Source organism: Lelliottia sp. SL45, assembly GCF_026672535.1.
GTDB classification, from domain to species: Bacteria; Pseudomonadota; Gammaproteobacteria; order Enterobacterales; family Enterobacteriaceae; genus Enterobacter; species Enterobacter nimipressuralis.
Map to the genome: position 1 here is coordinate 110999 of NZ_JAPPRH010000015.1, position 57671 is coordinate 168669.

The following is a 57671-nucleotide window of genomic DNA, read 5'->3' on the forward strand; positions in this document are numbered from 1 at the left end:
GTACCGGACCGGCACAAGATTGTCGGGCAGCATTTTAATATCCTTTAATTTCAACAAGGTAGGTTCAAATAGGGCGTGAGATTCGTTGACAATAACATGAGGCAAATTTAAAATCAAAAAAAATGGAGCCATCCCATGAACAGCATTTTTTATTCTGTCATTACATTGCTATTGCTTACCGCTGGTGTTCTTTTATTGATGCGTGAGTTCAATAAAACGAAAGACTTACAGCAAACTGGCGAGTCATCCCAGCCGATTCCGATGACCAAAGAAGAGGGTGAGGACCATTTCTCACTGCTGATGAATGCGATAACGCCGGTATGGTACTGGCGCGTCAATCATGAATATATCGACTTTCTTCATGCCACAATTAAGCGGATGAAGATGACGGAAATAAACGACAGACCTGGTCTTTTTGAAGCCCAGCGTCGCTGCAGCGATCTGAACTCGGCGGTCTATAAATATTATGACAATATCAAAAAGCGCTGCCTGAATGGTGAGAAGGTTTCGCATTCCGATCTGGACGTGCTGAATTTACGTCAGTGTTTCCGCGAATTCAGTCTGGAAGCCTATCCGGAGCTGGTGGTGCTGGTCTGGCCGGAGTACGAGCGCCCGGTGGTGGACCCTGCTACGGTGTAGGCTAGCAGGCCCGGTGGCGCGACGCTTACCGGGCCATGAGAGGCGACGGAGGGCATCACGCCGCGTTCTCTATTTATCTGACGATGCCTGCCACAAATTCAACTCTCCATCCGCGACATGCTGATCAATCCTCTTCAACTCATCGTCGCTAAAGTGCAGATTTTGCAGCGCCTGAATGTTCTCTTCGATCTGCTCAGGGCGGCTGGCACCGATGAGCACAGACGTCACGCGCTCATCTTTTAGCAGCCAGCTCAGGGCCATCTGCGCCATTGACTGCCCGCGCGCCTGCGCCATTTCATTGAGCAGTCGCAGGCTGTTCAGGTTCGCGTCGGTCAGCATCTTCTCCGTCAACCCGCGCACCTTTTTGCCTTCACGCTGCATACGCGAACCATCCGGAATACCGTTCAGGTATTTGCCCGTCAGCAGCCCCTGCGCCAGCGGCGTAAAAGCAATACAGCCGGTGCCGTTTGCCACGAGGGTATCCAGCAGGCCGCTTTTATCCACCCAACGGTTTAACAGGTTGTAGGACGGCTGATGGATCAGTAGTGGAATTTTCCACTCGCGCAGCAGCTCAGTCATTTTCTGCGTGCGTTCCGGCGAGTAAGAGGAAATCCCCACGTAGAGCGCTTTCCCGCTCTGAACAGCCTGTGCCAGCGCGGCGGCGGTCTCTTCCATCGGCGTGTTTTCGTCAACGCGGTGGGAATAGAAAATATCGACATACTCTACGCCCATGCGTTTCAGGCTCTGGTCGAGACTGGCGAGCAGATACTTCCGCGAACCGCCAGACCCGTACGGGCCAGGCCACATGTCGTACCCGGCTTTGGTGGAGATAATCAGTTCATCGCGATACGCGGCAAAATCCTCGCGCAGCAGACGACCAAAATTCTCTTCCGCGCTGCCTGGAGGCGGGCCGTAGTTATTCGCGAGATCAAAATGGGTAATACCTGAATCAAAGGCTTTGCGAAGCAGTGCGCGCTGGCTGTCCAGCGCCTGAACGTGACCAAAGCTGTGCCACAATCCTAGTGATAGCGCGGGCAAACGCAGGCCGCTCTTCCCGCAGTAACGGTACTGCATGGTGTCGTAGCGGTTTGAAGTAGGGGTCCAGGACATGATATCTCCTTTTTTAGTGATGAATTTTCGAAACAGCGTTTTCATTCTATCCTTATAAAATCACAATTCCTGGAGATATGCGATGACCCGGCTGACCGCGAAAGATTTTCCGCAAGAATTGCTCGATTACTATGACTATTACGCCCACGGCAAAATAACCAAACGCGAATTTCTCAATCTTGCGGCGCGCTACGCGGCAGGCGGTGTCACGGCGCTGGCGTTATTCAATATGCTCAAACCGAATTACGCCCTTGCTGAACAGGTGAAATTCACCGATCCCGATATTTTGCCGGAATACATCCACTACCCTTCACTCAACGGTCATGGTGAAGTGCGGGGTTATCTGGTGAAGCCTGCAAAGACGACCGGAAAAGTGCCGGCGGTGGTCGTGGTCCATGAAAACCGCGGTTTAAATCCGTATATCGAAGACGTTGCCCGCCGGGTAGCGAAGGCGGGATATATTGCGCTGGCACCGGACGGATTAAGTTCCGTCGGCGGATATCCAGGGAATGATGAAGAGGGGAAAGTGCTGCAGCAGAAAGTGGACCCCACCAAATTAATGAACGATTTCTTTGCCGCCGTGGAGTTTATGAAAAAACATCCCGATGCGACGGGCAACGTGGGGATTACCGGATTTTGCTACGGCGGCGGCGTCTCGAATGCCGCCGCGGTGGCCTATCCGGAGCTGGAGTGCGCGGTGCCGTTTTATGGCCGCCAGCCCGCCGCGGCGGATGTCCCGAAGATTAACGCGCCGCTGCTGCTGCACTATGCCGAGCTGGATAAGAACATCAACGAAGGCTGGCCAGCGTATGAAGCCGCCCTGAAAGCGAATAATAAAGTCTATGAAGCCTATATTTACCCCGGCGTAAATCATGGCTTTCATAATGACTCGACCCCACGTTATGACGAGCCCGCAGCGGAGCTGGCATGGAAACGGACTCTGGGATGGTTTGAGAAATATTTGAAGTAATATGAATTTAATGTTTCAAAAAAGGGCCGGAAAATTCCGGTCTTTTTCTATTATATTTGCGTGCTAATTATAAGGGTATTAGGCAATACTATTTTTTTAAAAGTTAAGATGTGCAAGTTTTTATAAAAATACTCCTTAAAGTGTAGGTATTGCCGATAACGAAGATAAGACTCGTCTCAAGCGAGTTTTCCCTAACGGCAAGGATACTCTTATGCAAATGCTTCGTAATTTTACTATCCGGTTCGTCATGCTGACGATTCTGGGTATTTTTTGTTTGATGTGGGCAGGGGTTGGGCTTTACAGCACCTGGTCACTTTCCAGGGTCTCAGACGGTAATGGCATCGATCGCCAGATCGTGAAACAAATGACTATTTTGAGTCAGGGTAACGATCAATATTTCCGCTTTGTCACGCGCCTCAGCCGCGCAATGGAAGCCAAAGTTGCGGGTGGAAATCCCGATTTAGCCCCCGCGCAGCAGGCGCTGGAGAATATGAGCAAGAAGCTGAACGAGATGAAGGCCATCTCGCCAGGCCCGATGGACGAAAGCGTCTCTGCTGAAGTGATTAGCAGCTGGCAGGCGTTACTGGACCAGGGGATTGCCCTGCAAATGCAGCAGGCGCAACAGGGGACGATCGAGGGATATCGTCAGCAGGCCAACAACGTCACGCCACCGCTGAGCCGCGCTTTCGGTGCCGCGGCGGATAAATTCAACACTTCCGCCGCCAGCACGCTCGACAGCACCCGTGACGTGGTGGACAGCCTGACGAGCATGACGCGCGTTGTGATTATCGCCGCGACGATTATCGGTCTGCTGATCCTCCTCTTTACCGACCGCTACCTGGTGGCGATGCTGGTGAAACCGCTGGACCGCATTCGCGAGCATTTCCGCCAGATTGCGCAGGGCGATCTCAGTCAGCCCATTACACCATTTGGGCGTAACTGCGTGGGCCGACTGGTGCCTCTGTTAACCGCGATGCAGGACAGCCTGCGCGAAGCGGTCAGCTCGATCCGCTCCGGCAGCGAGAATATCTGGCGCGGAGCCACTGAAATTTCCAGCGGAAACAACGATCTCTCTTCACGCACCGAAGAGCAGGCCGCCGCACTGGAAGAGACCGCCGCGAGCATGGAACAGCTCACCGCCACGGTGAAACTCAACGCCGAAAATGCGCGTCAGGCGAGCCAGCTGGCCGATGTTGCCTCCACTACCGCAAGCCGTGGCGGTTCGTTGGTAGATGACGTGGTTACCACCATGAGCGGAATTTCCGCCAGCTCGAAGAAGATTGCCGAGATCACTACCGTCATCAACAGCATCGCTTTCCAGACCAATATTCTGGCACTCAACGCGGCGGTTGAAGCGGCGCGTGCCGGTGAACAGGGCCGTGGATTTGCCGTGGTGGCAGGCGAAGTGCGTAACCTGGCCAGCCGAAGCGCAAATGCGGCGAAGGAGATCGAAGGCCTGATCGCCGATTCCGTTTCACGCGTCGAGCAGGGGTCGAAAATCGTCAGCGATACCGGGACCACCATGGAAGCGATCCTGCGCGCCGTGACTGAAGTGACCACCATCATGAAGCAGATCGCCTCGGCGTCGGAAGAGCAGAGCAAAGGCATTTCCCAGGTCGGTGTGGCGATCACCCAGATGGACGGCGTAACGCAACAGAACGCCTCGCTGGTGGAGCAGGTTTCCGCCGCCGCCTCGGCGCTGGAACGTCAGACGGAAGAGCTACAACGCTCAGTGCAGAAATTCCGCCTGTCCGCGCAGGAACCGCAAAACGGTGCGCCTACTGCGTCGCCGAAAGCGCCCATGCGGCCTAACGCATCGGGTACGCCCGATGAGTGGGTTTCGTTCTGATTCCTCCCTAAAGGCCGCCCCGTGCGGCCTTAATTTCCACTAGCCATCGCTCAAAATATCGCTATATAATTTAATATATAGCGATTGAGGGTAAATCAATGGAAAACCATTTTGGCAAAGGGTTGATGGCGGGGATGCGCGCGGCGCAGGCGGATACCGCAAAGAACGTCGCGCATTTCTGTTCTGACTATAAACGGGGATTTGTGCTCGGTTTTTCGCACCGGATGTTTGAGAAAACCGGCGATCGCCAGCTCAGCGCGTGGGAGGCCGGTATCCTGACACGCCGCTACGGGCTGGACCGCGATATGGTGATGGATTTTTTCAAAGAAAATCAGTCGAGTACCACACTGCGCTACTTTATGGCGGGCTACCGTCTGGAGGGGTGAGCATCGGTAATCATCTGCGTCACCTGCGACAGCGAGCCGATTTTGACTTCGCTCGCACGCTGAAATTTACTCTTATCAATCAACAGCAGCGACTGACTGGCGCGGCGTAACAGCTGCGTTTTAAAGAGCGCACTGTGCTCGGCCGGGTCCCACATATCGCCCTGTTCGTCCACCCCCTCACAGGAAAAGATAAACAGGTCGATCTCCACGCCTTTCAGCAGGGAGATCAGCGCCGGATTGACGTAACAACGATACTTACGATCCAGCGTGCCGCCGGTGCAGATCAGGGTGATGCGCTCGCGTTTCGCCATTTCGTGACAGATGGGCAGGCTGTTAGTGAACACCGTCAGGTCGATGTCCGGAAGCTGGCGCGCCAGATGGAAACAGGTCGAGCTGGCGTCGAGGGCAAGAGTCATTCCGCTGCTGACCCAGTCCAGCGCGCGATGGGCGATATCCACTTTATCGGCGTAATGGCTCTTTAGGCGTGCGCCAAACGGCTCACCGCCGTCGCGGTTGTCCGGGTGAATGGCCCGCGCGCGGCCATGGTGACGCACAATTTTCCCCTGCTGCTGCAACCCTTTCAAATCGCGGCGAATAGTCTCTTTGCTGACCGCCAGCTGCTCTGCCAGCGCGTCGGTGGTCAACCCGTCGCAGTCGCTCAGGAGCTGGATAATGCTCTGCTGGCGGCTGGCCTTCACGCGTCCGTTCCGGTACGGGAAATCGAGATAAGCGTGGAGCCGATCGCCACGCCATTCTTTCCGGTGTGTTTGATCTGGTACATCGACTGATCGGCGCGGCGCAGGGCGTTTACGAAATCATCCTGCGGCTGAACCTCATCTATCCCAATCGATGCCCCCACCTGCGCCTGGCCGTTATCCAGCTCGAAAGGGGTTAGCGCCGCGCGCAAACAGCTGTGCGCGGTGCTGTTCACCCACAGACTCGAAAGCGGGAAGGGCAACAGCAGAACAAACTCATCGCCACCCAGACGCCCGACGACAGAACCCTGCGGGCAGGTTTCGCGCAGGCGCTGGCTCAGTTGAATCAGCAGTTCATCGCCGCTGCGATGGCCAAAGGTGTCGTTAACGGTTTTGAAATCATCCAGATCGATAAAAGCCACGCAGAGTGGACCCTGCTCTTTCAGGGCGCGGAACTGTTTGATCAGCGCATGACGATTGGCAAGGCCGGTCAGCGGATCGTGGTTCGCCAGCAGCGCGAGCTGCTCCTCGTACTGCTTTTCCTTCGTCATATCAATGTGGGTGCCGGTGACCTTGAGCGGATTCCCGTGCTCATCCCATTCGCTGACACGCCCGCGATCGAGCACCCAGCTGACGGTGCCATTTTTATGCTGCATGCGGTGCAGCGCTTCGTAGAACGGGGTTTTGCCGTGGAGATGGTCATAAAACGCATCCAGCACCATCTGTTTATCATCGGCATGAAGGTGCTCGCGCCAGACGTCGAACTGCGCATTCAGCTCTTTCGGCTGGTACCCCAGCATCGAGCCCCAGCGGCGATTGTAGATAATTAACTTCCCACTGGGCACGTCGAGCTGCCACAGACACAGACCCGTGCCATCCAGCGCAGCGCTGAGCTTGCTGCGGGCGTCACGCGCCAGCCTGGCAAGCCGGGCGTTATGCTTTTTCAGATTCTGAATCTGCTGTCGTAGCGCCTGTTCTGACATGGGACGTTTCTTAGGGGAAATAAAAATTATTCTTGCCAGTTTAGCGTCGGTTGTAAATATGCTGTTGAAAAAAGAGCGTGATTTGCAATAAGTACATCGGTTTTCTTTTAAGAAAATAGGGGTGAAATAATTTTTCGCAGCGGATTATTTTTTCACTCGCGCCCTTTGCATTTTATTTGCAAAAGACAAAACCGGTCCGGGAATTATTTAATGCCGGGGGTGTTCATTTTTTCATGGCAATAATGCCTACCCACAAAGCAGGCGAAGATCTGCGTCACAAATCGTTATATAATCCTGTGCATAACGAAAGTGCGAGGGCATTATGAACAATCGATTTTGGCAGGCAGTTACCTTTAGTTTACTGATTTTACTCCCGTTATCTTCTGAGGCATCCCGCCAGATAACCGATCAAATTGGCCGTACCGTCACCGTTCCCGATAAGGTCGACCGCGTGGTAGTGCTTCAGCATCAGACGCTGAACTTACTGGTGCAAATGAACGCGACCGACAAAATCGTCGGCGTGATGGCGAACTGGAAACAGCAGCTTGGCGAGGGCTACGCCCGCCTGGCACCGGAGCTGAATCAGAAAGCGACGCTCGGCGATCTCACCCATGTAGACCCGGAAAAACTGATCGCTCTGCATCCGCAGGTGGTGTTTGTCACCAACTACGCGCCGCAGGAGATGATCGACAAAATCAGCAGCCTGGGTATCCCGGTGATCGCTATCTCCCTGCGCCACGACGCGCCGGGCGAAAAAGCGAAGCTGAACCCAACTATCGCCGACGAAGAAAAAGCCTACGATCTGGGTCTGCGCGAGGGGATCACCCTGATCGGTGAGATCGTCAACAAACCGCAGGAAGCCAAAGATCTGATCGCCGCCACCGATAAAGGGCGCAAGATGGTCAGCGACCGTCTGAAGGATATCCCTGCAGAGAAACGTATTCGCGCCTATATGGCCAATCCGGAACTGACCACCTACGGTTCGGGGAAATATACCGGCCTGATGATGGCCCATGCGGGCGCAGTCAACGTGGCGGCGGCGACCATTCAGGGTTTTAAAACCGTGGCGATGGAGCAGGTTATCGCCTGGGATCCGCAGGTCATCTTTGTGCAGGATCGCTATCCATCGGTGGTCGATGAAATCAAGGGTTCGGCCCAGTGGCAGGTGATCGACGCCGTGAAAAACCATCGCGTCTACCTGATGCCGGACTACGCCAAAGCCTGGGGCTCCCGATGCCCGAAGCGATGGGCATTGGCGAACTGTGGATGGCGAAAAAACTCTATCCTGAGAAGTTTAAAGACGTTGATATGCGCAAAATCGCCGACGAATGGTATCAGCGTTTCTACCGCACCCATTACCAGGGTATCGACTGATGCGCGTACTGGCAGCGGGCAGCCTGCGCGATATATGGCCGCAATTACTGGCCCATTTCCCGCACGCGGTTGAGACGCAGTTTGGTCCGGCCGGATTGCTGCGGGAACGGATTGAAGCCGGAGAGCCGTGTGACCTGTTTGCGTCAGCAAATGTCGCTCATCCCCAGGCGTTGCTCATAAAGGGGCTGGCATCTTCCGTGGCGGTATTTGCCCGCAATCAGCTCTGCCTGACAGCGCGCAGCGAGGTGCTTCGCGACGACGATGACTGGTTCTCGCTGCTTACGCGGCCCGATTTGCGCCTCGGCACCTCCACGGCGGGGTGCGATCCCTCCGGCGACTACACCCAGGAGTTGTTCACACGTATGGGCGAAGCGGGCATCCCTGTGCGGGAGCGGGCGATGGCGCTGGTCGGCGGGCGGGCGTCTGCACCGGTTCCGCAGGGTAAACGGGCGGCAGAGTGGATCATTGAAAGTGATCAGGCGGATCTGTTTATCGGCTACGCCAGCTATGCGCCCGCGCTTCGTCAGATTGCCGGCCTGAGCGTGCTAAACATACCTGCGCCTTTTAACCCGCGAGCGGAATATGCAAGCGCGGTAATGACGCCACAGGGGCTGGTGCTGGCGGATTATTTACAGTCGGATCAGGCAAAAGCGATTTTGCTGCAGGGCGGTTTCGGCGTGTAATTTTGCCCGGTGAGCGCAGCGCCACCGGGCAATCTGTCAGCGCATTACGCCTGACGTTTGTCTTCGGTCTGGGTGTCGAAGTCGCTGGCGGCATGGCGCTCATGCAGCTGTTCGCTCGGCTCGCCAAAGGTACGGTTGACGATGCGGCCGCGTTTCACCGCCGGGCGCTCGGCAACGTCTTTCGCCCAGCGCTGAACGTTCTTGTAACTGCCTGCATCCAGGAACTCGGCGGCGTTGTACACGTTGCCAAGCACCACGTTGCCGAACCATGGCCAGATGGCGATATCGGCGATGCTGTACTCATCTCCCGCGACAAAACGACCGCGCCCCAGCTGCTTATCCAGAACGTCGAGCAGGCGTTTTGATTCCATGGTGAAACGGTCAATCGCGTACTCAATTTTCACGGGTGCATAGTTAAAGAAATGGCCGAAACCGCCGCCAAGAAACGGGGCAGAGCCTTGCAGCCAGAACAGCCAGTTCAGGGTTTCGGTGCGTCCCGCTGGATCTTTTGGCAGGAAGTGACCGAATTTTTCTGCCAGATAAAGCAGGATATTGCCGGATTCAAATACGCGCAGTGGCGGGTTCACAGAGTGGTCACGCAGTGCCGGAATTTTCGAGTTTGGGTTCACGTCCACAAACCCGCTGGAGAACTGATCGCCTTCGCCGATGCGGATCAGCCACGCGTCATACTCCGCGCCTGTCACACCAAGCGCCAGCAGCTCTTCCAGCATGATCGTCACTTTCTGGCCGTTTGGCGTGCCGAGGGAGTAGAGCTGCAGGGGATGCGCGCCCACTGGCAGCGTTTTCTCATGCGTCGCGCCAGAAACCGGGCGGTTGATATTGGCGAACGCGCCGCCGTTACTGTTCTGTTTCCATTCCCACACTTTCGGTGGCTGGTAGGTGTTGTCTGACATGTTGATCTGCCTTTTTAGTGATGTGTTGAGGCAGTGTAGCAGGAGATTCGTGAACCCTTTAACGTTGCGAGCGCAATTGATTAGGCCCTATTCCTTCTGGCGCTTATATATATCAAATTGGTTATAAGCTTAATCGAAAATCGCATTTTCATTGTTAATGCGCAATATGACAAAGCTGAATATGATGCTCCTGAATAAAAAGAACTTTTCAGTATTTAATATTATTGAGGCAAGGAGTGAGTGAGATATGCGCAAGCTACTGTTATCTGCTGTTCTGGTGTCCATAGCATTGGCCGCAGCGGGCTGTGACGATGCTAAAAAGAATGAAACGGCGAACGCGCCAGCAGCAAAAAGTGATGCGCCAAAAGAGGGTGGCTCGCTCATTATCGGTATCACGTCCGGCGATCCGCTGGCCGTAAACCCACTCTACGCCAGCGACCGTACCACGCTGACCATCATGCAGGCGCTGTACGCGCCGCTCTACAGTTTTAACGACGGCAAAATCGAATGGGGCCTGGCCGAAAGCCTGACGCCGTCCGCCGATAATCTTAGCTATACCCTGACCTTAAAACCGAATCTGAAATGGCAGGATGGCCAGCCGCTGACCGCCTCCGACGTGGTCTTCACCTTTAATAAGCTCCTCGAAGCCAAACAGCACAGCTTCTTCCGCAGCATGTTCACCTACGGCGGTAAGCCTGTCGAAGTGAGTAAAGTCGACGATCGCACCGTGAAGTTCACGTTGCCACAGGTCAGCGCCGCCTTTACCGGAACGCTGGTGCAGATCTACCCGATTCCGGAACACGTGTTCGCAAAAGAAGCGGATCTGGAAAAGAGCACCAAAAACGATGCGCCGGTAGGTTCCGGTCCGTTCAAGTTTAAAGAGTACCGCGCGGGGCAATATTACGCCCTGACCCGTTTTGACGATTACTGGAACGGCAAAGCGAAGCTCGACTCCGTGACCTATCGCTTTGCCAAAGACAGCAACTCCGCAAACCTTGCGCTGCAAAACGGCGAAATCAATCTGAAGATGGTGGACCCGCAGGACGTCAGCCGCCTGAAGAATACCGGCAAATTTGATTTTGTGGTCTATCCGGAAGGCCGTCTGGCGTACATGACCTTCAACCAGAACGTGCCGGTGATGAAAAGCAAACCGCTTCGCCAGGCGATTGCTTATGCCATCAACAAAGACGAACTGACCCAAACCGCGTTCACCTCGCTGGATTATGCTAAACCGGCCAGCTCGTTCCTGACGCCGGACACGCTTTATCAGACCAACGACGTTGAGCAGTACACGTTCGATCAGCAAAAAGCCAAAGAACTGCTGAAAGCGTCCGGCGCGCCAGCCGATCTCAAGCTGCGCCTGGCCTATGTGAACACCAACAAAACCCAGGAGAGCATGGCGCTCTATATTCAGCAGCAGCTGAAAGGCATTGGCGTGAATGTGGAACTGATGCCGCTCGACTCCAACGCCATGTCTCAGCGCAGCCTGGATATGAACAACACCGCGTGGGAGCTGAACCTCGGCGGTTACATCATGGGCGCGGAGCCGGATGGCTACAAATCCCTGTTCATGAGCAACGAAGCCTACAACTATGCGCACTATAAAAACCCGCAGTTCGACGCCCTGTGGGACAAAGGCGCAGTAGAAACCGACAGCGGCAAACGTGCTGAAATCTACAAGCAAATTCAGCAGACCGTCGCCAACGACATGACCTACTACCCCATCGCCTACACCAATGCGACAGTCGCCGTGGACAAACGCTTTGGCGGGACGCAGGAAGCCGAACCGAAACCGGTTTATATGTTCCAGGACCTTTCAAAAATCTATCAAAAATAAGTCGTTGCCCCGGCCAACTGGCCGGGGTGTTTTTTTAAGGGCATGTCGTGAACACATTACTGACGCGTCGGCTGCTGCAACTGCTGCCGATGCTTTTCTTTATTTCGCTGGTGGCGTTTTTGCTGGTCAAACTCGCGCCCGGCGATCCGGTGGCGGCGTACATCACGCCGAGAATGGCCCCGGAAGATATCGAACGTATCCGCCAGAGCATGGGGCTGGATAAGCCCCTGGTGACGCAATACGTTCTGTGGCTGAAAAACGTTTTGCAGGGCGACCTGGGCTATTCGCTGATTTACCATCGCCCGGTGCTGGAGATGATCGGCGAACGCATTCCGGCCACGCTTGGGCTGATGGGCGCGTCGCTGGTGATGGCGATCCTCCTCGCCATTCCGCTGGGGCTGCTCGCGGGCGCGTTCAAACACCGCTGGCTGGATCACATCCTGAACTTATTCGCCTATATCGGTATTTCCGTACCCATTTTCTGGTTTGGTATTCTGCTGATCACCATTTTTGCCGTGCAGCTGAACTGGTTCCCCAGCATGGGGATGCGCACTATCGGTATGGAGGACAACTGGCTGGACGTGGTGCGTCACGGCGTGCTGCCGTGCATTGCGCTGACCTTCTATAACCTCTCCAGCTACGTGCGCTATATCCGCTCGAACACCATTTCGCAGCTCTCCGCCGACTATGTGCAAACCCAGCTGGCGTATGGCGCCACGCGCACCAGTATCCTGTTCCGCCATGTGCTGAAAAACGTGCTGTTGCCGGTGATCACCCTGTTTGGCCTGTCGTTTGGCGAGCTGGTTGTGGGGGCCTACGTAACCGAAAGCGTCTTTTCGTGGCCGGGGATGGGGCTGCTGGGCATTCAGTCGATCACCTCGCTGGACTACCCGCTGATCATGGCGATCATCATGCTGTCGTCGATGATGCTGATCGTCGGCAATCTGATCGCCGATCTGCTCTATCGCTTCGCCGATCCCCGTATTCGTACCCTGAGGTAACCCCGGATGAGCAGACGCTGGCAACAAGTTCGCCACCAGCTGCGCCGCAACCGTCCGGCGCAGTTTTCACTTTTTATTCTCTTTATTTTTATCGTCGCCGCCCTGTGCGCAGGGCTAAGCCCTTACGATCCAGATCAGATGTCCCTTGGCGCGCGCACCCTGCCGCCTGACGCGGCGCACTGGTTTGGCACCGACGAATACGGGCGCGATTACTTCACCCGCGCCCTGTACGGCGGGCAGATCTCCCTGATGGTCGGTTTTCTGGCGATGCTTTTTTCCACGCTGATCGGCACGCTTGTCGGCACCATCAGCGGCTATTTTGGCGGCTGGCTCGATAACCTGATGATGCGCGTCGTCGATATTCTGATGGCCATTCCGGCGTTTTTCCTGCTGCTGGTGGTGAACGCCTACCTCAAGCCGGGCGTGGATAACATCATCCTGATTATCAGCCTGTTGACCTGGATGAGCATGTCGCGCCTGGTGCGTGCTGAAACGCTCAGCGTCAAAGAGCGCGAATATGTTCTGTATGCCCGCGCGTCCGGCGAGCATCCGCTGCGCATCATTCTGCGCCATATTATTCCCGGCGTGCTGCCGACAATTATTGTGGCGGCGACGCTGAATATCGCATCGGCCATTCTGATGGAATCGACCCTCAGTTTCCTGGGGCTGGGCGTGCAGGCGCCCGCTGCGTCGTGGGGGAGTATGCTCAACAACGCCCAGTCGTACATCGGCGAAGCCTCCTGGCTGGCGATGTTCCCCGGCATTTTGATTTTGCTGACGGTGTTTAGTTTTAACGTGCTCGGTGACGTATTCCGCACCGCTTTTGAGCCGGGAGCGAACCGCGATGAATAACTTATTAGAACTCGATAATCTGCACACTTCGTTTCGCACCCGCGACGGTAACGTACAGGCGGTGCGCGGCGTGAGTTTTCATGTGCAGGCCGGGGAGCTGGTCGGCATCGTCGGCGAATCCGGGTGCGGGAAAAGCGTCACCTGCAAATCGATCATTCAGCTGCTCGGCAGCAACGGGCATATCTCCGGCGGCAGTATTCGCTTTCAGAATGACGATCTGGCGAAGAAGACCCCCGAGCAAATGCGCAAGATCCGTGGCAACGACATTGCGATGATCTTCCAGGACCCGATGACCGCCCTGAACCCGGTGGTGACCATCGGCAGACAGATGTCGGAGATCCTCATTCGCAACAAAGGGCTGTCCAAAAAGGGGGCAAAAGCGGCGGCCATTGCCATGCTCGATCAGGTGGGGATTGCCGAAGCGGAGCGCCGTTACGATCAGTTTCCCCACGAGTTTAGCGGCGGGATGCGCCAGCGCGTGATGATCGCCATCGCGCTCTCCTGCAACCCGAAACTGCTGATCGCCGACGAACCGACAACCGCGCTGGATGTGACCATTCAGGCGCAGATCCTGCGCCTGCTGAAAAGCCTGCAACAGCAGACTCAGACGGCCATTCTGCTGATCACCCACGATCTCGGCGTGGTGGCGCAGGTGTGCAGCCGTGTCGTGGTGATGTACGGCGGGCAGGTGATGGAAGAGGGGAGTGTGGAGGATATTTTTTATCGTCCGGCGCACCCGTACACCCAGGGGTTACTGGCCTCCCTGCCGCGCGCGGACGAGGCAAATCACCGCCTGTCACCTATTGAAGGAACGCCGCCTGGCCTGCTCAATCCGCCGCCGGGCTGCCCGTTTGCCGAGCGCTGTCCGAAACGGATGGCGCAGTGCGAGCGACAACCCGCATTTTATTCCGTTGGCGAGGGCCACCGTGCGGCCTGCTGGTTATGGGCTGATAAGGAGGTTCAGGCATGAGCGAGCAAAATGCCCCTTTAGTGAGCGTCCGTGAACTGCGTAAACACTATCCGGTTCAGGGTGGGCTGCTGCGCAAAGGCGTGGCGGTGAAAGCGGTCGACGGCGTGAGTTTTGATATTCATGGCGGAGAAACCTTTGGTCTGGTGGGCGAATCAGGCTGCGGAAAATCGACGCTTGGGCGCGCAATGCTGCGCCTGTTTGATATCACCTCCGGCGAAATTCACTTTGCCGGACAGGAGATTGCGCAGGCCAGCGAAAAACAGCTCAAGCCACTGCGTAAAAGGATGCAGGCCATTTTCCAGGACCCGTACTCGTCGCTCAATCCGGGTATGACGGTGCAGCAGCTGGTGGCCGAACCGATGCAGATCCACGGCTACAGCCGCGAGGAGCAGCGGGAACGTACGGAAACCCTGCTCTATAAAGTGGGGCTTAAACAGGAACATCTGCAGCGCTTCCCCCATGAATTCAGCGGCGGTCAGCGCCAGCGCATTAGTATTGCGCGTGCCCTGTCGGTGCGCCCGGAGTTTGTGCTGTGCGATGAACCGCTCTCGGCGCTGGATGTGTCGGTGCAGGCGCAGGTGGTGAATATTTTGCAGGACCTGCAGCAGGAACTGGGGCTGACCTATCTGTTTATCGCCCACGATCTGTCGATGGTGCGCCATATCTCCAGCCGTATCGGGGTAATGTACCTCGGAAAGCTGGTGGAAGTGGCCCCGGCGGGCGAGCTGTATTCCCATCCGGCGCACCCCTATACGCGCGCGCTGCTGGCCGCCGTTCCGCTGCCCGATCCGCGCATCCGCCATCTTGAGCAGGCAACCCTGCGCGGGGAGATCCCCGGCCCTACGTCGGTGCTTCCTGGCTGTAAATTTTGCAGCCGTTGCCCGCACGTCATGCCGGTTTGCCGCTCGCAGGAGCCCGCCATGCAGGAGATCTCGCCGGGGCATTTTGCGGCCTGTTGGTTATTTAAGGTCTAAGGTGCCGCGAACAACGCCGGGCGGCGCGAAGGCGTGCCCGGCTCGCACTGTGAATTGTCCCTTTATCAGGTGTATGATAAATCCTCTTCTGTCTGATTCATGTCAACACGCAGACGACAACCCTCATCATCTTGCCGCCTGCCTTTTTAGGTTGGATTCATGCGAAATAATGGAAAGCAAAGCAGTGACGCTCCGTTTGGGACGTTGTTAGGTTATGCGCCGGGTGGCGTGGCAATTTACTCCTCGAACTACAGCAGTCTTGACCCGCGCCAGTACCCCGAAGACGCGGAGTTTCGTAGCTATATCGGCAACGAATACATGGGCCACAAATGGCAGTGCGTGGAGTTCGCGCGCCGCTTCCTGTTCCTCAACTACGGCATGGTATTTACCGACGTCGGCATGGCGTGGGAGATCTTCTCCCTGCGCTTCCTGCGCGCCGTGGTGAACGACACCATCCTGCCGCTGCAGGCGTTTGCCAACGGATCGAAACGCGCGCCAAAAGCCGGTTCGCTGCTCATCTGGCAAAAGGGCGGTGAGTTTCATGAGACCGGCCATGTGGCCGTTATCACTCAGTTGATGGGCGATAAAGTGCGCATTGCCGAGCAGAACGTACTCCATTCGCCGCTGCCGGTCGGGCAGCAGTGGACGCGCGAGCTGCGCCTGTCCGTCGAAAAAGGCTGCTACACCCTGCACGACACTTTCACAGATACCACTATTCTGGGCTGGATGATCCAGACCGACGACACAGAGCACAGCCTGCCGCAGCCGGAAATCGGCGGTGAACAGCTGAAAATCAGCGGGGCGCGACTGGCCAACAAACGCCAGTTCGACGGGAAATGGCTCAACGAAAAGGATGCTCTCCAGCAGGCTTACGTTCGCGCCAACGGACATGTGATCAATAAAGATCCCTGCCAGTATTTCACCATCACCGAAAGTGCCGAGCAGGAGCTGATCAAAGCCACCAACGAGCTGCATCTGATGTATCTCCACGCCACCGATAAAGTGCTGAAAGACGACAACTTACTCGCGCTTTTCGACATCCCGAAAATCCTCTGGCCGCGCCTGCGCCTCTCCTGGCAGTGGCGTCGTCACCATATGATCACCGGTCGTATGGATTTTTGTATGGATGAGCGCGGGCTGAAGGTGTACGAGTACAACGCCGATTCTGCCTCCTGCCATACGGAAGGCGGTTTGATCCTCGAAGAGTGGGTGAAAAATGGCTATCGCGGCACCGGGCATAACCCGGCGGAAGGCTTGCTCGAAGAGCTGACCGGCGCGTGGAAACACAGCCACGCGCGTCCGTTCGTGCATATCATGCAGGACAACGATATCGAAGAGGATTATCACGCGCTCTTTATCCAGCGCTCGCTGATGCAGGCCGGTTTTGACACCAAAATTCTGCACGGTCTGGAAGCGCTGAGCTGGGATGCGGCAGGGCAGCTTATCGATGACGAAGGTCGCGCGGTGAACTGTGTCTGGAAAACCTGGGCGTGGGAAACGGCGATCGAGCAGGTGCGTGAAGTGAGCGAAACCGAATACGCCGCCGTGCCGATTCGCACCGGTCATCCCCAGCAAGAGGTGCGTTTAATTGACGTGCTGCTGCGCCCGGAAGTGCTGGTATTTGAACCGCTGTGGACCGTGATCCCCGGCAACAAAGCGATTCTGCCGGTGCTGTGGCAGTTGTTCCCGAACCACCGTTATCTGCTGGATACGGATTTCGAGGTCAACGAATTGCTCACCAAAACCGGCTATGCGGTGAAACCTATCGCCGGTCGCTGCGGCAGCAATATCGATCTGATCAGCGCCGAAGAGGAGCTGCTGGATAAATCCAGCGGTAAATTCACGGATCGTAAAAATATCTACCAGCAGCTGTGGTGTCTGCCGAAAGTGGACGGGAAATACATCCAGGTCTGCACCTTTACCGTCGGCGGCAACTACGGCGGCACCTGCCTGCGCGGGGATGATTCGCTGGTGATTAAGAAAGAGAGCGATATCGAGCCGTTGATTGTGGAGAAGGATAAGGAGAGCTAATCCGGCACAACGCGCGTCGAAACGGTAAAACCCGCAGATTCTCCTGCGGGTTTTTTATTGCCGTTTTGGGGCTGATGCCATCGATTGATGAATAAACGTAATGAGTTATCCCGAATGTGCTAATAATGCACCGGTTATATTGTTATTGTTCTGTTTATTTTTTCACATTTAGATTGAATGACTGCTTATAAATAAATTACTGGTGTTAAATGCTGATTATTAACAATTGATGGCGCAGTATCCTGTTTCTTAAGGGATAATTTTTTCTGTGTTGTTTAAATAATAACCACGGCACTAAAACTGACATTTCTTTGAAAATCTTTGTGTCATATTCATTGGGAAATAAACGCAAAAATGTACAGGTAGGTATTTTAAATATTTTCTTAAATAACAATGCGTTTATTCCAGGCCGATTTAGGCCCTATTTTCACGGTTTGTCTGGAAACCGCATTTTTTCTCTTAGCATTAACACCTTGTTAACATTGTGGGTATAGTTCCACTTAAGACATTTTGTTATGCTCGCCGTTAAGAAATGTTGAATAAGTAAATTCTTAAAAACGATTATCTGCTACTGATTTCCGTTAGTGAAAATTGGTGCTTAGGCTTTTTCGCGCATTCATTAAACGTTGAAAAATTCTTACGTGTAAGATTTTTACCACTGGCTAAGTGGGGGAGGCGAAGAAAACGATATACACCATCCTCAGGGGTGGAATAGTAAGGGAGATCTATCTTGAGAGCGTTTAAATATACCCAGATACCTGCCGCCCTTGTTTTATTTGCGGCCACGATGTCCTCATCGATGGCAAATAACGGGACGATTGGCAGCGCCCCCGTCGCACGCACGTCATTAAAAGAGAGCATTCTTTTTGCTTTCGATCGCGATCCCTCCGTGAGCCAGCAAGCCGCTCAGATGGGAATTGGTCAGGCCCAGATTGATGAAGCCCGAAGCGGGTGGATGCCGCAAATTTCACTGAACGGCAATACGGGCCATAGCCAGACGACGGACTCCAGCGGTTCGCTGAAAAATTCGGCGGCGTGGGGCTTGAGCCTGACGCAGCTCGTGTACGACTTTGGTAAAACCAATAGCGCGATCAGCCAGTCTTCCGCCCAGCATGACAGCTATCGGTATCAGCTGATGGCGACGTTATCGTCGGTCGCGGAGAAAACCGCGCTGAGCTATGTGGATGTGAAACGCTATACAGACCTGACCCAGGCCGCGCAGGAGAACATCCTGGCCCTGAAAAATGTGCAACAGCTGGCGAAATTACGTTCCAGCGCGGGCCTTAGCTCCACTTCTGATGAGCTGCAAACGCAAACCCGCGTGGCGGGAATGCAGGCGACCCTTGAGCAATACAACGCGGCGCTGAAAAGTGCCCGCGCCAGGCTGTCGGTTCTGACGGGAATTGATGCACAACAGCTCTCCCCGTTACCGACCACGCTTGAGGTGCAGCAGGATTCCCTTGATAGCATCGACTACACGCTGATTCCCTCCGTTCTGGCGGCGAGAACCATGGAGAGTTCTGCCCAGTACGGCATTGAACGGGCGAAATCCCAGCACTGGCCGACCCTGAGCCTGAAAGGAGGAAGAACGCGCTATGAATCGGATAATCGCTCCTATTGGGACGACCAGATCCAGCTGAATATTGATGCCCCGCTCTACCAGGGCGGCGCGGTGTCCGCCAGGGTTCGCCAGGCTGAAGGGGCGCGTGCTATGGCCGCTTCGCAGGTGGATCAGGCTCGCTTTGATGTCCTGCAAAAAGCCTCAGTCGCAATGGCAGACTGGAGCGGGGCGCGTGGCCGAATGGAGGCCGGAAATGTCCAGCTGGAAAATGCGTTACGCGCCCGTGAAGTTTATAAAAATGAATATACCCTCGGTAAGCGAAGTATTAACGATCTCCTGAGCGTCGAACAAGATGTCTGGCAGGCAACCTCCTCCAAAATATCAGCAGAATATGATAGCTGGGCGAGTGCAGTTAATTATGCGTCAGCCGTTGATAATCTCATGCAACGTATTGGAATTGAAAAAAACGCTGCGGCCAAATTACCTGATTTAAGTTAGAGAAACGCGGCTGACGCTGCGGATATAAGTTCAAGAAGAATGGGAGATTTTCATTCCCGGGGATAGTCACATCCTCAGGATAGAAATACTCACAGGCACCCGTGTACCTGCAAGGAGAGAAATATGAGTAACGCTAAGATTGTCGATGTCATTATTCGCAAAACCGCTGAGAAAACAGTATTGACCGGAGAGGGAAATCTCTCGGTATCTGTTTCTGCACCCAGTGTCATTGAAATCCACGGATCGGCCCAGGATGTCGCACGTTATATGCGCCAGGGTAAGGATCTGCTGATTTACATGAAAGATGGCAGCGTGATTCGATGCAATAACTATTTTCTCGACGATCCAGAGGGCAAAAACCATTCCGAACTGGTGTTTAACGACCAGCAGGAACTGACTCATATCACCTTTGCAGAGACGGAAGAGGCCGCGGGGATGGCGGCGGTGGAATTAAGCGCGCAGGCCACGCCGATTTCCACCATCGAGCCGTTCCTTGAGCAGGCCAGTAGCTTAAGCGATGCCCCGTGGGGCTGGATCGCCGGGGCCGCGTTAGGCGGCGGGGCGATTGGCGCGCTGCTGGCGCACGGCGGTGATGGTGACACCAAAACCAAAGTCATCGACAACACCAAAGAGGTCGAAAGCGCGACGCCGACCTTCCTCGTGACGGATAAACAGGGTGACAAGCAGGGTGTGCTGAGTGCAAAAGAGGTCACGGACGATAACACCCCGACCTTTAGCGGCACCGGCCAGCCGGGCGCGACCATTCAGATCAAGGACAGCAGCGGCAACACCATCGCCAGCGCGATGGTCGGCACCAATGGCACCTGGACGGTAAAACTGCCGACGCAAACCGACGGCGAACACACCTGGTCGGTAGTGCAAATCGACGGCAGCAAAACGACTTCTGCGGGCAGCATCACCGTGAATGTGGTCACCGCCGATGCCAGCGTGACGCTGAGCACCACTGCCGGAGATAACGTCATCAATGCCAGCGAGCAGTCCGCAGGATTTGCCCTGTCCGGCAGCAGCAAACATCTCGCGCAGGGCACCGACCTGACCGTCACGCTGAACGGTAAGACCTACACCACTGAAGTGGGCGCGAACGGTGCATGGAGCGTTAACGTTCCGGCGGCTGATGCGAAGGCATTGGCGGACGGCACCTGGACGGTCACCGTGACTGGCAAAGACGCGGCGGGCAATACCGTCACCGGAAATCAGACGCTGAACGTGGATGCCCACGCGCCGACGCTCTCCGTGGATGCCATTTCGCAGGACAACATTCTCAACGCCGCCGAGCACGGCCAGCCATTAACGCTGAGCGGTAAAACCAACGCCGAGGCCGGGCAAATTGTCACGGTCTCCCTCAACGGCAAAAACTACACCACCACCGTCGGCAGTGACGGCACATGGTCCCTGACCCTGAATAACAGCGACGTCAACGCACTCGCTGAGGGTTCCCATACGGTCACCGTAAACGTCAACGACAAAGCCGGAAATCCCACCTCCACCACCGCTGATTTCAGCGTCGATACCGTAGCCCCTGTCGTGACGGTGAACGCCGTCGCGGGTGATGACGTGATCAATGCCGATGAGCAGGGTCAGGCGCAGATTATTTCCGGTCGCGCGAGCGGCGCAGCCGAAGGTGACGTGGTTACCGTGACGCTGGGCGGTAAGCACTATACGGGCGTCGTGCAAGCCGATGGCAGCTGGAGCGTAGGCGTTCCGGCGAACGACATCCGTGCGCTCGGCGAAGGTCACTTTACGCTCTCCGTTGCAGTGACGGATGCGGCCGGTAACACCGGGAATGCCACTCACGATTTTACCCTGAGCGGTGCAGCACCTGAGTTGACGATCGACCCTATCAGCCAGGACAACGTGCTGAACGCTCAGGAAGCGATGTTGCCACTCGATCTCAGCGGCACCAGTAATCTGCCGAACGGCAGCGCGGTAACCGTAACCCTGAATAACATCAGCTACCAGGCCACCGTGGAGAACGGCGTCTGGTCGGTACAGGTGCCGGTGACTGACGTGCTGAATCTGGCGAATACCCTCTACACCGTAAGCGTGAGCGGAACGGACAGCGTGGGCAACGTCGGCAGCGCGGACGCCATGCTGCTGGTGGATACGGCGCTGCCGCAGGTGATCATCAATACCTTTGCGGGCGATAATCTGGTCAACAATGCGGAAGTCGCCGTTGACCAGACGCTCAGTGGCCGCGTCGTTGGTGCGGCTGCGGGCGACACCGTCTCCATTACCGTCGGCGGCAAAAGCTACACCGCTATCGTCGGCAACGATCTGAGCTGGAAAGTACTGATTCCGTCCGCCGATCTGAACGCGTTTGGCGACGGCGATCTGACCTTCACGGCATCGGTGACCAACGCCCACGGCAATACGGGCACCGGCGAGCGCGATATTAATATCAACGCCGCCTTGCCGGGCCTGCGCGTCAACACCATCTCTGGCGACGACGTTATTAACGCCATCGAGCAGCATCAGGATCTGACTGTCACTGGCTCAAGCAGCCACCTGGCGCCAGGCTCACAAATGACCGTCACCATCAACAATATCGATTATCCGGCGGTCATTGCCGCCAACGGCAGCTGGCAGATCGGTGTTCCGGCGGCAGACCTGCAAAACTGGAGCGCGGGCGATATTCTGGTTGTGGCCAGCGCGCAGGATCAGTGGGGCAATACCGTTTCCGCTGAACATCCCATTGAACTGAATCTCTCTCCTGTCGCCGTGTCCATCGATACGGTGACCCTTGATGACATGCTGAATGCCGCCGAAAAAGCGGCGGATCTCACCCTTTCCGGCCAGACGCAGGGCGTCGAAGCGGGCCAGACGGTGGTAGTGAAATTTGCCGATCAGACCTTCACGGCCCAGGTTCAGCAGGACGGCTCCTGGAGCCTGACGGTCCCTTCCAGCGCGATGGACGGGCTGAGCGACGGGCGCGCGCAGGTTAGCGTGAGCGTAGCCAACACCAGCGGCAACAGCGCCGATGCGTCACGCGTGATCACGGTGGACACTCAGCCGCCGACGATTGCTATCGACAACCTGACCGACGACAACATCATCAACGCTGCAGAAGCGCAGCAGGATCTGATTTTAAGCGGCAGCACCAGCGCGCAAGCGGGCCAGACCGTGACCCTCACCCTGAACGGCAAAACCTATCAGGCGATTGTGCAGAATGACGGCAGCTGGCAGCTGAGCGTTCCTGCCGCCGATGTGGGTGCCCTCGCCGACGGCAACGTGACGATCAACGCGAGCGTCAGCGACGTGGCCGGAAACAGCGCCAGCACCGATCGAATCGGCCTGGTCGACGCTACGGTTCCGCAGGTGACGATTAATGATTTTGTCACCGACACCAACACCGTGAACTACACCGCCCACTCGCAGGCGCAGATTTTAAGTGGCTCGGTGACGGGCGCGGCCGCAGGCAATCTGGTGACCGTCACCATTGACGGCGTGAATTACTCCACCGCAGTGGATGCGGCGGGCAACTGGAGCCTGGGCCTGCCCGCCTCCGTGATTCAGGGGCTGGCAGACGGAACCTGGTCAATCGACGTCTCCGTGACTGACAGTGCCGGGAATACGGGCAGTAACTCGGTGGACGTGGTGGTGAACACCGCAAAACCGGTGATTGCGATCAACACGCTTGCCGATGACGACGTGATCAATGCGGCTGAAAAAGGCGCAGATCTGGCACTTTCTGGCACCAGCGATCAGCCGCAGGGCACGGTGATCACCGTCACGCTTAACGGCATCCATTACACCGCCATCGCGGATGACAGCGGGAACTGGACGGTAACCGTTCCGGCCTCGGCGGTCAGCGCGCTGGGTGAAGCGAATTACACCGTGACGGCCAGCGTCACGGACAGCGCGGGCAATAACAGCAGTACCACGCACGACGTGCTGGTCGACAGCGCCCTGCCGGTGATCACCCTCAATGCCATCGCCAGCGACGATATTATCAACGCCTCGGAAGTGGCGACCGGGCAGACTCTCAGCGGTAAAGTCAGCGGCGCGGCGAACGGCGATACCGTTACGGTGACTATCGGCGGCAATACTTACACCACGACCGTTAAAAGCGATCTCAGCTGGTCGGTGGATGTCCCGGCAGACGTGCTGAGCGCAATCGGCAACGGCGATCTGACGGTAGAAGCGTCGGTCACGAATGGTCACGGCAATACCGGTACGGGTGAGCGCGATATCACTATCGACGCCAATCTGCCGGGGCTGCGCGTGGACACGGTGGCGGGCGACGATGTGATTAACATCGTTGAACACGGCCAGCATCTGATGGTGACGGGCACCAGTACCGGCCTGTCGGCAGGCTCCGCGCTGACTGTAACGGTCAACGGCAAAACCTATCCGGCGACGGTCCTCGCGGACGGCTCCTGGAGCGCCGCCGTTCCTGCGGCTGACGTCGGTGCGCTGGCGGCAGGCAGCGTCACCATCACGGTGGCCGGCCAGAGCAGCGCCGGAAATCCGGTCTCCATCAGCCATGACGTGAAGGTCGATCTGGCGGATGTGGCAATCAGTATTGACGCGATTGCCAGCAACGATGTGATCAACGCGGCGGAGAAAGGGACCGATCTGGTCCTCTCCGGCACCACGGCGAACGTCGAAGCGAACCAGACGGTCACCCTGACCTTTGGGGGCAAAACCTATACCACGACCGTTGATGCCAACGGCAACTGGACGTACACCGTGCCATCGGCGGATCTGGCGGGTCTCAAAGACGGCGATGCCAGCGTGCAGGTGAGCGTCACCAACGTCAACGGCAACAGCGCCTCGGCAGGCCGCGAGTACAGCGTCGATGCTACCGCGCCGTCACTTTCAATCGAGATCATCAGCGATAACAACATCGTCAATGCGGCGGAAGCGCAGCAGGATCTGGTGGTGAACGGGACGACCAACGCTGAAGCGGGTCAACCCGTAACCGTCACGCTGAACGGAAAAGAGTACACCACCACGGTTCTGGCGGGGGGCAACTGGAGCGTCACCGTTCCGGCGGCCGATATGGCCGGAATCAGCGACGGTCAGTACACCGTGACCGCATCCGTGGCTGACAAAGCGGGCAACCCGGCGAGCGCCGATCGTGACGTGCTGGTGGACGCCACGGTGCCGCAGCTCACCATCGATACCCTTTCCGGCGATGACATCATCAACAGCACCGAGCACGGCCAGGCGCTGATCGTCACGGGCCACGTGACGGGTGCTGAAGCGGGCGATGTCGTGACCGTCACCCTCAACAACAAATCTTACACCGCCACGCTGGATGCCTCTGGCAACTGGATCGTGGGCGTTCCGGCGGCAGACGTGGGAGCCTTGATCGCGGGCGATCATACCCTCACGGCAACGCTGACGGACAAAGCGGGTAACAGCGACACCACCACCCATGACGTGGCGGTCAACCTCACTGCGCCGGTCTTGACCATTGATACGGTCTCCGGTGACGACGTTATCAACAACGCCGAAAAAGCCCAGGAGCTGACGATCAGCGGTACCGCGACGGGCCTGGCGGCTGGCGCGATGGTGACGGTGATGCTCAATGGCAAAGCCTACAGCGCCATCGTCAATGGCGAGGGCAAATGGACCACCACCGTTCCGGCGGATCAGGTCGGGGCGCTGGGCGAAGCGCTGTATGACATTAGCGCGTCGGCAACCGACAGCGCAGGCAACAGCGGGAGCGCGGTGCATACGGTTAACGTGGAATCCGTACTGCCAGGCGTCACCATCAACGCGATTGCTACGGATAACGTGATCAACGCCGACGAAGTGGCGGCGGGCCAGACCATCAGCGGTACGGTGGTGAACGCCCAGCAGGGCAACACCGTGACTGTCACCATTGGCGGCAACACTTACACCACCACGGTGCAGAACGATCTGAGCTGGTCGGTGAACGTCCCGGCGGACGTGCTGACGGCGCTGGGCAACGGCGATCTGACCGTCACAGCCTCTGTCACCAACGGCGTGGGCAACAGCGGTTCCGGCGAGCGCGACATCACCATCGATGCCAGCCTGCCGGGCCTGCGCGTGGATACCGTGGCGGGCGATGACGTGATCAACCGCATCGAACACGGGCAGAACCTGATTATCACCGGCGACAGCGACGGCCTCCCGGCGGGCAGCGCCCTGACCGTCACCGTCAACGGTAAAACCTATCCGGCGACGGTGCTGGCGGACGGCACCTGGAGCGCCGCCGTTCCTGCGGCAGATGTCGGTGCGCTGGCGGCAGGCAACATCACTATTACAGTGGCCGGCCAGAGCAGCGCCGGAAACCCGGTCTCCATCAACCATGACGTGAAAGTCGATCTGGCGGACGTGGCGATCAGTATTGATGCCATTACGACCGACGATGTGATCAACGCGGCGGAAAAAGGGGCGGACCTGGTGCTTTCCGGAAGCACCACGAACGTTGAAGCGAACCAGACGGTCAACATCACCTTTGGCGGGAAAGCCTATACCGCGCAGGTGGATGCGGACGGGAAATGGACCGTCACGGTGCCTTCGGCGGATCTGAACGGTCTGAAAGAGGGCGACGCCAGCGTGCAGGTGAGCGTCACCAACGTTAACGGCAACAGCGCCTCGGCGGGACGCGAGTACAGCGTCGACAGCACCGCGCCGGGCGTGACGATCAACACTGTTGCGGCAGACGACATTCTCAACGCGGCAGAAGCGCAAGCTGATCTGACGATCGGCGGCACCAGCACGGCGGAAGCGGGCCAGCCGGTCGTCGTGACGCTGAACAATAAAACTTACACCACCACGGTAGGCGCAGACGGCAGCTGGACGCTGGACGTTCCGGCGGCGGATGTGGCGAGCCTGGCGGACGGCGTTACCACGATCCACGCCTCGGTGGCTGACAAGGCCGGTAACCCGGCGTCGGTCGATCGCAACCTGACGGTGGATGTCACCGTTCCGGTGATCACCATCAATACCATCGCGGGCGATGATGTCATTAACGTGGCCGAGCACGCTCAGGCGCAAATCATCAGTGGTTTAGCCACCGGCGCGGCGGCAGGCGATAGCGTCACTGTGACCATCGGCGGCCAGACGTACACCACGGTGCTGGATGCCAGCGGCAACTGGAGCGTTGGCGTGCCAGCCAGCGTGATTTCGGCGCTCAGCGATGGCTCGGTGACGGTCTCCGTGAACGTCACCGATGCAGCAGGCAACACCGGCAGTGGCAGCCATAACGTAACTGTCGATACCGGTTTGCCGTCTCTGGGCTTCAATGCCATTTCCGGCGATAACGTGCTGAACGCCGTAGAAAAAGGTCACGATCTGAGCGTCGACGGGATCAGCGCAAACCTGGCCGAAGGCACACGGGTGACAGTCACGCTGAACGGTAAGCAGTACACCGCCACAACGGCCGCAGATGGCCGCTGGGGCCTGACAATACCGGCAGCCGACCTCGCGGGTCTCGGCGAAGCAAACTACACCCTTAACGCCAGCGCCACCAACAGCGTGGGCAACAGCATCAGCGGCAGTGCAAACCTGCAGGTGGATACGGCGCTGCCAGGCGTCACCATCAACGCCATTGCTACGGATAACGTGATCAACGCCGACGAAGTGGCGGCGGGCCAGACCATCAGCGGCACGGTGGTGAACGCCCAGCAGGGCAACACCGTGACCGTCACCATTGGCGGTAACACCTACACCACCACGGTGCAGAACGATCTGAGCTGGTCGGTGAACGTCCCGGCGGACGTGCTGACTGCACTGGGCAACGGCGATCTGACCGTCACCGCCTCCGTCACCAACGGCGTGGGCAACAGCGGTTCCGGCGAGCGCGACATCACCATCGACGCCAGCCTGCCGGGCCTGCGCGTGGATACCGTGGCGGGCGATGACGTGATCAACCGCATCGAACACGGACAGAACCTGATTATCACCGGCGACAGCGACGGCCTCCCGGCGGGCAGCGCCCTGACCGTCACCGTCAACGGCAAAACCTATCCGGCGACGGTGCTGGCGGACGGCACCTGGAGCGCCGCCGTTCCTGCGGCAGACGTCGGTGCGCTGGCGGCAGGCAACATCACTATTACGGTGGCCGGCCAGAGCAGCGCCGGAAATCCGGTCTCCATCAACCACGATGTGAAAGTGGATCTGGCGGACGTGGCGATCAGCATTGATGCCATTACGACCGACGATGTGATCAACGCGGCGGAAAAAGGGGCGGACCTGGTGCTCTCCGGCAGCACCACGAACGTCGAAGCGAACCAGACGGTCAACATCACCTTTGGCGGGAAAGCCTATACCGCGCAGGTGGATGCGGACGGGAAATGGACCGTCACGGTGCCATCGGCAGATCTGAACGGTCTGAAAGAGGGCGACGCCAGCGTGCAGGTGAGCGTCACCAACGTTAACGGCAACAGCGCCTCGGCGGGTCGCGAGTACAGCGTCGACAGCACTGCGCCGACCGTCACGATTGATACGGTCGCCGGGGATAACGTCATCAACGGTAGCGAAGCCGCCGCAGGGATTGTGATTTCCGGTACCACTACCGCAGAAGTGGGCCAGACGGTGACCGTCATTCTGGGCGGTAAAACGTACACCGCCCAGGTAGAGGCTGGCGGTAGCTGGAACCTCGCTGTTCCGGCGGGCGATCTGGCGGCGATGGCGGATAACGGCTATTCGGTGCAGGTCAGCGTGAGCGATAACGCCGGAAACCCAGGCAGCGCCAGCAAGGCGATCACTCTCGATACCACGCCGCCCGTTATCAGCTTCAATACGGTGGCGGGCGATAACGTCATCAACAGCGTTGAGCACGGACAGGCGCAGATTGTCAGCGGTACGGCGACGGGCGCGGCGGTGGGCGATAAGCTCATTATCACGATCGGTGGCCAGCAGTACACCACCACGGTGGATGCCAGCGGCAAGTGGAGCGTCGGTGTGCCAGCCAGCGTGATTTCAGCGTTGCAGGACGGTACGGTGACCATCAGCGCCACCGTGACGGACAGCGCGGGTAACAGCAGCACCCAGACGCACGACGTGGTGGTGAACACCGCTTCTGTCTCCCTGACGGTGGCAACCATCAGCGGCGATGATGTGATTAACGCGGCGGAAGCGGGCAGCGCGCTGACCATCAGCGGCTCAAGCACCCAGTTCGCCAGCGGGACGCAGGTGACCGTTACGCTGAATGGTAAAAACTATACGGCGAACATCCAGAGCGATGGCTCCTGGACGACCACTGTTCCTGCGGCAGACGTCGCGGGGCTGGCGGATGGTGCGCACTATCAGGTGTCCGTCTCCGCCCAGGACAGCGCGGGTAACAGTGCGTCAGCCACCCACACGGTGAGCGTCGATACCACGCCGCCGGTGGTCAGTATCGCCACGCTCGCGGGCGACGATGTTCTGAATGCCGTCGAACAGCAGCAGCCGCTGACGATCCACGGTTCGTCCAGCGCGGAAGCGGGGCAAATGGTCACCGTCACGCTGGGCAGCAAGACCTATACCGCCCAGATCGCCAGCGACGGAACCTGGACGCTGAATGTTCCGGCAACGGATCTTGCGGCGCTGAACGAAGGGGCGTTAACCGTCACCGCGTCGGTAAGCGATAAAGCCGGTAACAGCGGGCAGACCACCCATACCCTGACGGTGGATACCGTTGCACCGGTCATTACCATTGATACCGTGGCGGGCGACGATATCGTGAACAACAGCGAGCAGCTGGCGGGGCAAACCCTCAGCGGCACATCGACCGCCGAACAGGGCCAGAGGGTGACGGTGACCTTCAACGGCCACAGCTATCAGGCGATGGTTGACGCTGACGGTAAATGGTCGGTGTTTGTCTCCGGGCGCGATTTCCTCGGCCTGAGCGACGGGGATTACACCATTACCGCCTCCGTCAGCGATAAAGCCGGAAACCCTGGCAGCACCACGCATGACGTGACCCTGAACGGTGACGTGCCGACCATCAGCATCAACACCTTTGCCGACGATGACATTATCAACGCCGCAGAGCACGGCACTCCGCTGGTGATCAGCGGCACCACCGACGCGCCTGCGGGCCGCACGGTCACCCTCACGCTGAACGGCAAAACTTACACCACAACCGTTCAAAACGACGGCAGCTGGGAATACACCCTGGGCAGCGCGGATGTGACCGCACTGGCCGACGGTGGCGCATATGTCATTCATGCCGAGGTCAGCAACACCCTCGGCAACAGCGCCAGCGATAGCCATAACGTGACGGTGGATCTGACCGCGCCGTCGATGGGGATCAGCATTGATTCTCTGCACAACGACACCGGCCTGAGCAGCAGCGATTTCATCACTAACGATAATCAGGTTATCGTCAACGGCTCCCTGACCGCGCAGCTCGGCAATAACGAGAAGGCGCAGATCAGCCTCGATGGCGGCGTGACCTGGAGCGATCTGACGGTCACCGGCACGCAATGGCGCTATACCGATGGCCGCACGCTGACGGACGGGACTTACACGTATCAGGTCCGGGTGGTGGATAACGCGGGTAACGTGGGCGCGACCGACAGCCAAAACGTGGTGGTCGATCTCACCGCACCGGCCTCCACCACCATTACCGTGGATTCTGTGACCCAGGATACGGGGCTGTCCGGCAGCGATTTTATTACCAGCGATAACCAGATCACCCTGAAAGGGACGCTGGGCGCGGCGTTGGGCAACGGCGAACACGCGCAAATCAGCACTGATGGTGGCGTCACCTGGACTAACGTAAGCGTGAGCGGCCTGGGCTGGACCTGGGTCGATGGCCGCACGCTGGCCGACGGCGATTACAACTATCAGCTGCGCGTGATTGACGACGCAGGCAACATCAGCGCCACCACCAGCCAGGTGGTGACCATTGATACGGTGGTGCCGGACGCGAGTAAAACCGTCACCATCGACAGCATCAGCGACGACACCGGGCTGAGCAACAGTGACTTTGTCACCCAGGATACCTCCCTGACTCTGCACGGCTCGCTGGGCGCGACGCTGTCGGACGGCGAGTACGTGCAGATTAGCCTCGATGGCGGCAATACCTGGCAGAACGTCACCGTGGTAGGCAATAGCTGGTACTACGCGGACGGCCGCACGCTGCAAAACCAGACTTATGATTACTGGGTACGCGTCATTGATACGGCGGGTAACGTGGGGGATTCCGCTCATCAGCAGGTGACTGTCGATACGATTGCGCCTGATGCGGCGATTACCGTTACGGTGGATAACATCACCGTCGATACCGGCTTTGATAACAATGACTTCCTGACCAGCGAAACCTCTTACACGCTGCATGGCACGCTGGGGGCAACGCTCGGGGCGAATGAGTTTGTCCAGGTGAGTCTCGACGGTGGGCAGACCTGGGTCTATGCCACGGTCAACGGCACCCAATGGCAGTATGCCGACACGCGTACGCTGGGCGATGGCGACCATAGCTATCAGGTTCGCGTGGTGGATCAGGCGGGCAACGTGGGCGCGACCACCTCGCAGGTGGTGACTGTCGATACCCAGGCACCGCAATACGGCATTACGGTTGATGCCATCAGCGATGACACCGGGCAATCCGCGAGTGATTTTATCACCAACGATACCACCCTGACGGTCAGCGGATCGCTTGGCAGAGCGCTTGCCAGCGACGAGCGCGTGCAGATTAGTATGGATGGCGGTGCCACCTGGACCGATGCCACGGTGACGCAGACGCAGTGGAGCTACACCGATCCTCGCGTGCTCCCGGAAGGTGACCACACCTACCAGGTGCGCATTATCGATGAGGCGGGCAACGTCGGCTCGACCGCGCAGCAGGTGGTGACGGTTGATACCACACCGCCGGTCACACAGGGTACCGTGGTGAGCTACACGGACAACGAAGGCGAGCGCCAGAGCGATTTCGGATCGTCTGTCGCCACCGATGACACCACGCCACAGATCAACGGGACGCTGAATCAGGCCCTGGCAGCGGGTGAAATTGCCGAACTGTACCGCGACGGCGTGAAGCTGGGTCAGGTCACGATGAACGGGGCGACCAGCTGGTACTTCCAGGACAGCGGTCTGATCGACGGAAACCACACCTACGTGCTGCGTGTCACCGACACGGCGGGGAACAGCACGGATTCCGATGATTTCGTGCTGCGCGTCGATACCAGCATTCCGACCACTACGGCGGCGATCACCGGGCAGACCACCTCGGACACCACGCCGATCCTGAGCGGGACCTTGTCCGCTGAGCTGACCAACGGCGAGTATCTGGTGGTCACGGTTAACGGCAAAACCTACACCTCCGAAACCGGCGGTGCGGTGGTGGTCGACCCGAATCACAACACCTGGTATGTGCAGATACCGGACGGCGATGCGCTGGCTGCCAGCAGCTACAGCGTGACGGCGCAGGTGAAGAGCAGCGCCGGTAATGGCAACACGACAGGCACCACCACCGGCAGCCTGACCATCGGAACCGACTCGGTGAATACCGACTGGGCCAGCACCACCGGCAGCAGCGACAACTCCACCCTGACGCTCGGCATGAACAGCAGCGGGCTGTGGAATATCATCGCCAACGGACGCTCGTATTCCAGCAGCGATATGTCGACCTACAGCAATACCGCCCTGACCAACACCCGTGGCTATAACGTGGTGAGCCAGACGGCGGCAGATTTCGACCGAAACGGTACTGCGGATATTTTCGCCACCGAGACCACCTACGCCGGTTCAACGCAGGTGATGTGGACCTACAACGGCACCAGCTACACCGCCAGCCAGCTGGCGATGGGCACCACTATCTGGTACGGCGGCGTGATTGCCTACGACAAGACCGGTGATGGTTATCTGGACATGGCCTACGGCGATGCCGGGATGGACTCCCTGACCTACCTGATCAACAACAACGGGACGCTGACACCGGATGGAACCGGCGGGGAAGGCGGTTTCTACGGTCAGTTTGACTCAGGACGTGAAATCTCCGGGGTGGACATTAACAACGACGGCACCGTGGATATCGTCCAGCACACCAACCGCAGCGGTGCGTACTCGATGACGGTCATCAACAACGGCGGGAATGGCACGCTCACGGTCGGGCAAACCATCACCAATGTGTTTGTGGTGAACGCGGCAAACACCACCACGGCGGCGTCGATGACCTGGGCTGATTTCAACGGCGACGGGTATATGGATCTCTATCTCGGCAGCAGTTATGGCAACACCGGCGGTGTGATCTATTACAACGACGGTAACGGCCAGCTGTCGGCCTCGAAGAGTGCGGTGGAAGCCTCAAACGCCACGGCGGGTTATCTGTCGGCGGCGGTGGACTGGAACGGTGACGGCCAAATGGACGTGATCAAGTTCAGCACCTACGGCGGATCGCAAACCGCGACGTTGTTCACCAACAACAATAACGGAACGACGTGGACGTCAAGCCAGCTGGCAACTGGCCTGGTGAATGTCACCGGGATTGCGGCGGTGGATTACAACTGGGATGGCGCGAAGGATCTGCTGGTGTCTCAGCAAAACGGCAAAGTGGTCTATGTGCAGAACAAACAGACCATTGCAGACGGCACGGCTATGCACCTGCGTATTGTCGATAGCGAAGGCATCAACAGCTATTACGGCAACACCGTGAATCTGTACAACGCGCGCGGTGAGCTGGTGGCGTCGCAAATCATCAACGCCCAGTCCGGTTTCGGGGTGAATGACAGCTCGGCGCTGGTCAGTTTCTACGGCCTGAATCCGGATGAAATCTACTCCGCAGAGATTGTGAAGTTCACCAACGGCGCTTCCGCCAACGTGACCTGGGACGGACTGGAAGCAAGCAACGGCAAAGAAGGCTATGTGCTAACCGCCGATGCCGCGACGGGGGGGCACAGCGGAACGCTGACCGGGACCGGCTATAACGACACCTTTATCGCCGAAGAAGGAAGTTATACCTACAACGGTTCCGGCGGCTGGAGCACCACGTCGGATCACGATACCTGGAGCAACACCGGCGGGATGGATGTGGTCGATTACCGCAATGCGAGCGCGGGCATCACGGTGGACCTGAGCGTCACGACAGCCCAGGACACCGGGTTTAACACCACCACCCTGAAGAATATTGAAGGGATTGCAGGCTCAGACTTCGACGACGTGATCACCGGCAACAGCGGGGATAACCAGTTCGAAGGCCGTGGCGGGAACGACACTTTCAATATTGGCAGCGGCGGGCACGACACGCTGTTGTACAAGCTCATCAACGCCGCAGACGCCACGGGCGGTAACGGCAGCGATCAGGTTAACGGCTTTACCGTCGGGACCTGGGAAGGGACGGCGGATACCGACCGTATCGATCTGCGCGAGCTGTTATCCGACAGCGGGTATACCGGCACCGGCTCGGCGAGCTATGTCAACGGTGTCGCCACTCTGGACAGCAGTGCGGGGAATATTACGGATTACCTGCGCGTGGTGCAGAACGGCAGTAACACCGAAATTCAGATCGACCGCGACGGAACGGGCAGCCAGTTCGATCCGACCACGGTGGTCACTCTGAACGGGGTACAGACGGATCTGGCCACCTTGCTGGCAAACCATCAGCTGTTAGTTGCGTAAACCTCAGGCCGCGAGAAGCGATTCTCGCGGCATTTTTCGTATCTTTACAGTAATACGACTAACCACATAAATATTAAGGTATTTTTGTCGACACGTTCAGAAAGGGTTTACATTCTGGCCGTTCCACAGGGATATCATTTCAGAGCGACATCGTCGCCCTGAACAGGACGTTGCTAAATGAAGACTCACCCGCAGTACGAACCCTGGCTTGAGGCCATGGTGCTCGTTGCAAAACATTACCGGCTGGACTATTCACAAGAACACGTCCGGGTCACGATTCATCACGAGAGCCACTCTCCGCGAGAGCAGGTGCTCAACGATATGGCACGCCAGCTCGGGCTTAGGCTGCGCGTTGTGCCGGCGGATGCGGCACTGATTGATCCGTGGCGTCTGCCGCTGTTAGCGGAGTTTGATAGCGGGCAGGTTGCGGTCATCAACCGGATGGACAAAGAGGGCAACGTCAGCCTGCAGTTCAGCGGTGACGGTGGACTGGAAACGAGCCTGACGCGCGACGCGCTGGGTACCCGTTTGACGGGGTTAATCGTGCTGCGCCCGCTGGAGTCGACGCCCGACGCGAGGGTCGATGACTACATCAAGCCTTATGAAAAAAACTGGTTCTGGCAGCTGGCGCTGAAAGACTGGCGTCGCTACAGCGACATCATGCTGGTGGCGCTGGTGGCGAACGTGCTGGCCCTGTCTGGGATGGTGTTTTCCATGCAGGTTTACGATCGCGTGGTGCCGTCCCAGTCTGAGGCCACCCTGTGGGTGCTATTTGGCGGCGTGATGCTCGCCATCACCTTCGAGTTTGTGATGCGTATGCTGCGGGTGCATATCTCAGACGTGATCGGGAAGCGTGCCGATCTGCGCATTTCGGAGCGGGTGTTCGCCCACGCCCTGCGCATTAAAAACGGCGCCCGCTCAAAATCAACTGGCTCCTTTATCGCCCAGATCCGCGAGCTGGAGTCCGTTCGCGAGCTGATCACCTCCACGACGATTGCGGCGATTTCCGATCTGCCGTTTTTCCTGCTGTTCGTTTTCATTCTGTGGATGATCGGCGGCCCGCTGGTGCTGGTGGTGCTGCTTGCGGTGCCGCTGCTGCTGATTCCAGGTCTGTTGATTCAGCGTCCGCTCGGAAAGCTCTCCACGGAAGGGATGCGCGAATCGGCTATTCGTAACGCCACGCTGGTCGAGGCGGTGCAGGGCATCGAAGACATCAAACTGATGCGCGCGGAGCAGCGTTTTCAGAACCAGTGGAACAACTCGAACGACGTGGCCGCGAGCGTCGGGATGAAACAGCGCTGGCTCACCGGCCTGCTTCTGACGTGGACGCAGGAAGTTCAGTCGATTGTCTATGCCGTGGTCCTGCTGATTGGCTGTTATCTGGTGATCAGCGGTGACATGACCACCGGTGCGCTGGTGGGGACATCGATTCTCGCCTCGCGCACTATCGCGCCGCTGTCGCAAATTTCCGGCGTGTTGTCGCGCTGGCAGTCGGCAAAGGTGGCCCGCAAGGGGCTGGATGATCTGATGCAGCGTCCGATTGACGATCCCCTGCAGGGTAAAAAGGTGCATAAAGCCCATCTGCGCGGCCACTACGTGCTGGAGGAGGTCGGCTTTTATTATGACGAAGAAGAGAAGCAAAACGTTCTGAACATCCCCCGTTTGACCATCAATGCGGGCGAGCGGATTGCGATTCTGGGGCGCAATGGTTCCGGTAAAAGCACGCTGTTACAGCTTCTGGCGGGGATGCAGGAACCGCAGCAGGGCACCATTTTGCTCGATGATGTGGCGCTGAATCACCTCGACACGGCCGATCTGCGCCGCGATATGCAGTTCCTCAGCCAGCAGGCGCGCCTGTTCTTTGGCTCCGTGCGCGACAACATTGTGATGGGGAATCCGCTGGCGACTGACGAGGAGATTCATCAGGCATTAACCGTTAGCGGGGCGCTGGAGTTTGTTCGTAAGCAAAAAATGGGGCTGAACTATGTGATCAGCGAAGGCGGGGCCGGATTGTCCGGCGGCCAGCGCCAGGCCCTGTTGCTGACGCGCGCGTTACTCACCGCGCCGAATATCCTGCTGCTTGATGAGCCGACCGCCTGGCTTGATGAAGTGAGCGAAAAGCAGTTTATCCATCATCTCAAAAACTGGCTCGGCGACGGGCGAACGCTGGTGGTGGCGACACATCGTTTGCCGATTCTGGAACTGGTCGATCGCATCATCGTGCTGGAAAACGGCAAAATTATTATGGATGGCCCGCGCGACAAGATCCTGAATAACCATGGTATGGCCCCGCAGAAGGCGGCGCAGCGCACCGTGAAAATGAAGCCGTCCGCTCCCGCGAAGGCCGCAACCGAGGAGGGGATGGCATGAGTGATTTTTCTCGTTTCAACAGCCGTCTGCAGGAGCCTAAACTCCCGCGCTCGACGCTGGTGGCCTGGTCTCTGTTTGCGCTCTTTGCCCTCTTCACGATCTGGGCAAGTATGTTCCAGCTTGATGAAGTGACCACCGGGAGCGGTAAAGTGATCCCCTCTTCGCATGAACAGGTTATTCAGTCGCTGGAAGGGGGGATTATCCATAAGCTGCTGGTGCGTGAAGGGGATATCGTCGAGCGTGGGCAACAGCTGGCGCAGCTGGATCGCACCAAAACCGAGTCCAGCGTGCTGGAGAGTGAATCCCGGCTGAATGCCGCGATGGCAACCGCCGCGCGCCTGAACGCGGAGGCCAATCAAAGTGCGCTGGTCTTCCCGCAAGAGCTGGACGATGACGTTGAGCTGGTCAAACAGGAGACCGCGCTGTATCACTCTCGTCGCGACAGCCTGGAAAAAGGGCTTACCGGTTTGCGCCAGGGGGTAACACTTATTCAGCGCGAGCTATCATTGACCCGACCGCTGGTTACCCAGGGGGCGGCCAGCAAGGTGGAAGTTCTGCGTCTTGAGCGTCAAAAAAATGAGCTTGAGAATAAAATCACGGAAATGCAAAACCAGTATTACGTTCGCGCCCGTGAAGAGTTAGCCAAGGCGAATGCCGAAATCGAAGCCCAGCGTTCGGTAATGAAAGGGCGTGAAGATTCCCTCACCCGTCTGACATTCAACGCGCCGGTTCGCGGGATTGTTAAAGATATCGATGTCACCACCGTCGGGGGCGTGATCCCGCCAAATGGAAAATTGTTGAGCCTGGTACCGCTCGACGATCAGATGGTGATTGAAGCCAAAATTTCCCCGCGCGATGTGGCCTTTATCCATCCAGGGCAAAAAGCGCTGGTCAAAGTGACGGCCTATGACTACTCCATCTATGGTGGGCTGGAAGGTGAAGTGACCATGATTTCTCCTGATACAATTCAGGATGATGTTAAAAGAGATGTTTATTATTACCGGGTCTATATCAGAACCACGAGTAATCACCTGACGAATAAGCAGGGGAAAGAATTTCCTGTTTTTCCGGGGATGATTGCGACCGTGGATATTAAAACGGGCAGTAAAACCATCATTGACTACCTGCTGAAACCGTTGAATAAAACCAAAGAGGCCCTGCGCGAAAGATAAAGAATACTGGCGATCGGAAAACCGCTCGCCAGTTCAATTTTCCGGTGGAATTTAATCAGACAGAAGACAGTCGCTCTTTAGGATGTATGTTCAGATAATGTGTGACGTAGGCAAAGTAAAGTCCGGCATAGTTTTCGACCAGCTGTAAGAAGTTTGGATAAATACTGATGCGTCCATCTTCTCGCTCTTTCAAGTAGCCAGCCTCCTGAGCAGATTTCATGATCCGATTTACATGAATTCTGGAAACGAAAAACTCTTTTGCCAGCACGCTGGCTGAATAATCAATGGTTGCACCGTGAGCATTTTTATTCTTCATCGCCTGCAGATAAAGATACAGCATGATCATGCGCCCGCCATCTTTCTCAATAAATAACCCTACCTCTGGCAAAATCTTTTTAAAGGTGACACCACGAAAAAGATATTCTGCGGCCCGCCGGAAAAAACTGTGTCTGAGCGTATCATTATCCAGCAGGTTAATATTGACGTTGTAATCAGGATATAAAGTGCTTACCGGTAAAAAGGCCCCGGACATATAATTTTTAAGTTCGTCTAATCCTTTTTTTGTTGGTTCGATGATGGTCTTGCGCCGATCCTCAGTGCACCGCCAGGTTTTAATTCTGTTGGTAGTTCTGAGTAAAGTAATGATGGCTATGACACTGTTTGGACTGGCAATTTTATATCGGGTGCATAACTCTTTTATTTCTGATACTGAAGAGGCCTGATCGCCAAAAACAAAACAGCACATCGATAACACAATATTGAACCGTGACTCCTGGAGCATCGTTTTGTAGAACAACGGTTGTTTTTTGTAGATGGCATCATTAATGGTGAAGTGTTGTTTTATTGCTTCGCTGAATCTTGGATTATTTTTAATCACATCCCTTCGAAGCAGTAAAGCCCTTGATGATATATGGATATCCATACGGTTGTCCTATGTTGAGACGAGCCAATGGGGGTATTCATTTCTCTATTGAATGTTTAGCGTCACTATTATACATGTGATAAGTGGAATTTACTTTTGGTATTTATGAATAATATTCAGGAAGTGTGTATTTGCGTGGTGGGCAGAGGATGACGAAATGAAGTTGAATGAATGTGTGGATGCTGGCTGAATGAACATATTTACGTTAAATACGTTGGGTAATTAACGTAAATATGTCCGCCTGTCGCGATGAGTAATGTTTTTGTTTTAAACAAAAAACACAGGAGACACCTGTTTTATACAAAAATACGATATTAAATCTATGGTGATAACATTCCCGGTTTGTTATGATCTCGCTATTCAAAGACGCAGTGGCGAAGGTGTCAAAGGCGTTCGCAAACATCATTCTTTTTTATTTCTGGTCATTGATTTTGACAGCTATCGTCTTTTCGCAATAAACATTTTTACCCTCATTTATATTTCGCTGGAGATTATCATGGCCTGGGATGCACGTGCCAACTACCTGAAACGTTTTCAGAATCGATACGTCATTTCTTCCTGCAGCTATGCCTGGCAAGGGTATGAAATGCTTCTGAATAACAGCGGGATCTGCGCTTACCGTATTATGGTCGATGGTGATGAGCCATCCCAGGAAGAACTGAATGCGGTGTACGCCAGTGCAGGTGCTACGATTTCTGTATTCCTTAAAGGAGATATCTGCGAAATTTTAGGTTCATTGAAAAAAATGATCGTCTTGCTCAACGCCAAACCTGCGAAAGTCACCGTCCTTATTTACAGTCAATTACCGGCAAACTGGCTTTACCGCACATTGTACAGTTTGATCAGGGATAAAAATAAACTCAGAAATATACGCGTCGCGAATTTATCGCACCCCTGTCAGGATATTGTGACGGCAGTGTTCCCGCCGCTGGAAGAGGCCGCGTTCCTTGAGAGAAAAGTAAAAGATTGTTTTGAAAAGGGTTTGACGAGCCGGGAGTTAGATTCTGTGCTCTCTTTCTATCGTGGCGTGTCGGTCAAAGCCCAGGCAAAAGCCTGTGGTCTGGCGATCAAAACGATATACGTTTATCGCAAAGAGGGCCTGCGGAAATTGCAGCTGATCAATACCTTTTTAAGCCGTGGCGCGCTGTTTCGGGCGACATTCGCTGTTTCAGGCGAGCCTGTGAGTCATGATAATGCATATTTAGACGGACGTTTCACCACCGCACTGATAAATAAAGAAATATTCCCGGTGTATCAGATTATTACCGACAGTGATAAAAGAGGCGTTGGCTTTGAAATATTACTGCGCTGGAATCGTAAAGGCGTCATCCTTAAACCGGCAGATTTTCTGGCGAACTTGCATGATAAAAATATCTGGTTGCAGCTGATGGCTCTGGTTATTGATGCCGCCGTTCGCGGGATTAACAAATATAATGGGAAATATTATTTCTCCGTTAATATCCCACCCGAACTGGCATCCGGAAATGCCTTACCAGGGATGGCAAAAAAAGCCGTTGAAATGTTAAGTGATGAACACTGGGCAGAAAAACTGGTGTTTGAGTTCGCCGAAACGATTGATGTAACGCTGGATAAAGGGATTGCGGACACCATGCAGCGCTTGCGCCAAACGGGGTGCAGACTGTTTTTAGATGACTGTTTTTCAAGCGAACACGTTATGTTCCCGGTGAGACAAATTCCCTTTGATGGCCTAAAACTTGATAAAGATATCGTTGATAAATTTGCCGCAAACGACAGTGATTTCAGTCTGATTAAAGCGATGCAGTATTACAGCGATATTACTGGCGTTGCCTGTGTCGCTGAAGGGGTGGACAGCGAGGAAAAATTTAATACCTTATCCGCCGCTGGCATCAAAAGTTTTCAAGGGTATTACCTTGCCAGAGCGGTAAAAGAAGAGGATCTCGATTTTCTGGTGCGTAAATTTAGCTAACAGCGATACATTTTTTATGGTCGGGCGAAACTTTTGCTCGCGGGCTAACGAACTATTATTCAGATAGCCCCCTTTTCCCTGATGGAGTTGACCATGAAACGTTTGAAAATCGCGTCCGCCGCCGCCGTACTGACCCTTTCACTGTTTTCCATGAACACCCAGGCCGCGCTCGAAGCCGGAGCGAAAGCGCCCGATTTTACCCTTCAGGGCGCGCTCGGCGGTAAACCGCTGACGTTCACCTTACAGCAGGCACTGCAAAAAGGGCCGGTGGTGCTCTATTTCTTCCCGGCGGCGTTTACCAAGGGCTGCACGCTGGAAGCCCACGCGTTTGCTGAAGCGACGGATGATTTCAAAAAACTGGGCGCCACGGTGGTGGGGGTAACCGCCGGGAACGTCGACCAGGTGGATGAATTCTCGAAACTGGAGTGCCGCGATAAGTTTGCGGTGGCAGCCGATCCTGGTGCGAAAGTGGCGGCCGAGTATGAAACGCTGATGCAGATGAACGGTAAAACCCTCTCCGATCGCACCTCTTTCGTCATCGCCCCGGATGGCAAAATTCTGCTGAGCTACACCGACCGCAACCCGGATGCGCACATTCAGAAAACGATGGACGCCGTGAAGCAATATGCGAAATCGCACTCCTGATTAACGCCGACGTTCGCATTCGAGGTTTGCTATGTTAACCGCCATTTTTGCCGCCTTTCTGGGCGGCGTGATCCTGAATTTCATGCCCTGTGTTTTCCCGGTGATCTCCCTGAAAGCGCTGGGGATCATGCGCCATCAGGGCGACACGAAAAGCGCACGAACCGAAGGGCTGGGTTTTCTGCTCGGGGTGATTTTCACCATGATGGCGCTGGCGGCGCTGCTGCTCGCACTGCGCGCCGGGGGCACCGCCGTGGGATGGGGATTTCAGCTGCAGTCGCCGCTGGTGATTGCGGTTCTGGCGCTGATTATTCTCGGGGCTGCGCTCAACCTGCTCGGTGTATTTGAGGTCGGGCTGTCGCTGCAGCGGGCAGGGGAGATCTCTGTCGGTCGCGGAGCGTTTGTTCGTTCTGCCCTGACCGGCGCGCTGGCGATTGTGGTGGCCACGCCGTGCTCCGCGCCGTTTATGGCGGGTGCCGTGGGCTATGCTCTGGTGCAGCCGCCTGCGGTTTCACTGGCCATTTTCTTCGCGCTGGCGCTCGGTTTTGCCGCCCCCTTTACCCTCGTCTCCCTGTTCCCGGCAATTGCCCGTCGCCTGCCGCGCCCTGGTGCTTGGATGGATGTGCTCAAGCGTGGGTTGGCGTTTCCAATGCTGGGCGCCTTTGCCTGGCTGGTGTGGGTGCTGGCGCAGCAGGCCGGCACCACGGCGCTGGCGGTGATGCTGGCGAGCGCTGTGGTGGTGAGTTTTGCCGCGTGGCTGTACGGTATCGCGCAGCGCAGACGCTATCTCGGTCACTCTTACAAAGTGCTGCTGGCTATCACGGTGGCGTTTTTTGTTGTCGCCATCGTGCCGTTACCGAGGGCGATCAACGCAGGATCAACGGCGCCTGTGACCGCAGTGGCGGATAACGCGGCGCCCGTGAAGTGGTCTCCGCAGAGCGTGGAGGCCCTGCGCGGTCACGGCAAAGCGATCTTCGTAAACTTTACCGCGTCGTGGTGTATCACCTGTCAGGTGAACGATCGCACTTCGCTCTCAACGCAGGCGGTGAAAGAGGCGATGGCCCGCACTGGCGCAGTGTATATGGTCGCGGACTCCACCAAATTTAACGCGGACATCGATGATGCGATGAACACGTTCGGCCAGGGCGGTCTGCCGCTGTACGTGGTCTATCCGGCAGACGGAAGCGCGCCGCACGTGCTCCCGCAAGTGCTGACGCCCTCAATTGTGGTGAATGCCCTGAATCAGGCGGCTGGCAAAAAAGCATGAGGTAATCGTTATGGCGGAATATGGATAACGGGCATGCCCCGCGCGAGGCCTGGCCTGAGCTGATGACAAAAGCGCAGGCCGGCGATCGTCGCGCCTATACGCAGTTATTGCGGGCGATCGTTCCGGCTATCCGCGCGATAGTGCGCCGACAGGTGTTCGATCCGGCGCTGGTGGAAGATGTCATCCAGGATGTGCTACTGACAGTGCATCGGGTTCGCCATACCTACGATCCAGACTGCCCCTTTTTACCCTGGCTGATGGCGATTACTCAGGCTCGGGCGGTCGATGCGCTGCGCCATCAGGGGCGGACGCTACGCAGGGAAACGGATACGGAAGAGGCGCTGACCAACGTCGCGGCTGCTGAGAGCGTGGAACATCAGGACGAGCAGGAGGAGCTGGCGTTGATCCTCGACAGGCTGCCCGCCCGCCAGCGGCAAATCGTGGAACATATTCATCTGCAGGAGATGACGCTTGCGCAGGCGGCAAGCCGTCACAATCTGACGATCTCTGCGGTGAAATCCCTGCTGCACAGGGCTATTACCAATCTTCGCCGGATGGGAGCGAATCATGACCGATCATGAGCTGTTAATCGAAAAACTGAGTCGGCAGGCGCAGCCCGTCACCCGCCCGTGGCGCGATGGCTGGCGCGTGCTGGCGTGGACGTTAATGGCGTTGCCGAGCGGGTGGCTTTGCAGTTTGCTGTTGCAGCGCGTGGCGACGGACTGGTCCCAGGCGGGCGCACTGCTGGCCCTGCTGCAACTTGGGCTGACGTTTGTGATGGGGGTGCTGGCGATCCGCAACGCGTTTTTACTCAGCATTGCCGGACGCCGTCCCCTGAGCTGGAAGTGGTTTATGCCGCTGCTGATCGTGTGGCTGGGCTGCGTGCTGGCGAACCTGGGCCAGTCGTCCCAGATTCACCATCGTGACGCGGTGAACTGCTACGTCTTTATGATGATCGTCAGCGCGCCGATGGTGCTGCTGGTTATCGGCTATCTGCGCCGTACCCGCAGCCTCCATCCCCTGCAAAGTCTCGCCTCGGCAGGAGCTGGCGTCGCCTGCATGGCGCTAACGCTATTGTCGTTTTGCCACTCCGTCGAAGTGCATCCCCTGGATTTCGCCCTGCACATGGCAGCGACCCTGACAATCGTGGTCGCTACGATCGGCTTGGGGTGGAGATGGGTGGCGATAGATTGAGCGTTAGAGCTGAAGAATAATTTTGGTATTAATGCTTAAGAATAGAGATAGCCGTGCCGATAATATCTTTATTATCAATAATAAGGATATCAGTATGAACTGCTACTACGCCTATCATGGCCCTACGAACAGCGATGATTTTGAGTATGAAAAGGGTTATGGAGTCAGTCGAGTATCCACCTGGCAACGCGTCAAAGAAGGCGATCGCGTTTTTGTCATTCAGCATCCGGAGAAGCAGCAAGAATACAAACTTTGTGGCCTGTATGAGATCGTTGGTCATTATGAGGCCTCTGAGAGCGTTTATCCTTTCAGGTTTAGATTAGAGAAAATTAGCCAGGATAATGCATTTATTGTGTTAGATGAGCAGGCGTTAAATAGAAAATTACCCGACATCAAAGGTGACTCTCGTCTAAGTATCTTTAAACAGCATTTCTGCCGTCAGGGGGCAACTTTCCAGGCTCCCCTGGATCATGAAGTTGTTGCGGTTTTAAACAGTCTGGTGAACATGACAGACCTTGCTCCTGACCAAGTCCATCTTCGCGAAGATGGTCTGCGAATGCTCAAAGTTCGCAACGGGCAGCAGGCGTTCCGTGAGAGTATTATGGCTAATTGGGAAAATAGATGTGCAATTACAGGGTCTGCTCTGGCACTTGAAGCCTGCCATATTGAAAGTCATGCTACTAAAGGAACCTATGCGATTGAAAATGGCATCGCTCTTGCTGCCGATCTGCACACGTTATTTGATAACGATCATCTGAGCTTTGAAAATAACAAAGTCGTACTCTCTCTGGCGGCACAAAACGAGCCAAGATATGCCAGGTTGCATAATCAACTACTAAGGACCCCTCTGAAGCCGGTGCGTTTTATTACCGGTAAACAAGGGTGATATTTTAATCTGGTATCAGGCGGTAATATGCAAGGCATGGATGGCGCACAAAAGTATTCAGTCGCAGCACTGTTAGAGAGTATCTCTCGATGGAATGAGGTTAGACAACTTTCTAAATCACGATATCAGGCTCAACTGGCACCTGACTTTAGTCTGATGACGTGGCTGCAGAAGGATGAAATGGCGCTATCACGATATTTTGCATTTCTGCTTGATCCCGGTGAGGCGCATGGACAGTCCAGGCTATTCCTCGACGGCTTTATCAAACTGATTAATAAAAATTCGGGTAAAGACAAAGCCAATATTTCATTTGGTCATGATGTGCGATCCTTTACGGAGGTATTAACGGATACTGGACGAAGAATCGATGTACTGCTGACGGGCAAGAGTGGGCTGATCGCGTTAGAAAATAAGCCTTGGGCAGCTGATCAGGAACGTCAGTTAGTCGATTATGGCGAATGGTTACTGAAGAAAAATCAACCCTGGTCCTTAATCTATCTTAGCAACACGCCCCCTACTCCAAAGGCACTCCCTGTGACTGCCGCATCTGATATCCGCGATCATATTGTTGTAATTTCCTTTTTCAATATTGTCGAATGGCTTTCATCAACTGTGCCATATATCAAAGCCAATAATGTAAAGTTTTTCGTAGAGTCACTAATTGAATTTATTAGAGAATCAGTGAATGGAGATTACATAATGAATGATTCACAAGGATTGTCTGAGATAATATTGAAAGATAAAGAGAGTATTCAGTCTGCATTTATTATCGCTAATCAAATTCCAGAAATTCAAAAGAGAGTGTTTTTTGATTTCATCGATGCACTTAGGGAATACTTTTCTGATTATCCCTTAATAATTAATGCTGAGGAAGATCCTTCCGTACGTTTTGGTGGTTTCCACGTTCTTTTTCATCCCAAAAGTGAGCGCTCTCTTTTTTGGGAATTTTCGAATGGGAATTACAACAATCTCTACTTCGGGGTCACTGCGAGGGAAGAAGAGAAAAGTCAGAACGACATGCTCTACAAGGCAATGTGTACCCTTTTCCAGGGTTCGATACCAAAATCCAGTAAATGGTGTGCGTGGTGGTCGTGGGATATGGACCCGCTTGGACAGAATCGTATTCCGCGCAGCTGGGGCAACGACGGTAGTGTATGGGTGACCCTGGGTGAACGTGGAGAGAGCAGTATTTTTGCTGCCGTTAGGGACGTTATTCTGCGTGTTTATCAAGAAATGGATTTGGACTTGATGCGTTAATTGAGACAACCCGCCAATCGAGGCGGGTTCTTATCGTTTTTAATAACGTTCCAGCTGCCACTGATGAAAACGCCCCAGCAGCAGGACGGTGGTGAGCGCGCCGAGCAGGGCGCAGAACATATCTGACTGGGTATCCCAGGGATCGCCCTGCGTGCCGAGAAAATCATCCGCGCCTTGTCCCATCGCCAGCGCCGCCCACCATTCGATCAGCTCGTAGGTCGCGCTGATGGCCAGCGCGATGCAGCACACCAGAAAACTCGTCATTTTGCGACCATTGACGTAACCGCCGCGCACCAGAATCTCTCGCGCCGCCAGGGCAGGCACTAGCCCCTGGAAAAAGTGTCCGAGTTTATCGTACGGGTTGCGGCTCAGATTCAGCCACTCCTGAACCTCAAAACCGATGGGCACTTTGGCGTAAGTGTACATTCCGCCGACCATCAGAATGATCGCGTGGAAGAAGATCAGCGTGTAAAGGAGGGGAGTGAGTGGGTAGCGTTTCTGGGTGGCGAGCAGCAGTGGTACCACGATGACCACGGGGGTGACTTCCATCAGCCAGGTGACGCGGTCCCCGGTAAACAGGCCGGTATAAATCAAGATCAGCAGCAGGAGCAGCGCGCCGCCCTTTAATGCAGAGGAGAGTGCAGTTTGGCTCATGGCATTTTCTTATCGGGAAAAGAACTACTATTAACGCGCCCGATGAAAAACTCAATGTTTTGCCGGCCATGATAAAAAAAACGGGGCCATGTGCGGCCCCGTTTTATTCACAGCAATTAGAACATCTTACGCAACCGCAGGCTGAAGGTATGCGCCTGATAGCGCTCGCCTGCTTGCAGATCGTAGCGCGCGTCCAGGCTCAGATCGTTGGCGTCGTACAGCGTGCTGCCGATCGCCACACCCGCCATATCTTCCACCGGCGATGCGCCTTTGGTGATAAAGCTGGTTTCACCGACGGCATCGGCGGCGTAGGTCGCATGGCTGCTCACCTGGCGGTTATCGTACTGATGAATCCACGAGACCTGCGCGAACGGTGTCAGGCTGCCGAGACCGGTCGCGAAGGTTTTCTCGATGCGGGCACCGATATCGCTCACCACAGACTGGGAATGGGTACTGCCCACATCCAGCGCCATGCCGTTACCGCCTGTCTCTTTATAGTCATCCACATGCTGATACCCGTACGTCAGGCTGGCAAGCGGCGTGACGACAACGTCGGCAGGCAGCGTGACCGGATAGCCGAACTCCGTTTGCAGGGTGACGGACTGACCGTTGAATTTACCCTGCGCAGCGCCGGAGAAGCCGGTGAAATCTGCGCGGCGAACCGAGCTGTAGTTCTGGCGGTTTACACCGGCAGAGAGGTTCAGATACCACGGATCGCCCGTGTAACCGGCGTAACCGATGATGCCGTAGTTGTCGGCGGTGGAGGTGTTACCGCTCAGATTGCCTTTACCGTGCACGGAGGTGTTGCTGTAGTTCACGGCGGCGCCCAGACGCCAGTCGTCACCCAGCGAGCGGTCGGCGCCCAGAATCAGACCGCCAAATTTCGCCGTGTATCCGCTGATTTCAGCACTGCTGTCCTGACGCGCATAGCCGCCAAACGGCTGACCCCAGACGATCCAGTTGCTTGTGTAGTCATCACCGGTCGCGACGCCGCTGGTGCCGGAGGTGTGCGGATTACGCACGGCATCAATGTGCGCGCCCACAACCGCCTGAGCGGTAGAGGTCGCCACGGCGGCGGCTGAACTGGTGTTGATGTTCTGGCCTGGGGAGAGTTTTTCGCCCGCGCGGTTGGCTTCATCTTTGCCCTGGATGGCTAACGAGGCGTTATACAGATCCAACAGCTGCGGAGAGGAGATCCCGGTGTAGTTCGTCAGACCGCCCAATGCCGCGGTGGCGCTTGGGATCGTCGCCAGCGCAGGTTTTGGCGTTGGCTGAGTCGGCGGCGTGACCACTGGCGGCGTCACAACCGGTGGTGTTACAACGGGCGGCGTCACAACAGGTGGCGTGACAACCGGCGGCGTCACGACGGGCGGTGTTACAACCGGTGGCGTCACGACGGGCGGTGTTACAACCGGTGGCGTCACAACGGGCGGTGTCACAACAGGCGGTGTTACAACAGGCGGTGTTACAACCGGTGGCGTGACAACAGGCGGCGTCACAACCGGAGGCTCGGCGCCCACGGTCAAGACCAGCGCTTTGTCTGTCCCTGTCTCATAAACGGAGCCACTCACGGCGCCACGATAGCCGATCGCGCTGTAGTTCAGCTTGTCGGCGTTGTAATCGGTGCCCGATCCCGCGGCATTGATCACCACATAGCGCTGGCCTTCCGCGAACTGATACGTGCCACCCGTGCGGACCAGGTTGATGCTGGAACCTTCTTCGATTGTCGCATTGCCGGTGACATTCAGACGGCCATAGCCGGTGTCGGCCATCAGCGTGCCGTTCTGAGTTGCCAGATCGGAGATACCTGAAATCAGCGCTGCCGCGGCTTTCTGGTGGTAATCCCCTGCAATTGTTATGTCTGTATTGACCTGCAAGGACGCACCACGGTTCTGGACCGTGGCCGCATTCACGTTATCGTTCAGCAGCAGTGAACCGGTGCCAAAGATGACGTCTGAGTGCTGGCTGGTGAGGGTGCCTGTCCCGTTCTGGCCGGTTAAGGTTCCCGTGGTCGTGCTACCGCCATTGATGAGTAACGGTGCTGCGCTTTGGGAGTAAATATCGCCTTTCACCACACCGTTGTTGGTCAGCGTAATATCCGCGCTGGCGTTGGTATCCGTGTAGATATACAGGGCAGAGTTGCCGCCGCTCAGGGTGCCGTTATTGATGATTTGCGTGGCTGGATTCTGGTTGCTGTAGCTGGCAAGGTAAATACCGTAATAGCCGCCCGAGATTTCGCCGTTGTTCACGATCTCGGCGATTGCTTTGCCGTCGGAGCTGCTGGCGAAAATACCATTGTTGATCGCAGCAATGCGGCCATTGTTTTCAAGGGTGCCTACGGTGCCATAGTTGGTAATGCCGTCTGCGCTACCGCTGATCAGATTGTCATTGATAAGGGTGTTGATCGTTCCCCAGTTAATCACCCCGGCGCTGCCGAAATAATTGAGGGTGCCGGTCTGGAGTGTGCCCGTATTATGCAGCGTACCAATGATCCCGCGATTATAAATCGCGCCGTTTTGCCCGGGCATCGGCATAAAATTGTTATTCGCAGCGGTAATTACGCCGGCATTGGTCAGACTATCAATAGTGCCGAGGTTATTAATACCGCGGTAGCCGGTAATGGTTCCGGTTTCCGTGTTCGTCAGATTAAGAATATGGCCGTTATTTTCGACGGAGCCGGTATTATCCATCCCCATATTGAAATTATTCAGCGAATTTTGAATCATGCCACGGTTAATAAAATTATCCACGACGCCCGACGCACTCAGTTCGACGATACTGCCATAATGGTATTGATTAACGCTTTGGATAATGCCGTTATTTTCAAATGTACCGGCTGTACCGTCAATTTGAACCACATTCATACTGAAGGGCAGATTATTATCGCTAATATCAGTGATCAGGCCTTCGTTGGTGAATGTAGTGACCGTCGCCCCCTGTTGAAGCGTTAACGCGGTTGTGGGCGCGCCGCTAAGGGAGCCGGTATTGGTCACGCGAATAACATCGTTTGAGCCGAGCACCTGAAGGCCGGACATTGGTGTGTCGATGATGACGTCTGATGCTGCGATAGAATGGGTCGTCAGCAGCCCCTGTGCCGCTGTTGAAGCCACCAGCAAAGAAATCAGCTGGCTAAGGTATTTTTTTCTCATGGTGAGCCGTCACAAAGTTGCGATTGTTGTAAGAATGCAGATGGAGAAACTTCGGATTAATCCGATATTGTTCGGGCGCAGAATATACAATTTGTTGCAAAAAACAATAAGCTTTGCTTAATTATTTCATCGAGAAATAATTCCATAAATTTTGTGTTGCTTTTAATTTAACTTAGGGTGAGATATGGCTTTGCGGGTTAAACAGAATATATTCTTTGCAGCCTTATTGATTAATTTATCTTTTTTATTCGTGAGCTGCGTTTCTGTCGAACCCCGGGAGACGGCAAGCCAGATTGCGCAGGATGCAGGTCTTACCAGAGAAAATGTTCAAACAGATTCCTTTTTGATTGCCAGCTGGAGTCGAATTGCACCCTCAGTGACGTCACTGCATGTCTACATCGAAGGGGATGGATTTGCCTGGCAAAGCCGCACGCGGCCCTCGGACGATCCGACTCCGCGTAATCCCGTTGGCCTGAAGCTGGCTGCCGCTGATACTCACGCCAGTGTGCTCTATCTGGGCCGGCCATGTCAGTTTATAGGGCTACCGTTGCCTGCGTATTGCAGTGTTCGCTGGTGGACCGCAGATCGTTTCTCCCCGCAGGTATTGAAGGCGATGGACGAGGCGCTAAGCCATTTTACGGCGCGTTATCCGGGCGTGACGCTTGAATTAACGGGATATTCTGGCGGGGGTAATATCGCGGCGCTACTGGCCGAACGGCGTGGAGATGTCCGGGTGCTGCGCACCGTGGCGGGTAATCTCGATGTCAATTATGTCAACGAGTTGCATCATGTGAGCGCGATGCCTGACGCACTGAGCGCCATCGACCATGCCAGCAAGCTGGAGCACATTCCACAGCTGCATCTCAGCGGCGACACGGATGAAACAGTTCCCCCCGAGGTCGCCCGTCGTTTTGTGCAGGCGACAGGTGGAACCTGCACCCACACAGCAGTGGTAAGCGGCATGGCGCATGGCTCCGACTGGGCAGCCATTTGGCCGCAATGGCTGGTGAAAGGTGTGCCAGCTTGTTAATGGAACGACTCAGAAATCGTCTTCATCCTGCATGATCGCGCTACGACCGCCGTCCATAACGATGGTGGTCCCGGCGATAAATCCTGCTTTTTCGCTCGCCAGGAACAGGCATAATTCGCCGACTTCCTCCGGGAGACCAATGCGGCCTACGGGGTGTTTTTTAATGGTCCGTTCACGGGCCGCTTTCGCATCAGGGTGAGAATCAAACCACGCCTGATTGCCGAGCGTATCAATATGATTCTGCGGCTGAAGGCATCATATTGGTATTGCCTGTGGCGGGATGAGTTCCTGCAGTTGCCCGAAACATCCTGGCGGTGGCGCCACGTTTCAGGCCTGAAGGCCGTGTAAAGAACATCAGCTAGCCGGAGTCGTCGCAATGGTATTTGTCATTGCTGCGGGTTATGGCTTGGTCAGCCATTTATAAGCAGATTAAGAAGGCATTGTTAGGAATGGTGCTAAACTTTTTAATTTAGGGGAGATGGGATATGTTATCGCTCTTCTATTTGATATGTGTTTTTATCTATCCAATATATAATCTTATACTTACCAAAATAATTTTTTTGATCCTTGTTGCATTCCATTACTTCTGATGGATACCAGCCATTTCCATGTAAAAAAAGAGCACCTTCATTGATTAATTGACTTATTATGATGTTTTTTTGTTCATTATTAACATGGATAATCATAGATTCATCTGAACATGAAAATCCTATTGACCTCATTCTGTTAATCAAGTCCTGCCCGCAAACCATAATTTTTACAGTGTCGCCAACAATGTCAGTAATAATGATCGCATTAGGCGGTAACTTATTCAATTTACATTAACCCTTATAGATACTGGTGTTGATGTCGGTACAGAATTTATGACTACTTCAGGAGTATCTCCTGGTAAATGCTGACCAGGACCAAGTAAATAATATTTACCATTCAGTGGGCTGCGCGATTTTATATCGTGAAATCCATCAATTTTTCTGATGCTAAACCCACTATTCAAAGAACCCGAATTTAATTCCATATCTTTTACAATATTTGCCGCTAATGATTAGGAATAGTCACCTCACCATTCTGAACACCACTGAAATATTTTAGGGTAGCTTCTTTATCCGTGATAAACGAACTATCTCTACCAATCGAGGGGAACTTCTCCCAACTTTTGGGGCTTATGTTACCCCGCATCAACTTGCAACATTTGGATTTGTCGCGTTCTGGCGCTAAAATTTTATACAACCTAAGCCTATCAATAAATTTCAGTCGATTATTGGCATGCGCGTAAGGATTTACCCCACCCAATAACCCAATCGGATCAGGGCTCAGATATTGCTTGTTTCACAAACAGGGTATGGGAAGCGGTTGTAGTACAACCCGGATTCTTCATCCTCATATTGGTGGGGAAAATGTAGTCCGTATAAAAGTTGGAGTTATTCGCACTTCCTTCCCGGCCCATAGTTGCTGTTTTCCTCGCCAGACAATGGTGCCGTCTTCGTTTTGCTGCACCTGGATGCGTCCAACCGTACCCCTCACCGCATAATGCAGTTATCCTTTTTCATTGTGCGCCAGTGGCGTCAAACTCAGCGGTTCGTATATCCAGCGAATTGCATTTTCATCATACGGTTTGCCGTCAGAGCTGAACGTCATTTCGTTGGTCAGCTGGTCGCCATATCAGTGAAAATCCTTCCTCGGTTTGTTGTGGAGGGCGCAGCGTTTACAGATGTGCCGGTCAAACTGCTCCCAGCTTTCGATACCTGTGAGCGGGATAAAGGCATCTCCGCAGGTAATTTAATAGAGAGTAAACAACAAAACTAGGAACGTATTCCCAGTGTTTGATAAACTATTTTTTTACATAATAGAAATCAACATCATACTCGTTGTCACTTATGGAAATCACTCTGTCCGGTGATTGAAATAGTAGTGAAATATCATATGTTTTGTTTAGTCTAAATACGCTTGTTATAAATGAATAAAAATCATTTACACAGGCAGATATTACACTTTTGCCTTCAAAAACAAGACAGCAAGAAGTTTTTTCTATTTTTAATAGGGATGTCATAGTCCTAATTATTTCATTCATCTTTACTGGTTGTTCAAGGGAAATCTTGTGATTTCTATTGTCAATGGCATAGGCTGTTTTTAACTTTTCTCTATGCCATAAAAAATATCGTTGTCTAGCGGATATATAGAGAAAGAGTTGAGTCCTTCAAGATTAACAGCAAACTTTTTTGCTCTGAACAGAAGTAGTTTGTCTTCAATTTTATTTTTCATGATAAATATGGTGATTATCACAGGAGTTTTTTAAATGTTATTTTCTAATGCTAGAGAAACCAAAATCTACATAACCTTCAGAAGTAATAGAAAGGCACCACTTCGTCTTAGGGGCAAAAAAATAATGATGTTGCGGAACTTGGTATGTTAATAAAGCCAACGTATGATTAAACTGTTCTGCCGAAATTTTCAAAGCAAAATCTAAAGAGGAGTCATTTATATAAAGAATTTCTTCTGAGTCGCAGAATCGATAATGCCTGTTGATAAAAGCTATCACTAAAGAAGGCCAAAATCTTTTATCATTTGTAAGCTTCTGATATGAGTGGCTAATGGTCTTATCCCAATCAATCTTAGAACCAGCCCATTCAAACATATCCGATAAGTAATCGGCAATTGGTTCCCATTCATCAATTATTTCAGGTGGATTTGGAAGGTCGGCAATAAGCAATTTAATTTCATCATTAAGTGTCATTCTCCTCTCCTTGGTTTTGAAGGGTGGTTATATCTTTTTGATGTTTGGTTGTTGTTTTTTCAATTGCATCAAATTGGTAATGATCTCCCTTATCCTTGCCGCTAAAAACATTGATATGAGCTCCACTTCTATCGTCATATTCGATTCTAAAGCCAGTTTTCCCATCAGCAGTGGTCATACTTACAGCTTTACCTTTCGTGGCTCCAAATTTTCCAGTATTAACTCTTTCTGCTTTAAATCCTTTGGCTTCGAGCCATTTTAGGGCTTTATTCATTGCCTGCATCGAATGATGCACAACAAACCAACCCCAGCGGGTCAATCCACCCCAACGGATTATGCACATACCCGTAAGGATTTATCCCACCCGCCAACCCAATCGGGTCCGGACTTATATACTGCCCAGTCTCACAATCATAGTACCGTGTAATACAACCCGGATTCTTCATCCTCATACTGGCCCGGAAAACGCAGTCTGCATGAGACGTTAGCGTCATTTGCACTCTCTTACCGGCCCCACAGTTGCTGTTTTCCCCGCCACACAATGGTGCCGTCTTCGGCCAGCAGTTCCTGGATGCGCCCGACCGTATCCGTTACCGCATAGTGCAGATGGCCCTTGTTGTAGCGCGCCAGCGGCGTAAAGCTGCCTGGTTCGTATATCCAGCGAACGGCGTTTTCATCATCCGGTTTGCTGTCAGAGCCGACGGGAATTTCGTCGGTGAGCTGGTCGCCGTTCCAGTGAAAATCCATCCCCGGTTTGTTGTGGCTGGTGCAGCGTTTACTGATGCGCTGGCCGAACGGGTCGTATTTGTATTCCCAGCGTTCGCCATCTGGCGTTTCGATACCTGTCAGCTGGCTCCGGGCGTCCCAGCGGTAGCGCCAGAGAAGAGGGCGGTAGCCGCCTTTATCGACCAGTTTCTTCACCAGACGACCGTTCACATCGTATTTCCAGGTGGTGTTATGCGCGTTAACCACCCGGACAAATTTACCTTCCTCCGGTTTTCCGGTATCCGCCAGCAACTGGAAGCTGCACAAAAAATTCGCGATATTTTCTTCAGCAAACAGAACGGCTTAGGTGCGCAATTTGCGGTAGAGACCGTGTCATTATCTGGCAACAAACGCCGCAGCGTGCTGAATCTCGACGGCCAGTTAGTGGATTACAGCCAGGGGCGCAACTACACCGCGCATCTGGTGTGGCCGAACAATATGCGTGAAGGCAATGAAAGCAAACTGACACTTATCGGTACCAGCGGCAATTCCCCTCGCAGCATCAGCTTCAGCGGTCCGTGGGCTCAGTTCCGCCTGTTCGGGGCGGGGCAGCTAACAGGTGTGCAGGACGGTACGTTCAGCGTGCGTTTTACCGTGGACGGCGGGGCGATGGTTTATCGCGTACACACGGATACGGAAGACAATCCATACGCAGGTGGGTTGTTCAGTCAGTTCGAGCTACCGGACACGCTCTACTGAGGAGGCAGGGATGAAGAATGACGTACTCACACAGACCATCGTTACCGGCAGCGATCCTCGTGATCTGCCCGAGTTCAGCGCAATCCGGGAGGAAATTAATAAAGCTAATCATCCGTCACAGCCGGAGCTGAACTGGCGGCTGGTGGCGTCACTGGCATTGTCGATTTTCAAATCCAACGGTGTGGATTTGCATACGGCGACCTACTTCACCCTGGCGCGAACCCGCACTCAGGGTCTGGCAGGCTTTTGTGAGGGCGTGGAACTGCTGGCGGCGATGATTTGCCACGAGTGGGACAAATTCTGGCCGCAGGGCGGTACAGCACGTACCGAAATGCTCGACTGGCTGAATATTCGCACCGGCAATGTTCTGCGACAGCAAATGTCCTTCGCGCCAGCCGATCTGCCACTGCTGTATCGCGCGGAACGTCCGTTGCAGCTCATCTGCGACAAACTCCAGCAGGTGGAGCTTAAGCGTCAGCCACGCGTTGAGAATCTGCTCTATTTTGTGCAGAACACGCGTAAACGGCTGGAGCCGCAGTCTAAAAGCCTTGCCGAAACCCAGACGCAGAACACGGTCAGAACTTTGGTTTACGCGCCGGAGAGCATCTCGTCAGCTTCGACAGACGCGATGCCTCCGCTGCCTGAACTGCCGGAAATCACGGTGGCGGTGCGCAGTCCGGCAAAAAAAACGGGCTGCGCGATTAAAGGGTTTATTGCGGGTATCGCCTATAGCGCAGCTATCGTCGCTGCACTCTGGTGGTGGCAGTTTTATCCGTCGCAGCAGATCCTTTCGCAGGTTAAGGACAGCGGGCCAGGAGTCGCATCGTTATGGCTGGTTTCGCCCATGCTGGATAGCTATCAGCATCGCCTGCAACAACAGTCAGAGACCTCCGCACTGCAGCCGCTGGAAACAGGAATGCTGATGGCTCGCACTGCGAGTAGCCGCTGGCCGGGGAGTCAGCAGCAGCAAAAGGCTACCGCGTGGTGGACTGAGACGGTGAAAACACGCGCCAGTAGCAGCCCACAACTCCGGGGCTGGCTGCAGACGCGACAGGATTTACGCGCCTTTGCTGACCTGGTGATGAAACGCGAAAAGGAGGGGCTGACACTCTCCTACATTAAAAATGTGGTCTGGCAGGCAGAGCGAGGGCTAGGTGAGGAAACCCCTTTGGAATCCCTGCTGACGCAATATCAGGATGCCCAGACGCAGGGGCAGAATACGCAAGCGCTGGAAACAGAAATTAACGAGCGGCTGGAGGGCGTAGCAAGCCGCTGGCTATTGCTAAAAAATCATTCTCTGCCAGAAACGGCAGCCAACGAAACCAGTGCCGGGAAATAATCCGGACCCGAGGAACTTATTATGGCAAATCTTGTTTATCTAACTCTTAACGGTGAACTTCAGGGGCTGATCTCGGCTGGCTGTTCTTCGCTGGACTCCATTGGAAATAAGGCGCAATTACCAGCGGCGGCAAATGACGCCTGTTCTTCGCCAGTGGGGTGACTTCGCGCCCGCGGGATGCATCCGTTTCCATACCCGGCATCGATCAGCCGATGATAGGCATTGATAGATAGCGCCAACATGGCTGCGTGAACTTGAAAGGATCGGCCAGGATGGGGGTTCTGAACGCCAGAAAGCAAAAAACCAGCCCTAAGGCTGGTTTTTCTAAATAGTGGTGCCCGGACTCGGAATGAAACTACAGGTTCAATCGCCTTGATATTAAAGATTTTTTCTGTGTTTTTTAAATGAGAGGCCCCCTTTGAGGCCCCCATCTCAAATTTGATTCCTGTCTGCATATCATGCTACTAAACTCATCCCGTCATTAGCTTCCAGGATGGCTTTGCTCGATGTGCTGAATGACGGAATCGAAGCAGATGGAAAGTATAGTGATTTTTACCATTACAGACCAGGTTCTGGTTAAAGACTACTTTCTCCACTTAGTAAGGTTCTGACAGTGCCTTGCTTATATCACGCGAACCATGCATCACCCTTTCAATACGGACCTCTGTATCCAGTACCCTGAAAAGGACAAGATAGCGCCCGTAAGTACAACATCTTATACCTGGAGCCAGTTCTGGCCTTTCTCTGTAGTGTGACGGGGCTTCAGCGATCAACAGGCACTGTTGGTACAGCTCTTCGGTAAAGCTGATCGCCCGTAAAGGATTATCCTGTGCTATCCAGTCGCCAATCGATTCAAGGTCGTGCTCCGCCAGTGGCGATATACCCAGTTTCATTTTTTCTGGGTCCCTGATGCCATCATTTTGTATTTTCTGGTCAGACGACCGAAGACTTCTTCTGCATTATGACTCTCACCACTGTTAATGCCAGCGATTATTGCATGCTGAAGCGACTCAATCATCGTTTGTTGTTCTCTCTCTTCGAGAGCCCTAAGCCCTGCGCGGATCACCTCGCTGGTGTTGTTGTAACGTCCGCTTTGGATTTGTTCACGAATAAACTCTTCGAAATACGGAGTAAGGGCGACAGTTGTTGGCATGATTCAATCTCCTGCTTTTTGACTATCTGTTAATAATAGTTATTATCTTGCTCTGACTCAAGTGCACTTGCTGGTATTTAACGGTTATCTCATGTTTGGCTTTCCGGCAGCATGCCGGGATAGTGCCTTGCAATGATGTCGTTCAGCTTCTCTGTCAGATCCGGTCGTCTGAATACGATATGGGCCGTCCCCTTCTGAAAATACGTAATCACAAACATCTCATCTTCATAGCGGTTGCTGTGCCTGTTCTCATGGATATGATCGCCTAACCGACGGGTCACGTCGGCCCGGTTGTCGGGAACAGGCTTTCCATCAAGAATCATCAGCATACGCTCCAGATCTGCTAACCGATCGCGTTGCCAGCCCCAGTTGAGCCCGAATCCCCACCGGTCGTGTTTCACCAGTCCGTTCACGATGATCTTTTTGCCGAACTTACAGGGGTGATTCGACTTATAATCCCAGCTCAGACCCTTAAACACATTAATCACCCCGCGCTCAAACACCTCGCCTTTGCTCTGGTGCAATTGTTTAAACGTGCTGAGGATATTTTCTTCACAGATAGCGGGAATATCGTCCTTTTCCAGGCTGCTGTACCACTGGTCACGCGCCTGAGCGTCCATGAGCGCCA

At 55.0% G+C, this 57671-nt stretch carries 40 protein-coding genes and 5 pseudogenes (2 of these 45 running past the window's edge); 28 read left to right on the forward strand and 17 right to left on the reverse strand.

What is annotated here, in order from left to right; translation table 11 throughout:
• Positions 1-33, reverse strand: partial view of a hypothetical protein gene (locus OVA10_RS25755; RefSeq protein WP_123428449.1) — the 5' end (the start) only. 372 nt of this gene lie to the left of the window's left edge; 33 of the gene's 405 nt are visible here — the first part of the coding sequence; the start codon lies at positions 31-33; its stop codon lies beyond the left edge, outside the window.
• A gap of 102 nt (positions 34-135) precedes the next feature.
• Here OVA10_RS25755 and OVA10_RS25760 point away from each other — a divergent pair, with 102 nt between their 5' ends.
• Entirely contained in the window at positions 136-639 is a 504-nt protein-coding gene (locus OVA10_RS25760; protein WP_100778927.1) for an ESA_00282 family adhesion-associated protein, read from the forward strand.
• Positions 640-708: 69 nt separating this feature from the next.
• Here OVA10_RS25760 and OVA10_RS25765 read toward each other — a convergent pair whose 3' ends face one another.
• Positions 709-1749, reverse strand: coding sequence for an aldo/keto reductase (locus OVA10_RS25765; protein ID WP_123428875.1), 1041 nt, complete (start codon positions 1747-1749; stop codon positions 709-711).
• Positions 1750-1831: 82 nt separating this feature from the next.
• Here OVA10_RS25765 and yghX point away from each other — a divergent pair, with 82 nt between their 5' ends.
• The 3 genes from yghX (at position 1832) to OVA10_RS25780 (ending at position 4954) form a co-directional block, all read left to right on the forward strand.
• Positions 1832-2719 carry a YghX family hydrolase gene (gene yghX, locus OVA10_RS25770; protein WP_268197234.1) on the forward strand — a complete coding sequence of 296 codons (888 nt, stop codon included), beginning with the start codon at positions 1832-1834 and terminating at the stop codon, positions 2717-2719.
• A gap of 211 nt (positions 2720-2930) precedes the next feature.
• Entirely contained in the window at positions 2931-4568 is a 1638-nt protein-coding gene (locus OVA10_RS25775) for a methyl-accepting chemotaxis protein (protein ID WP_268197235.1), read from the forward strand.
• Positions 4569-4666: 98 nt separating this feature from the next.
• Positions 4667-4954 carry a DUF2623 family protein gene (locus OVA10_RS25780; protein WP_095283363.1) on the forward strand — a complete coding sequence of 96 codons (288 nt, stop codon included), beginning with the start codon at positions 4667-4669 and terminating at the stop codon, positions 4952-4954.
• Here the strand turns inward: OVA10_RS25780 and fucR are convergent.
• Both fucR and OVA10_RS25790 read right to left on the reverse strand, forming a co-directional pair.
• Entirely contained in the window at positions 4936-5652 is a 717-nt protein-coding gene (fucR, locus tag OVA10_RS25785) for an L-fucose operon activator (protein ID WP_107702835.1), read from the reverse strand. The two genes, OVA10_RS25780 and fucR, sit on opposite strands and share 19 nt — an antisense overlap.
• A complete protein-coding gene (locus OVA10_RS25790; RefSeq protein WP_100778931.1) occupies positions 5649-6632 on the reverse strand; it encodes a sensor domain-containing diguanylate cyclase in 984 nt (327 codons plus the stop codon). The genes fucR and OVA10_RS25790 overlap by 4 nt, the downstream gene beginning before the upstream one ends.
• A gap of 322 nt (positions 6633-6954) precedes the next feature.
• Here OVA10_RS25790 and OVA10_RS25795 point away from each other — a divergent pair.
• Both OVA10_RS25795 and OVA10_RS25800 read left to right on the forward strand, forming a co-directional pair.
• A pseudogene (locus OVA10_RS25795) lies at positions 6955-8006 on the forward strand (ABC transporter substrate-binding protein).
• Positions 8006-8689, forward strand: coding sequence for a molybdate ABC transporter substrate-binding protein (locus OVA10_RS25800; protein ID WP_268197236.1), 684 nt, complete (start codon positions 8006-8008; stop codon positions 8687-8689). The pseudogene OVA10_RS25795 and the gene OVA10_RS25800 overlap by 1 nt, the downstream one beginning before the upstream one ends.
• A gap of 44 nt (positions 8690-8733) precedes the next feature.
• Here the strand turns inward: OVA10_RS25800 and yghU are convergent, their stop codons facing one another.
• Positions 8734-9603 (reverse strand): glutathione-dependent disulfide-bond oxidoreductase, encoded by an 870-nt coding sequence (gene yghU, locus OVA10_RS25805; protein ID WP_100778934.1) that lies wholly within the window; start codon positions 9601-9603, stop codon positions 8734-8736.
• Positions 9604-9850: 247 nt separating this feature from the next.
• Here yghU and OVA10_RS25810 point away from each other — a divergent pair, with 247 nt between their 5' ends.
• The 11 genes and pseudogenes from OVA10_RS25810 to OVA10_RS25855 all read left to right on the forward strand — a co-directional run bounded on the left by OVA10_RS25810 (position 9851) and on the right by OVA10_RS25855 (position 37407).
• A complete protein-coding gene (locus OVA10_RS25810; RefSeq protein WP_268197237.1) occupies positions 9851-11440 on the forward strand; it encodes an ABC transporter substrate-binding protein in 1590 nt (529 codons plus the stop codon).
• Between the two features lie 47 nt (positions 11441-11487).
• Positions 11488-12441 (forward strand): ABC transporter permease, encoded by a 954-nt coding sequence (locus OVA10_RS25815; protein WP_129035152.1) that lies wholly within the window; start codon positions 11488-11490, stop codon positions 12439-12441.
• A 6-nt stretch (positions 12442-12447) separates the two neighbouring features.
• The gene (locus OVA10_RS25820; RefSeq protein ID WP_268197238.1) at positions 12448-13293 is read left to right on the forward strand and encodes an ABC transporter permease; all 846 of its coding nucleotides are present in this window, start codon (positions 12448-12450) and stop codon (positions 13291-13293) included.
• Positions 13286-14263 (forward strand): ABC transporter ATP-binding protein, encoded by a 978-nt coding sequence (locus tag OVA10_RS25825; RefSeq protein ID WP_268197239.1) that lies wholly within the window; start codon positions 13286-13288, stop codon positions 14261-14263. Before OVA10_RS25820 ends, OVA10_RS25825 begins: the two co-directional genes overlap by 8 nt.
• Entirely contained in the window at positions 14260-15237 is a 978-nt protein-coding gene (locus OVA10_RS25830; protein ID WP_248859171.1) for an ABC transporter ATP-binding protein, read from the forward strand. Before OVA10_RS25825 ends, OVA10_RS25830 begins: the two co-directional genes overlap by 4 nt.
• 159 nt (positions 15238-15396) lie before the next feature.
• Positions 15397-17268 carry a bifunctional glutathionylspermidine amidase/synthase gene (gene gss, locus OVA10_RS25835; protein ID WP_268197240.1) on the forward strand — a complete coding sequence of 624 codons (1872 nt, stop codon included), beginning with the start codon at positions 15397-15399 and terminating at the stop codon, positions 17266-17268.
• A gap of 799 nt (positions 17269-18067) precedes the next feature.
• Positions 18068-19327, forward strand: coding sequence for a TolC family outer membrane protein (locus tag OVA10_RS25840; RefSeq protein ID WP_268197241.1), 1260 nt, complete (start codon positions 18068-18070; stop codon positions 19325-19327).
• A gap of 123 nt (positions 19328-19450) precedes the next feature.
• Positions 19451-32695 (forward strand): annotated as a pseudogene (locus OVA10_RS25845) (Ig-like domain-containing protein); the annotation flags it as partial.
• An 861-nt stretch (positions 32696-33556) separates the two neighbouring features.
• A pseudogene (locus OVA10_RS26260) lies at positions 33557-33865 on the forward strand (type I secretion C-terminal target domain-containing protein); the annotation flags it as partial.
• Positions 33866-34042: 177 nt separating this feature from the next.
• Positions 34043-36235 (forward strand): type I secretion system permease/ATPase, encoded by a 2193-nt coding sequence (locus tag OVA10_RS25850; protein ID WP_268197243.1) that lies wholly within the window; start codon positions 34043-34045, stop codon positions 36233-36235.
• The gene (locus OVA10_RS25855; protein WP_100778944.1) at positions 36232-37407 is read left to right on the forward strand and encodes an HlyD family type I secretion periplasmic adaptor subunit; all 1176 of its coding nucleotides are present in this window, start codon (positions 36232-36234) and stop codon (positions 37405-37407) included. Before OVA10_RS25850 ends, OVA10_RS25855 begins: the two co-directional genes overlap by 4 nt.
• A 55-nt stretch (positions 37408-37462) precedes the next feature.
• Here the strand turns inward: OVA10_RS25855 and OVA10_RS25860 are convergent, their stop codons facing one another.
• Positions 37463-38329, reverse strand: coding sequence for a MarR family transcriptional regulator (locus OVA10_RS25860; RefSeq protein ID WP_102104758.1), 867 nt, complete (start codon positions 38327-38329; stop codon positions 37463-37465).
• A 322-nt stretch (positions 38330-38651) separates the two neighbouring features.
• Here OVA10_RS25860 and OVA10_RS25865 point away from each other — a divergent pair, with 322 nt between their 5' ends.
• From OVA10_RS25865 to OVA10_RS25895, 7 genes are all read left to right on the forward strand, one after another.
• Positions 38652-40277: an EAL domain-containing protein gene (locus OVA10_RS25865; protein WP_326493414.1), complete on the forward strand. Its 1626-nt coding sequence runs from the start codon at positions 38652-38654 to the stop codon at positions 40275-40277.
• Positions 40278-40370: 93 nt separating this feature from the next.
• Positions 40371-40922, forward strand: a complete 552-nt coding sequence (locus tag OVA10_RS25870) for a peroxiredoxin (RefSeq protein ID WP_100778946.1) — start codon at positions 40371-40373, stop codon at positions 40920-40922.
• Positions 40923-40953: 31 nt separating this feature from the next.
• Positions 40954-42186: a protein-disulfide reductase DsbD family protein gene (locus OVA10_RS25875; protein ID WP_268197244.1), complete on the forward strand. Its 1233-nt coding sequence runs from the start codon at positions 40954-40956 to the stop codon at positions 42184-42186.
• A 20-nt stretch (positions 42187-42206) separates the two neighbouring features.
• A complete protein-coding gene (locus OVA10_RS25880) occupies positions 42207-42767 on the forward strand; it encodes an RNA polymerase sigma factor (protein ID WP_268197245.1) in 561 nt (186 codons plus the stop codon).
• The gene (locus tag OVA10_RS25885) at positions 42754-43380 is read left to right on the forward strand and encodes a DUF1109 domain-containing protein (RefSeq protein WP_268197246.1); all 627 of its coding nucleotides are present in this window, start codon (positions 42754-42756) and stop codon (positions 43378-43380) included. The genes OVA10_RS25880 and OVA10_RS25885 overlap by 14 nt, the downstream gene beginning before the upstream one ends.
• A 94-nt stretch (positions 43381-43474) precedes the next feature.
• A complete protein-coding gene (locus OVA10_RS25890) occupies positions 43475-44266 on the forward strand; it encodes an HNH endonuclease (RefSeq protein ID WP_268197247.1) in 792 nt (263 codons plus the stop codon).
• Between the two features lie 27 nt (positions 44267-44293).
• Positions 44294-45523, forward strand: coding sequence for a PDDEXK-like family protein (locus OVA10_RS25895; protein ID WP_268197248.1), 1230 nt, complete (start codon positions 44294-44296; stop codon positions 45521-45523).
• A gap of 39 nt (positions 45524-45562) precedes the next feature.
• Here OVA10_RS25895 and OVA10_RS25900 read toward each other — a convergent pair whose 3' ends face one another.
• Positions 45563-46177: a DUF2238 domain-containing protein gene (locus OVA10_RS25900; protein WP_268197249.1), complete on the reverse strand. Its 615-nt coding sequence runs from the start codon at positions 46175-46177 to the stop codon at positions 45563-45565.
• Positions 46178-46293: 116 nt separating this feature from the next.
• The gene (locus OVA10_RS25905; protein WP_268197250.1) at positions 46294-49326 is read right to left on the reverse strand and encodes an autotransporter family protein; all 3033 of its coding nucleotides are present in this window, start codon (positions 49324-49326) and stop codon (positions 46294-46296) included.
• Between the two features lie 376 nt (positions 49327-49702).
• Between OVA10_RS25905 and OVA10_RS25910 the strand changes: the two genes are divergently transcribed.
• Complete coding sequence (locus tag OVA10_RS25910; RefSeq protein ID WP_326493415.1) at positions 49703-50356, forward strand: alpha/beta hydrolase family protein; 654 nt, start codon at positions 49703-49705, stop codon at positions 50354-50356.
• Between the two features lie 9 nt (positions 50357-50365).
• On the opposite strand, the gene OVA10_RS25915 is transcribed toward OVA10_RS25910, so the two are convergent.
• The 6 genes from OVA10_RS25915 to OVA10_RS25940 form a co-directional block, all read right to left on the reverse strand.
• Positions 50366-50590 carry an SDR family oxidoreductase gene (locus OVA10_RS25915; RefSeq protein WP_268197268.1) on the reverse strand — a complete coding sequence of 75 codons (225 nt, stop codon included), beginning with the start codon at positions 50588-50590 and terminating at the stop codon, positions 50366-50368.
• A gap of 254 nt (positions 50591-50844) precedes the next feature.
• Complete coding sequence (locus OVA10_RS25920; protein WP_268197252.1) at positions 50845-51171, reverse strand: hypothetical protein; 327 nt, start codon at positions 51169-51171, stop codon at positions 50845-50847.
• Between the two features lie 1481 nt (positions 51172-52652).
• Positions 52653-53087 carry a type IV secretion protein Rhs gene (locus tag OVA10_RS25925; RefSeq protein ID WP_268197253.1) on the reverse strand — a complete coding sequence of 145 codons (435 nt, stop codon included), beginning with the start codon at positions 53085-53087 and terminating at the stop codon, positions 52653-52655.
• Complete coding sequence (locus tag OVA10_RS25930; protein WP_123428493.1) at positions 53077-53370, reverse strand: hypothetical protein; 294 nt, start codon at positions 53368-53370, stop codon at positions 53077-53079. The genes OVA10_RS25925 and OVA10_RS25930 overlap by 11 nt, the downstream gene beginning before the upstream one ends.
• Entirely contained in the window at positions 53354-53581 is a 228-nt protein-coding gene (locus OVA10_RS25935) for an RHS repeat-associated core domain-containing protein (RefSeq protein WP_321196223.1), read from the reverse strand. Before OVA10_RS25935 ends, OVA10_RS25930 begins: the two co-directional genes overlap by 17 nt.
• A 10-nt stretch (positions 53582-53591) precedes the next feature.
• Entirely contained in the window at positions 53592-54059 is a 468-nt protein-coding gene (locus OVA10_RS25940; protein WP_268197254.1) for an RHS domain-containing protein, read from the reverse strand.
• Between the two features lie 42 nt (positions 54060-54101).
• On the opposite strand from OVA10_RS25940, the pseudogene OVA10_RS25945 reads away from it, so the two are divergent.
• The 3 genes and pseudogenes from OVA10_RS25945 to OVA10_RS25955 all read left to right on the forward strand — a co-directional run.
• A pseudogene (locus tag OVA10_RS25945) lies at positions 54102-54551 on the forward strand (type VI secretion IcmF C-terminal domain-containing protein); the annotation flags it as partial.
• 10 nt (positions 54552-54561) lie between these two features.
• The gene (locus OVA10_RS25950) at positions 54562-55890 is read left to right on the forward strand and encodes a type VI secretion system ImpA family N-terminal domain-containing protein (RefSeq protein WP_268197255.1); all 1329 of its coding nucleotides are present in this window, start codon (positions 54562-54564) and stop codon (positions 55888-55890) included.
• A gap of 21 nt (positions 55891-55911) precedes the next feature.
• Positions 55912-56010: pseudogene (locus OVA10_RS25955) on the forward strand (Hcp family type VI secretion system effector); the annotation flags it as partial.
• Between the two features lie 476 nt (positions 56011-56486).
• Here OVA10_RS25955 and OVA10_RS25960 read toward each other — a convergent pair.
• The 3 genes from OVA10_RS25960 to OVA10_RS25970 all read right to left on the reverse strand — a co-directional run.
• Entirely contained in the window at positions 56487-56783 is a 297-nt protein-coding gene (locus OVA10_RS25960) for a type II toxin-antitoxin system RelE/ParE family toxin (RefSeq protein WP_202666365.1), read from the reverse strand.
• A complete protein-coding gene (locus tag OVA10_RS25965) occupies positions 56780-57043 on the reverse strand; it encodes a type II toxin-antitoxin system ParD family antitoxin (protein ID WP_174341547.1) in 264 nt (87 codons plus the stop codon). The genes OVA10_RS25960 and OVA10_RS25965 overlap by 4 nt, the downstream gene beginning before the upstream one ends.
• A gap of 89 nt (positions 57044-57132) precedes the next feature.
• Positions 57133-57671, reverse strand: partial view of a DUF4942 domain-containing protein gene (locus tag OVA10_RS25970; protein WP_268197256.1) — the 3' portion only. It continues 310 nt past the right edge of the window; the window shows 539 of its 849 coding nt (coding positions 311-849); its start codon lies off the right edge, out of view; the stop codon is at positions 57133-57135.

What these genes read in the sequence shown, in the direction of transcription:
- OVA10_RS25860 (WP_102104758.1), bottom strand. Translation starts at nt 38,329, where the DNA reads ATGGATATCCATATATCATCAAGGGCTTTACTGCTTCGAAGGGATGTG.
- OVA10_RS25780 (WP_095283363.1), top strand. Translation starts at nt 4,667, where the DNA reads ATGGAAAACCATTTTGGCAAAGGGTTGATGGCGGGGATGCGCGCGGCG.
- OVA10_RS25765 (WP_123428875.1), bottom strand. Translation starts at nt 1,749, where the DNA reads ATGTCCTGGACCCCTACTTCAAACCGCTACGACACCATGCAGTACCGT.
- OVA10_RS25760 (WP_100778927.1), top strand. Translation starts at nt 136, where the DNA reads ATGAACAGCATTTTTTATTCTGTCATTACATTGCTATTGCTTACCGCT.
- OVA10_RS25830 (WP_248859171.1), top strand. Translation starts at nt 14,260, where the DNA reads ATGAGCGAGCAAAATGCCCCTTTAGTGAGCGTCCGTGAACTGCGTAAA.
- OVA10_RS25865 (WP_326493414.1), top strand. Translation starts at nt 38,652, where the DNA reads ATGGTGATAACATTCCCGGTTTGTTATGATCTCGCTATTCAAAGACGC.
- OVA10_RS25855 (WP_100778944.1), top strand. Translation starts at nt 36,232, where the DNA reads ATGAGTGATTTTTCTCGTTTCAACAGCCGTCTGCAGGAGCCTAAACTC.
- OVA10_RS25775 (WP_268197235.1), top strand. Translation starts at nt 2,931, where the DNA reads ATGCAAATGCTTCGTAATTTTACTATCCGGTTCGTCATGCTGACGATT.
- OVA10_RS25800 (WP_268197236.1), top strand. Translation starts at nt 8,006, where the DNA reads ATGCGCGTACTGGCAGCGGGCAGCCTGCGCGATATATGGCCGCAATTA.
- OVA10_RS25820 (WP_268197238.1), top strand. Translation starts at nt 12,448, where the DNA reads ATGAGCAGACGCTGGCAACAAGTTCGCCACCAGCTGCGCCGCAACCGT.
- OVA10_RS25905 (WP_268197250.1), bottom strand. Translation starts at nt 49,326, where the DNA reads ATGAGAAAAAAATACCTTAGCCAGCTGATTTCTTTGCTGGTGGCTTCA.
- OVA10_RS25840 (WP_268197241.1), top strand. Translation starts at nt 18,068, where the DNA reads ATGGCAAATAACGGGACGATTGGCAGCGCCCCCGTCGCACGCACGTCA.
- OVA10_RS25930 (WP_123428493.1), bottom strand. Translation starts at nt 53,370, where the DNA reads ATGCAGGCAATGAATAAAGCCCTAAAATGGCTCGAAGCCAAAGGATTT.
- OVA10_RS25950 (WP_268197255.1), top strand. Translation starts at nt 54,562, where the DNA reads ATGAAGAATGACGTACTCACACAGACCATCGTTACCGGCAGCGATCCT.
- OVA10_RS25875 (WP_268197244.1), top strand. Translation starts at nt 40,954, where the DNA reads ATGTTAACCGCCATTTTTGCCGCCTTTCTGGGCGGCGTGATCCTGAAT.
- OVA10_RS25965 (WP_174341547.1), bottom strand. Translation starts at nt 57,043, where the DNA reads ATGCCAACAACTGTCGCCCTTACTCCGTATTTCGAAGAGTTTATTCGT.
- gss (WP_268197240.1), top strand. Translation starts at nt 15,397, where the DNA reads ATGCGAAATAATGGAAAGCAAAGCAGTGACGCTCCGTTTGGGACGTTG.
- OVA10_RS25870 (WP_100778946.1), top strand. Translation starts at nt 40,371, where the DNA reads ATGAAACGTTTGAAAATCGCGTCCGCCGCCGCCGTACTGACCCTTTCA.
- OVA10_RS25885 (WP_268197246.1), top strand. Translation starts at nt 42,754, where the DNA reads ATGACCGATCATGAGCTGTTAATCGAAAAACTGAGTCGGCAGGCGCAG.
- OVA10_RS25900 (WP_268197249.1), bottom strand. Translation starts at nt 46,177, where the DNA reads ATGAGCCAAACTGCACTCTCCTCTGCATTAAAGGGCGGCGCGCTGCTC.
- yghU (WP_100778934.1), bottom strand. Translation starts at nt 9,603, where the DNA reads ATGTCAGACAACACCTACCAGCCACCGAAAGTGTGGGAATGGAAACAG.
- OVA10_RS25880 (WP_268197245.1), top strand. Translation starts at nt 42,207, where the DNA reads ATGGATAACGGGCATGCCCCGCGCGAGGCCTGGCCTGAGCTGATGACA.
- OVA10_RS25850 (WP_268197243.1), top strand. Translation starts at nt 34,043, where the DNA reads ATGAAGACTCACCCGCAGTACGAACCCTGGCTTGAGGCCATGGTGCTC.
- OVA10_RS25925 (WP_268197253.1), bottom strand. Translation starts at nt 53,087, where the DNA reads ATGACACTTAATGATGAAATTAAATTGCTTATTGCCGACCTTCCAAAT.
- OVA10_RS25935 (WP_321196223.1), bottom strand. Translation starts at nt 53,581, where the DNA reads ATGACGCTAACGTCTCATGCAGACTGCGTTTTCCGGGCCAGTATGAGG.
- yghX (WP_268197234.1), top strand. Translation starts at nt 1,832, where the DNA reads ATGACCCGGCTGACCGCGAAAGATTTTCCGCAAGAATTGCTCGATTAC.
- OVA10_RS25825 (WP_268197239.1), top strand. Translation starts at nt 13,286, where the DNA reads ATGAATAACTTATTAGAACTCGATAATCTGCACACTTCGTTTCGCACC.
- OVA10_RS25895 (WP_268197248.1), top strand. Translation starts at nt 44,294, where the DNA reads ATGCAAGGCATGGATGGCGCACAAAAGTATTCAGTCGCAGCACTGTTA.
- OVA10_RS25960 (WP_202666365.1), bottom strand. Translation starts at nt 56,783, where the DNA reads ATGAAACTGGGTATATCGCCACTGGCGGAGCACGACCTTGAATCGATT.
- OVA10_RS25790 (WP_100778931.1), bottom strand. Translation starts at nt 6,632, where the DNA reads ATGTCAGAACAGGCGCTACGACAGCAGATTCAGAATCTGAAAAAGCAT.
- OVA10_RS25810 (WP_268197237.1), top strand. Translation starts at nt 9,851, where the DNA reads ATGCGCAAGCTACTGTTATCTGCTGTTCTGGTGTCCATAGCATTGGCC.
- OVA10_RS25890 (WP_268197247.1), top strand. Translation starts at nt 43,475, where the DNA reads ATGAACTGCTACTACGCCTATCATGGCCCTACGAACAGCGATGATTTT.